General features: G+C 41.3%; 49 protein-coding genes, 1 tRNA gene, 1 rRNA gene and 1 riboswitch. Of the genes, 28 read left to right on the top strand and 23 right to left on the bottom strand.

The features are described from left to right. The first annotated feature begins 63 nt into the window (after positions 1–63). Complete coding sequence (gene pykF, locus C9J41_RS14885) at positions 64–1,476, top strand: pyruvate kinase PykF (RefSeq protein WP_005369842.1); 1,413 nt, start codon at positions 64–66, stop codon at positions 1,474–1,476. A 363-nt stretch (positions 1,477–1,839) separates the two neighbouring features. Then, entirely contained in the window at positions 1,840–2,463 is a 624-nt protein-coding gene (locus C9J41_RS14880) for an FCD domain-containing protein (protein WP_107247482.1), read from the top strand. A 319-nt stretch (positions 2,464–2,782) separates the two neighbouring features. Here the strand turns inward: C9J41_RS14880 and ilvN are convergent, their stop codons facing one another. The 6 genes from ilvN to C9J41_RS14850 form a co-directional block, all read right to left on the bottom strand. Next, positions 2,783–3,280 carry an acetolactate synthase small subunit gene (gene ilvN / locus C9J41_RS14875; protein ID WP_005369845.1) on the bottom strand — a complete coding sequence of 166 codons (498 nt, stop codon included), beginning with the start codon at positions 3,278–3,280 and terminating at the stop codon, positions 2,783–2,785. Then, positions 3,280–4,998 carry an acetolactate synthase 3 large subunit gene (locus tag C9J41_RS14870; RefSeq protein ID WP_107207648.1) on the bottom strand — a complete coding sequence of 573 codons (1,719 nt, stop codon included), beginning with the start codon at positions 4,996–4,998 and terminating at the stop codon, positions 3,280–3,282. Before C9J41_RS14870 ends, ilvN begins: the two co-directional genes overlap by 1 nt. 326 nt (positions 4,999–5,324) lie before the next feature. After that, the gene (locus tag C9J41_RS14865; protein WP_107207647.1) at positions 5,325–7,148 is read right to left on the bottom strand and encodes a long-chain fatty acid--CoA ligase; all 1,824 of its coding nucleotides are present in this window, start codon (positions 7,146–7,148) and stop codon (positions 5,325–5,327) included. A 350-nt stretch (positions 7,149–7,498) separates the two neighbouring features. Then, positions 7,499–8,452 (bottom strand): transcriptional regulator LeuO, encoded by a 954-nt coding sequence (gene leuO, locus C9J41_RS14860; protein ID WP_107207646.1) that lies wholly within the window; start codon positions 8,450–8,452, stop codon positions 7,499–7,501. Positions 8,453–8,776: 324 nt separating this feature from the next. Then, positions 8,777–9,895, bottom strand: a complete 1,119-nt coding sequence (locus C9J41_RS14855) for an MJ1255/VC2487 family glycosyltransferase (protein WP_107207645.1) — start codon at positions 9,893–9,895, stop codon at positions 8,777–8,779. 10 nt (positions 9,896–9,905) lie between these two features. Further along, on the bottom strand, positions 9,906–10,415 hold the full coding sequence (locus C9J41_RS14850; protein WP_107207644.1) for a phosphatase PAP2 family protein: 510 nt from the start codon (positions 10,413–10,415) through the stop codon (positions 9,906–9,908). A 508-nt stretch (positions 10,416–10,923) separates the two neighbouring features. On the opposite strand from C9J41_RS14850, the gene leuA reads away from it, so the two are divergent. The 8 genes from leuA (at position 10,924) to thiQ (ending at position 20,218) form a co-directional block, all read left to right on the top strand. Then, positions 10,924–12,468 carry a 2-isopropylmalate synthase gene (gene leuA, locus C9J41_RS14845; RefSeq protein ID WP_107292654.1) on the top strand — a complete coding sequence of 515 codons (1,545 nt, stop codon included), beginning with the start codon at positions 10,924–10,926 and terminating at the stop codon, positions 12,466–12,468. A gap of 63 nt (positions 12,469–12,531) precedes the next feature. Beyond that, positions 12,532–13,620, top strand: coding sequence for a 3-isopropylmalate dehydrogenase (leuB, locus tag C9J41_RS14840; RefSeq protein WP_107207643.1), 1,089 nt, complete (start codon positions 12,532–12,534; stop codon positions 13,618–13,620). A gap of 14 nt (positions 13,621–13,634) precedes the next feature. Beyond that, positions 13,635–15,077 carry a 3-isopropylmalate dehydratase large subunit gene (gene leuC, locus C9J41_RS14835; RefSeq protein WP_107294730.1) on the top strand — a complete coding sequence of 481 codons (1,443 nt, stop codon included), beginning with the start codon at positions 13,635–13,637 and terminating at the stop codon, positions 15,075–15,077. A 15-nt stretch (positions 15,078–15,092) separates the two neighbouring features. Beyond that, on the top strand, positions 15,093–15,695 hold the full coding sequence (gene leuD / locus C9J41_RS14830; RefSeq protein ID WP_107207641.1) for a 3-isopropylmalate dehydratase small subunit: 603 nt from the start codon (positions 15,093–15,095) through the stop codon (positions 15,693–15,695). Positions 15,696–15,835: 140 nt separating this feature from the next. Beyond that, the gene (locus C9J41_RS14825; protein WP_107290974.1) at positions 15,836–16,618 is read left to right on the top strand and encodes a DUF547 domain-containing protein; all 783 of its coding nucleotides are present in this window, start codon (positions 15,836–15,838) and stop codon (positions 16,616–16,618) included. Between the two features lie 27 nt (positions 16,619–16,645). Continuing rightward, positions 16,646–16,759: riboswitch (TPP riboswitch) on the top strand. Positions 16,760–16,872: 113 nt separating this feature from the next. Further along, on the top strand, positions 16,873–17,862 hold the full coding sequence (thiB, locus tag C9J41_RS14820; protein WP_173425485.1) for a thiamine ABC transporter substrate binding subunit: 990 nt from the start codon (positions 16,873–16,875) through the stop codon (positions 17,860–17,862). 12 nt (positions 17,863–17,874) lie between these two features. Next, positions 17,875–19,497 carry a thiamine/thiamine pyrophosphate ABC transporter permease ThiP gene (thiP, locus tag C9J41_RS14815; RefSeq protein ID WP_107294729.1) on the top strand — a complete coding sequence of 541 codons (1,623 nt, stop codon included), beginning with the start codon at positions 17,875–17,877 and terminating at the stop codon, positions 19,495–19,497. Continuing rightward, positions 19,484–20,218: a thiamine ABC transporter ATP-binding protein gene (gene thiQ, locus C9J41_RS14810; protein WP_107207638.1), complete on the top strand. Its 735-nt coding sequence runs from the start codon at positions 19,484–19,486 to the stop codon at positions 20,216–20,218. The genes thiP and thiQ overlap by 14 nt, the downstream gene beginning before the upstream one ends. 81 nt (positions 20,219–20,299) lie before the next feature. On the opposite strand, the gene C9J41_RS14805 is transcribed toward thiQ, so the two are convergent. Then, positions 20,300–21,676, bottom strand: a complete 1,377-nt coding sequence (locus C9J41_RS14805; RefSeq protein ID WP_107294728.1) for a PhoH family protein — start codon at positions 21,674–21,676, stop codon at positions 20,300–20,302. Positions 21,677–21,998: 322 nt separating this feature from the next. Between C9J41_RS14805 and rapA the strand changes: the two genes are divergently transcribed. The 3 genes from rapA (at position 21,999) to C9J41_RS14790 (ending at position 26,866) form a co-directional block, all read left to right on the top strand. Continuing rightward, positions 21,999–24,917 carry an RNA polymerase-associated protein RapA gene (rapA, locus tag C9J41_RS14800; protein WP_107247486.1) on the top strand — a complete coding sequence of 973 codons (2,919 nt, stop codon included), beginning with the start codon at positions 21,999–22,001 and terminating at the stop codon, positions 24,915–24,917. Between the two features lie 161 nt (positions 24,918–25,078). After that, positions 25,079–25,771 carry a bifunctional tRNA pseudouridine(32) synthase/23S rRNA pseudouridine(746) synthase RluA gene (gene rluA, locus C9J41_RS14795; protein ID WP_233220415.1) on the top strand — a complete coding sequence of 231 codons (693 nt, stop codon included), beginning with the start codon at positions 25,079–25,081 and terminating at the stop codon, positions 25,769–25,771. A gap of 141 nt (positions 25,772–25,912) precedes the next feature. Next, complete coding sequence (locus C9J41_RS14790) at positions 25,913–26,866, top strand: D-2-hydroxyacid dehydrogenase (protein WP_107294726.1); 954 nt, start codon at positions 25,913–25,915, stop codon at positions 26,864–26,866. Positions 26,867–26,933: 67 nt separating this feature from the next. On the opposite strand, the gene djlA is transcribed toward C9J41_RS14790, so the two are convergent. Next, positions 26,934–27,785, bottom strand: a complete 852-nt coding sequence (gene djlA / locus C9J41_RS14785) for a co-chaperone DjlA (RefSeq protein ID WP_107207634.1) — start codon at positions 27,783–27,785, stop codon at positions 26,934–26,936. 172 nt (positions 27,786–27,957) lie between these two features. Between djlA and lptD the strand changes: the two genes are divergently transcribed. The 6 genes from lptD to C9J41_RS14755 all read left to right on the top strand — a co-directional run bounded on the left by lptD (position 27,958) and on the right by C9J41_RS14755 (position 35,095). Further along, entirely contained in the window at positions 27,958–30,573 is a 2,616-nt protein-coding gene (gene lptD, locus C9J41_RS14780) for an LPS assembly protein LptD (protein ID WP_369917599.1), read from the top strand. Positions 30,574–30,618: 45 nt separating this feature from the next. After that, on the top strand, positions 30,619–31,920 hold the full coding sequence (surA, locus tag C9J41_RS14775) for a peptidylprolyl isomerase SurA (RefSeq protein WP_107290979.1): 1,302 nt from the start codon (positions 30,619–30,621) through the stop codon (positions 31,918–31,920). Between the two features lie 8 nt (positions 31,921–31,928). Further along, on the top strand, positions 31,929–32,921 hold the full coding sequence (gene pdxA, locus C9J41_RS14770; protein ID WP_107207632.1) for a 4-hydroxythreonine-4-phosphate dehydrogenase PdxA: 993 nt from the start codon (positions 31,929–31,931) through the stop codon (positions 32,919–32,921). Further along, positions 32,918–33,742: a 16S rRNA (adenine(1518)-N(6)/adenine(1519)-N(6))-dimethyltransferase RsmA gene (gene rsmA, locus C9J41_RS14765; protein ID WP_107207631.1), complete on the top strand. Its 825-nt coding sequence runs from the start codon at positions 32,918–32,920 to the stop codon at positions 33,740–33,742. Before pdxA ends, rsmA begins: the two co-directional genes overlap by 4 nt. A 117-nt stretch (positions 33,743–33,859) precedes the next feature. Beyond that, positions 33,860–34,243 (top strand): Co2+/Mg2+ efflux protein ApaG, encoded by a 384-nt coding sequence (apaG, locus tag C9J41_RS14760; RefSeq protein WP_107207630.1) that lies wholly within the window; start codon positions 33,860–33,862, stop codon positions 34,241–34,243. A 36-nt stretch (positions 34,244–34,279) separates the two neighbouring features. Next, entirely contained in the window at positions 34,280–35,095 is an 816-nt protein-coding gene (locus tag C9J41_RS14755) for a symmetrical bis(5'-nucleosyl)-tetraphosphatase (RefSeq protein ID WP_107294725.1), read from the top strand. Between the two features lie 61 nt (positions 35,096–35,156). On the opposite strand, the gene folA is transcribed toward C9J41_RS14755, so the two are convergent. From folA to rplU, 7 genes are all read right to left on the bottom strand, one after another. Then, the gene (gene folA / locus C9J41_RS14750) at positions 35,157–35,639 is read right to left on the bottom strand and encodes a type 3 dihydrofolate reductase (RefSeq protein ID WP_107247490.1); all 483 of its coding nucleotides are present in this window, start codon (positions 35,637–35,639) and stop codon (positions 35,157–35,159) included. A gap of 39 nt (positions 35,640–35,678) precedes the next feature. After that, complete coding sequence (locus C9J41_RS14745) at positions 35,679–36,155, bottom strand: threonine/serine exporter family protein (RefSeq protein ID WP_045083540.1); 477 nt, start codon at positions 36,153–36,155, stop codon at positions 35,679–35,681. After that, the gene (locus C9J41_RS14740) at positions 36,152–36,955 is read right to left on the bottom strand and encodes a threonine/serine exporter ThrE family protein (protein ID WP_107207627.1); all 804 of its coding nucleotides are present in this window, start codon (positions 36,953–36,955) and stop codon (positions 36,152–36,154) included. Before C9J41_RS14740 ends, C9J41_RS14745 begins: the two co-directional genes overlap by 4 nt. Before the next feature lie 127 nt (positions 36,956–37,082). Next, positions 37,083–38,252, bottom strand: coding sequence for an Obg family GTPase CgtA (cgtA, locus tag C9J41_RS14735; protein ID WP_005369899.1), 1,170 nt, complete (start codon positions 38,250–38,252; stop codon positions 37,083–37,085). A gap of 83 nt (positions 38,253–38,335) precedes the next feature. Then, the gene (locus C9J41_RS14730; protein ID WP_005369900.1) at positions 38,336–39,262 is read right to left on the bottom strand and encodes a DMT family transporter; all 927 of its coding nucleotides are present in this window, start codon (positions 39,260–39,262) and stop codon (positions 38,336–38,338) included. A gap of 66 nt (positions 39,263–39,328) precedes the next feature. Further along, positions 39,329–39,586, bottom strand: coding sequence for a 50S ribosomal protein L27 (rpmA, locus tag C9J41_RS14725; RefSeq protein WP_005369901.1), 258 nt, complete (start codon positions 39,584–39,586; stop codon positions 39,329–39,331). A gap of 18 nt (positions 39,587–39,604) precedes the next feature. Further along, positions 39,605–39,916, bottom strand: a complete 312-nt coding sequence (rplU, locus tag C9J41_RS14720; protein WP_005369904.1) for a 50S ribosomal protein L21 — start codon at positions 39,914–39,916, stop codon at positions 39,605–39,607. 278 nt (positions 39,917–40,194) lie between these two features. Between rplU and ispB the strand changes: the two genes are divergently transcribed. Next, the gene (gene ispB / locus C9J41_RS14715; RefSeq protein WP_107207626.1) at positions 40,195–41,166 is read left to right on the top strand and encodes an octaprenyl diphosphate synthase; all 972 of its coding nucleotides are present in this window, start codon (positions 40,195–40,197) and stop codon (positions 41,164–41,166) included. 125 nt (positions 41,167–41,291) lie between these two features. Next, positions 41,292–41,483 carry a hypothetical protein gene (locus tag C9J41_RS14710; RefSeq protein WP_107207625.1) on the top strand — a complete coding sequence of 64 codons (192 nt, stop codon included), beginning with the start codon at positions 41,292–41,294 and terminating at the stop codon, positions 41,481–41,483. Positions 41,484–41,553: 70 nt separating this feature from the next. On the opposite strand, the gene mdh is transcribed toward C9J41_RS14710, so the two are convergent. Continuing rightward, on the bottom strand, positions 41,554–42,492 hold the full coding sequence (gene mdh, locus C9J41_RS14705) for a malate dehydrogenase (RefSeq protein WP_107207624.1): 939 nt from the start codon (positions 42,490–42,492) through the stop codon (positions 41,554–41,556). 392 nt (positions 42,493–42,884) lie between these two features. On the opposite strand from mdh, the gene argR reads away from it, so the two are divergent. Next, the gene (argR, locus tag C9J41_RS14700) at positions 42,885–43,355 is read left to right on the top strand and encodes a transcriptional regulator ArgR (protein ID WP_045083547.1); all 471 of its coding nucleotides are present in this window, start codon (positions 42,885–42,887) and stop codon (positions 43,353–43,355) included. Positions 43,356–43,616: 261 nt separating this feature from the next. Next, positions 43,617–44,600 carry a TAXI family TRAP transporter solute-binding subunit gene (locus tag C9J41_RS14695; RefSeq protein ID WP_107247492.1) on the top strand — a complete coding sequence of 328 codons (984 nt, stop codon included), beginning with the start codon at positions 43,617–43,619 and terminating at the stop codon, positions 44,598–44,600. Between the two features lie 40 nt (positions 44,601–44,640). Here the strand turns inward: C9J41_RS14695 and C9J41_RS14690 are convergent, their stop codons facing one another. Next, a complete protein-coding gene (locus C9J41_RS14690; RefSeq protein WP_107207622.1) occupies positions 44,641–45,258 on the bottom strand; it encodes a flavin prenyltransferase UbiX in 618 nt (205 codons plus the stop codon). Positions 45,259–45,270: 12 nt separating this feature from the next. Beyond that, the gene (mpl, locus tag C9J41_RS14685; protein WP_105061285.1) at positions 45,271–46,623 is read right to left on the bottom strand and encodes a UDP-N-acetylmuramate:L-alanyl-gamma-D-glutamyl-meso-diaminopimelate ligase; all 1,353 of its coding nucleotides are present in this window, start codon (positions 46,621–46,623) and stop codon (positions 45,271–45,273) included. A gap of 199 nt (positions 46,624–46,822) precedes the next feature. On the opposite strand from mpl, the gene fbp reads away from it, so the two are divergent. The 3 genes from fbp (at position 46,823) to C9J41_RS14670 (ending at position 48,897) form a co-directional block, all read left to right on the top strand. Next, positions 46,823–47,836 (top strand): class 1 fructose-bisphosphatase, encoded by a 1,014-nt coding sequence (fbp, locus tag C9J41_RS14680; RefSeq protein WP_107247493.1) that lies wholly within the window; start codon positions 46,823–46,825, stop codon positions 47,834–47,836. Positions 47,837–47,967: 131 nt separating this feature from the next. Then, a complete protein-coding gene (ppa, locus tag C9J41_RS14675) occupies positions 47,968–48,498 on the top strand; it encodes an inorganic diphosphatase (RefSeq protein ID WP_105059407.1) in 531 nt (176 codons plus the stop codon). Between the two features lie 36 nt (positions 48,499–48,534). Continuing rightward, a complete protein-coding gene (locus tag C9J41_RS14670; protein WP_107247494.1) occupies positions 48,535–48,897 on the top strand; it encodes a rhodanese-like domain-containing protein in 363 nt (120 codons plus the stop codon). Positions 48,898–48,966: 69 nt separating this feature from the next. Here C9J41_RS14670 and C9J41_RS14665 read toward each other — a convergent pair whose 3' ends face one another. From C9J41_RS14665 to C9J41_RS14655, 3 genes are all read right to left on the bottom strand, one after another. After that, positions 48,967–52,722, bottom strand: coding sequence for a translocation/assembly module TamB domain-containing protein (locus tag C9J41_RS14665; RefSeq protein ID WP_107294724.1), 3,756 nt, complete (start codon positions 52,720–52,722; stop codon positions 48,967–48,969). Next, positions 52,719–54,470 (bottom strand): autotransporter assembly complex family protein, encoded by a 1,752-nt coding sequence (locus C9J41_RS14660; protein ID WP_107260854.1) that lies wholly within the window; start codon positions 54,468–54,470, stop codon positions 52,719–52,721. The genes C9J41_RS14665 and C9J41_RS14660 overlap by 4 nt, the downstream gene beginning before the upstream one ends. 571 nt (positions 54,471–55,041) lie before the next feature. Next, the gene (locus C9J41_RS14655) at positions 55,042–55,251 is read right to left on the bottom strand and encodes a DUF1107 domain-containing protein (RefSeq protein ID WP_107207617.1); all 210 of its coding nucleotides are present in this window, start codon (positions 55,249–55,251) and stop codon (positions 55,042–55,044) included. A gap of 214 nt (positions 55,252–55,465) precedes the next feature. Between C9J41_RS14655 and C9J41_RS14650 the strand changes: the two genes are divergently transcribed. Beyond that, the gene (locus C9J41_RS14650) at positions 55,466–56,017 is read left to right on the top strand and encodes a YtfJ family protein (RefSeq protein ID WP_107260852.1); all 552 of its coding nucleotides are present in this window, start codon (positions 55,466–55,468) and stop codon (positions 56,015–56,017) included. Between the two features lie 295 nt (positions 56,018–56,312). Then, on the top strand, positions 56,313–57,170 hold the full coding sequence (locus C9J41_RS14645) for a TIGR03899 family protein (RefSeq protein ID WP_107260850.1): 858 nt from the start codon (positions 56,313–56,315) through the stop codon (positions 57,168–57,170). A 177-nt stretch (positions 57,171–57,347) separates the two neighbouring features. Here C9J41_RS14645 and C9J41_RS14640 read toward each other — a convergent pair. Both C9J41_RS14640 and rrf read right to left on the bottom strand, forming a co-directional pair. After that, positions 57,348–57,424, bottom strand: a tRNA-Asp gene (locus tag C9J41_RS14640). A 136-nt stretch (positions 57,425–57,560) separates the two neighbouring features. Next, positions 57,561–57,671: ribosomal RNA gene (gene rrf / locus C9J41_RS14635) — 5S ribosomal RNA — on the bottom strand; the annotation flags it as partial.

Raw genomic sequence — 57,671 nt, 5'->3', positions numbered from 1 at the left:
GAGAACATTGGTTCTATGATGATAATTTCCCCTTGGGTAAAAGTTCGTCTGGAGAGACCCTCAATGAAAAAGACCAAGATCGTATGTACGATTGGACCTAAAACTGAATCTGTAGAAATGCTTACTAAACTAGCTAACGCTGGTATGAACGTAATGCGTCTTAACTTCTCACACGGTGACTTCGAAGAGCACGGCCAACGTATTCGTAACCTACGCGAAGTAATGGCTAATACAGGCAAAGAGCTAGCAATCCTGTTAGATACTAAAGGCCCTGAAATCCGTACAATCAAACTAGAAGGCGGTCAAGACTTCTCTCTAGTAGCTGGTCAAGATTTTACATTTACAACTGACACTTCAGTTGTAGGTAACCAAAACTGCGTTGCAGTAACTTACCCAGGTTTTGCTAAAGACCTAACAAAAGGTAACACTATCCTAGTAGACGACGGTCTAATCGAAATGGAAGTGTTAGAAACAACTGATACTGAAGTTAAGTGTAAAGTACTTAACAACGGTGACTTAGGCGAAAACAAAGGTGTTAACCTACCTGGCGTTTCTGTAAAACTGCCTGCGCTTGCTGAAAAAGACAAAGCTGACCTTAAGTTCGGTTGTGAGCAAGGTGTTGATTTCGTTGCTGCATCTTTCATCCGTAAAGCTGAAGACGTACAAGAAATCCGTGCGCTTCTAACCGCTAACGGTGGCGAAAACATCCAAATCATTTCTAAGATCGAAAACCAAGAAGGTGTTGATAACTTCGACGCTATTCTTGATGCATCTGACGGTATCATGGTTGCTCGTGGTGACCTAGGTGTTGAGATCCCAGTAGAAGAAGTAATCTTCGCTCAGAAGATGATGATCGAGAAGTGTAACCGCGCACGTAAAGTTGTTATCACTGCAACTCAAATGCTTGATTCTATGATTAAGAACCCACGTCCAACTCGCGCAGAAGCGGGCGATGTTGCTAACGCAATCATGGATGGTACAGATGCAGTAATGCTTTCTGGTGAGTCAGCTAAGGGTAAATACCCAATTGAAGCTGTCACTATCATGGCGCAAATCTGTGCACGTACTGATTACGTTGTTAAGCCAGAGCTAGGTTCTCGTCTAGATAGCCCTCGTCTACGTATCACTGAAGCGGTATGTAAAGGTGCAGTAGATACAGCTGAGAAACTAAACGCTCCGCTAATTATCGTTGCTACTGAAGCTGGTAAGTCAGCTCGCTCTGTACGTAAGTACTTCCCAACAGCACGCATTCTTGCTGTAACAACAAATACTAAGACAGCAGCTCAGCTATGTCTTTCTAAAGGTGTTACACCTGTTGTTGTTGATTCAATTGAAAGCACTGATGCATTCTACCTACGCGGTAAAGAGCTAGCGCTTGAAACAGGTCTTGGTGCTAAAGGCGACATCGTTGTTATGGTTTCTGGTGCTCTAGTCGCTTCAGGTACTACAAACACAGCATCTGTACACGTACTTTAATTCGCACCTACAGATGTACAAAAAGGAGCTCTTGTGGCTCCTTTTTTATTTTATTCTCTTAACACCTTAAACATCCTCCCCCTTAAGGTGCCCCTTTTAATCTTAACAATAAATACGTGATAGCCCTTACTTTAGGGAATGCGACATCATTATGTTAGCCATCACTTATATGATACCCCTTCTATAAATGATCAAATAGCACCTAAAATGTTTAAGCAATAAACAAACCAATGTATACTTTAGTCTCAAATTGCTAATAAATTCATATATAACAAGACGATAAATTCTCAATAATAATAATAACGAGAATTTAAGAAGCTGAAGAGGATTGACGTGTCTAGCCCGACTTTAACGAATCAGGTTATGGAGATCATCCGACAAGATATCTTGCTCGGTAAACTGACTCCAGGCCAAAAGCTCGTTGTTGCTGATCTTAAAGAGCGATACAACGTAGGCGCATCTCCAATTAGAGAAGCCTTAGTACAATTATCATGGAAAAAGTACGTTAAATTTGCACCACAAAAAGGATGTTGGGTCGCCCCCGTTTCAATTGAAGAACTACAAGATCTTTTTAGTGCTAATAATGTTATCTCTCGAGAGCTACTAACACGTGCGATCACACAAGGTGATGAAGCTTGGGAACTCAATATCTTAACGACCTATCACAAACTCAGTCGCTTAGATCCAGCACTTGATGACACTGATTTATCAGAATGGGAGCAACGACATAGTGATTTTCATACCGCTATTTTAACCAGTACCAACTCTCCTGTAATGCTTGATATCTATAATGATATCTATGATCAAATAAAACGTTATCGTCATATTTGGGTGAGTAAAACACGACAAGCTGAAGATCGTTACAACGATCAAGGGGAACACGAAGCCTTAATGAAAGCAGTCCTTGATCGTGATATAGAGCTCGCACAGAAAATCATGCAGACCCACTTTGAAAGAGCGGTTGATGATATAAAAAACCACCTCTAACCTTTTCAATACTAAATAAAAAGCTCGTTAATACAATTAACGAGCTTTTTTGATTACCAGCCAAAGATCTCTTTATGGTGGGTGTTTAACAGTAATACAACTAACAAAAAGTAAATTGCACTCACTTTACAGCCTAAAATAACGAGAATAGCTGTGGTTAATCGGACCAAAAATTGCCGCAGCATCGCTTACCTCATATGGTATAAGCGCTTCCCTGCCTTCTGCTCCTTACTAAAGGTTAGTCGATATCTATGTATTAAAAAACAAAAGCCGATTGCTTATTACGACAATCGGCTTTGTTTATAAGTGCGCTATAAAATTACGCCTTTAATGCACGCTCTCCTCGAGCCATGCCTACTACGCCACTTCGAGCGACTTCAATAATTTCTGTCGCTTCACCTACTGCCGCTAGAAATGCATCAAGTTTTTCACCTGTACCGATTAATTGAATCGTATAAATTTGGCTTGTCACATCAATAATCTGTCCACGGAAAATATCTGCAGTACGTTTAACTTCTGCTCGCGCAAAACCACTTGCTTTGACTTTGGTAAGCATTAATTCACGCTCAACATGCTCTGATTCAGTAATGTTACTGACTTTTAAAATATCAATCAGCTTATGAAGGTGTTTTTCAATTTGCTCATAAGCCGATTCATTTTTCACATTGGTCGTGATATTCAAACGAGACAATGTTGGATCGTCAGTCGGCGCAACAGTAAGTGACTCGATATTGTAACCACGTTGAGAAAATAGTCCCACCACACGAGATAATGCGCCCGGTTGGTTTTCAAGTAATACTGAAATAATTCTACGCATTATGTTCTCTCCGTCTTGCTTAACCACATCTCATTCATTGCACCACCACGGATAAGCATTGGGTAAACATGCTCTGTTTCATCAACACTGATATCAATAAAGACTAATTTATCTTTTAGTGCTAACGCTTTCTCTAGTTCACTTTCTAATTTATTAGGATCTGAAATTCGCACACCGACATGGCCATAAGCTTCAGCGATAGCCGCAAAATCAGGCACAGAGTCCATGTATGAATGAGAGTGGCGACCTTGATAGATCATATCTTGCCACTGTTTTACCATGCCTAGGAATCGGTTATTTAAGTTAATAATCTTAACTGGGATATCATATTGCAGCGCCGTAGATAGCTCTTGAATATTCATCTGAATACTGCCATCACCAGTTACACACACCACTTCTTCATCAGGCAAAGCAAACTTCACTCCCATCGCAGCAGGCAAACCAAAACCCATCGTGCCTAAACCACCAGAGTTAATCCAACGACGTGGCTTATCAAACGGGTAATAAAGCGCGGCAAACATTTGATGCTGACCAACATCAGAAGAGACATAAGCTTCGCCATTCGTTAAGCGGTGAAGCACTTCAATGACTTGCTGTGGTTTAATACGATCGCCATCAGTGTCATAACTTAAACATTCACGTTCACGCCACGATTCAATTGATTGCCACCATTGCACGATCTCTTGTTGATCATTTTTAACTTCATGCTCTTTCAATAATTTAAGCATGCTATTTAATACGGTATCCGCCGATCCCACGATAGGAATATCTGCTGATACGGTTTTAGATATTGATGAAGGATCAATATCTATGTGCATGATCGTTGCGTCAGGGCAGTACTTTTCTAAGTTGTTGGTCGTACGATCATCAAAACGCACCCCAATACCAAATATAAGATCTGCGTTATGCATTGCCATATTCGCTTCATAAGTGCCATGCATACCCAACATACCTAAACACTGTTTATGTGTACCAGGGAATGCCCCTAACCCCATCAGGGTATTTACAACAGGAATGTTTAATGACTCAGCAAGCTCAATCAATTGCTCGCTACACGATGACATGATGGCACCGCCACCGACATACAATACTGGCTTTTTCGCAGATAATAGCGCTTTAACACCACGTTTAATTTGTCCTTTATGACCTTGGGTCGTCGGATTATATGAACGTAAGGAAATCGATTCTGGATATTGATATGGATATGCTTCAGCAGGGTTTAACATATCTTTAGGGATATCAACCACAACAGGACCTGGACGGCCTGTAGATGCTATATAGAAGGCTTTTTTGATGATTTCAGGGATGTCTTCAGGTTTGGTTACAAGAAAGCTATGTTTAACGACTGGGCGTGAGATCCCAACCATGTCACATTCTTGGAATGCATCGTTACCAATTAAGCTACTCATTACCTGCCCTGATAACACGACCATAGGAATTGAATCCATATAAGCCGTTGCAATACCAGTAATAGCATTCGTTGCGCCAGGACCAGAGGTCACCAGTACAACACCTACATCACCCGTGGCACGCGCATAGCCGTCTGCCATATGAACTGCAGCTTGTTCATGACGAACAAGAACATGTTCAATATCGCTTTTCTCATGAAGGGCATCGTAGATATCAAGAACAGAGCCACCAGGGTAGCCGAATATATGCTTAACGCCTTGATCGATCATAGAACGTACGATCATATCAGCGCCGGACAACATCTCCATATTTTGTCTCCAGGTCGATGAAACATAGTTAGGGCTTATTTTTAGCCTAATAAACGCCATGAATAATTCATGCTATGTATACTGCGCAATGCCATAACAACACACAGTTACCTGCAACAACTTTAACGCTTTTGCAGCATTTGAATCTAGAGGAAAAGTCGACTTTGATTTTAAAATCTTAAAAATTGCTGTTTTATGACTTTTTACAGGTCAATAAAACCATCTAGGCACATTAATAACCACTGCATAGTTTTATTGCCAAATATGTTACTGGATAAAATAAAAAAGGAGCCATAACGGCTCCTTAATTTATTAAAAATAAAACATTACTTGTCTTTATGAGAGGCCTTTTTATGGCTTTCCTCATACATATGTTCAATTTCTTTGTGATAACGATCTTGAATCACTTTTCGACGAAGTTTTTGAGTCGGCGTTAACTCGCCTTTGTCCATCGAAAATGATTTAGGTAACAATGTAAATTTTTTCACTTGTTCAAAACGTGCTAAATCTTTTTGTAGCTCCACCACACGCTTTTCAATCAACTCGACAATTTGGCTATGTTTGATCAGCTCTAAACGGTCTTTGTATTTGATATTTAATTCGCGTGCATGTTCTTCAAGCGTTTCAAAACACGGAACAATCAAGGCTGATACAAACTTACGAGTATCAGCAATCACAGCTATCTGCTCAATAAAGTGATCTTTACCTATCGCACCTTCAATCACTTGCGGTGCAATATATTTACCACCAGACGTCTTCATTAACTCTTTAATACGATCTGTGATAAACAAGTTACCTTGATCATCAAGATAACCCGCATCACCGGTTTTCAAGAAGCCATCTTCAGTGAAATTTTTCGCGGTTTCTTCTGGCATATTGTAATAGCCACGCATAATCATTGGACCACGAACTAAAATTTCATTCTGCTCGCCAATTTTAACTTCAGCACCAGGCATTGGCATACCAATAGAGTCAGGGTTATAACAGCTGTCATCCCAACAAGAAACCGTCGCTGTGGTTTCTGTCATGCCGTAACCTAACTTAACGTTAATTCCAATCGCATGAAAAAAGCGTCCAATGCCCGCATCTAATTTCGCACCACCACATGGCATAAATTTAATATTACCACCGAGTACTGCCTGTAGTTTAGATAGCACCACTTTCTCGGCTAACGCATAAGACTTCTTCAATAACCAAGATGGCTCACGGCATTCTTGACGGGCAGCAGACATCTTAGCGCCCATGTTCACCGCCCAGGTAAATATCATTTTGCGGTGTAAGGGTGCGCGAGAGACTTTATCGTGAATACCTGAATAGATTTTTTCAAATACACGAGGAACCGCTGACATATAGTGCGGTTTCACCGTGATTAATGCTTCTTTTAATTTATTCGTATCTGATAGGTAGCAATTTACAACACCACGATGTAGTGCGTAAAACGTCCATGCGCGTTCAAAGACATGCGATAACGGTAAGAAGCATAATGACGTATCACCTTCATCTAATGCTAAACGTTGATCATGTGCTTCAATCTGAGAAGCAATATTTGCATAGTCTAACATGACCCCTTTCGGCGTACCGGTTGTACCCGAGGTATAAATCAGTGTGATCAGATCATCCATTTGTTTTTCAGCTAAACGAGTATCAAGTTCTAACTGATACTCACCACTTGCTTGCTTAACAAACTCATTATAATGACACGCCAATGGATGTTCTGGGATCGTGACATCGTCAGACAATGCAACAATGCGTTCAAGCTGAGGACATTGCGCTGCAATTTCAACAGCCGCATCCATTTGAGCTTGCTCGCCAACAAAAAGTACTTTTACACTTGCGTCTTGAAGAATATAAGCCGCTTGCTGCGCTGTACTTGTTGGATAAATAGGAACGGTAATACAACGATTGTATAACGCGGCAAAATCAGCAACAGTCCAACGAGGCATATTGTTTGCGAATATGCCAACTTTATCTTGTACTTGTAAGCCTTGGCACAATAATGCTAAAGCCAGTTGCTGAATTTGCTCACCAAAACAATTCCAACTAATATCTTGCCACTCACCATCGACTTGATGACGTAATGCAGGCTTATCACCTAAGCGAGAAACTTGACTGCGAATGCGGTGAACAATATGAAAATCGTGTTGTGCCATAAGTACTCTATTTTTTTAGCTTACACTTGTAAGCTTATTCGAGATATGCAGTCTACAATTCAGCCTATAAAAAGCCAACCATAATGCACATAAAATTATATTTCCCAACGCTTACCCGCTACTCTACGCCTTGTGAATAAAGGCTATCAAACGACTTTTTAATCAAAAAGCAAAAGTGTAAGAATCTATAAATAACATGGTTGAAGAACGAAAAAATCAACCTTATTTCACGTTGCGGCATTATTCATATTGCGAAACAGCAGACAACTCTTACCACTATAATATCGATAGCTTTTAACCAAAAAAGGTCAGCAATTGTGCTGACCTTCACGTTTATATCATGGGGTTTATTACGTTAAATCGCCACAAATTGTCATTAGCTGATCTCGCATCCAGATATTGCCTTTATCCTTTTGTGTAGATTCATGCCAACTTAGGTAACCGCTAATTTTGTTATTCGCAAAGGGAAGCTCTAACACTTTTAAGTGTAGGTTATCAGCCACAGATTCTGCTAACCAACGAGGCGCTACCGCTATTAATTCAGATTGACCGACCACATACATGATATTGCTTAAACTCGCACCTTGATAAGCTTCATTGTAACTGTGCGCTTGATTGTAAATATGATCGGCAAAACCTTTAATTTCAGGGTTCGTTTTTAATACGGCGTGCATTTCATGATTAAATTCAGCTTCAGAAATACTGTCATGTAAACGGGGGTGATTTCCAGATGCGATAACAACAAGTTCATCACTGAATAATTCTGTGCTACAAAAACCTTGTTCATCAAAGCGTACATAATCAATCACAAAATCAATTTCTTGATAACGCAATTTCTGTGCTAATCCGGCTTCAAATTCTGCTTCAAGTTGAAGACGTAAATGAGGAGCTTGGGAGTGCATTTCTTTTAAAATCTGAGGTGCAAAACGTATGTCTGAGGGGCTGCAAATTGCCAACTTAAAAGTACGGCTAGATGTCATTGGATTAAAGATAGAACATGGCAACTCATTCTTCACTAATTGCAGTGCTTGGCGAAGTGGACCAAACAATTGTTTTGCGCGTTGCGTGGGTTGAATACCGCGACCATGACGAATAAATAGCTCATCATTAAACATTACTTTAAGGCGCGCAACTGCATTACTTACCGCAGGTTGTGACATACCTAGATTATGTGCAGCGCGAGTAATGTTCTGCTCTTGCATTACGGCGTCAAAAACAGTTAATAAATTAAGATCAACACTACGTAATGTTGATTCCATTGAGTAACTTTCTGTTGGGAAAACTGACGCTGTTTTACGTGTCATATTATGCCTCTAAATTTATGAGTTCATCGGCACGTCCTATGCCTTCAGTAACTTAGAAGCTTAATTATTGCTTCTAATCTAAACCCGCTTGATTTGGGATGAGACCAGTATTATCCAAACAAATTGATGAGACTAATAATAGAATATAAGTGATTATGAAGATTGTATGAATTAATCCACATTCAGAAATATAAACATTAAAAAATCATAATCTTAAATCAAACATAAAATAAATAAAAAAAGATATGAATAAAATTTTAGACCTTTTTTTAAGGTGAAAAGCGATAACAAATTCAAGAATAATCAGTAATTTTTTCTATTAATTCATTTCACCAATGATTTAATAAGCGAAGGTGTTGTCGTAATATATTGGCTTTCAGGGTAATGCTCAGACATTGCTTCAGCAACTGATTCTGGAAACTCGACTTGCTGCCATAACTCTTCTTTTAGCGTATCAAGATCATGCCACTCCTTATTAAGTAACCACTTACTAACTTCACTTGCGACATCTGGGATTTTAACCCGCCCAACACTCTCGCTATCAAGCCAAACTCGCATCGTCGTCACATCTAATGATGGAGTAACATGCGCTAATCCCATCATCGCTAACGTCGCAACATTACTACTTTGTTCAAATTGCCCTTGGAGTGGTTTTAACAATAATTTTTTCCCTAGAGAAATGGCCTCTGAAGGCAGTTCAAAACCACCGTTTGCCACAACACCTTTACAGCAATGTAAATGGTGATGAAAACCCTCTCGACTTAATGGTTTCAACTGCACGTTTTGCCATTGTGATTTACTCTCAATATCGGGGTGATAACAAACAAAATTCACTTGCTGGAAATGAGAGAGTAAATCGGTAATTTGAGAAAGTGACTCAAAGGGTAAATACACCAAAATAAATGGTTTTTGCTGACAACTTGGTGTATCAAAACAAGGAATAATTGGCGGTAATATTGGGCAGTTAAAATGGTGCCAATGCAGACCAATTTGATATTGAGTCGGAGCAAAATAACGTGTAAGTAATCGATCAAATACGCTTTCATTCGCTTTTGGCACATCATGCAGGAAAGCAGCTTGATGACTTAACGAGAGACTGGGCACTTTCTGCTGTTTTGCAGCCCATGCCGTAATGGGCTCAAAATCATTCAACACAAAATCATAACGAGATAAATCTAACGTTTTCACCTCTTGTCGAAATTGCCGTAAATTAAGCTGATGCCATGTTTTTAACCGTTGGATACAGCCTTGTTCGGTAACGAAAGTCAACCCTTTTCCCAATTGATAATCACCAAAGCAGGCCATATCAAAAAACTTATCTCTTTCTCGCCCTGAAAAATAATAATCAACCTCACAATCTAATCCATCAAAAGCACGTGCCATTTCACGAGCTCGAGAAATATGGCCATTACCCGTACCTTGGATCCCATAAAGTATTTTCATTGTATGTTCCTTACAAGATATAACCGGCTAATTCGAAACAAGCAAAACCTAATAATGCGCCAGCAATGATATCGCTAAGATAATGTACCCCCAGCAATACACGGGAGAAGCCAATGCAGCTTGCCCATAGCCACACCATTTCACTATACGAAGGATAAAAGCTTGAAATTAAGGCGGCCATCATAAAAGCCGCCGCAGTATGACCTGATGGCAAGCTATAGCGATCTGAGGGTTTAATAAAGGAGGGTAAACTAACCGGACGACTGCGTTTAAAGCTGTTTTTGAGCAACCAATACAATGGGAGTTCAATCAAAAACATCAACAAACCATAAAAAATGAAAGCCCCCCCCTGTTGTTGATCACCCCACCATATGAGCAAGCCAATCATGGCATATAAGTGACCATCACCGGTTCGTGAAACAATACGGCTAATTTTAGCCAATGGAATATTAAATCGATGACAGAGACATAGCGTTGAAAACGCATAATCAAAACGCTGAATAGGGGTAAGTAATGTCATCATTGTTCTCCTTTTTATAACTATCACTAGGATAAAAAGGACTTGTGACAACAAGGTGAAACTTCAAAGGAGAGTCAGTGACAATCTAGAAGAAAAGAGAATTACGTAAATTGTTAATAATTTGACAACTATTTATCATTAAATGTTATTGCCCTACCATCTCTGTTTTTTTCCCTTATTTATGGAAAAACATATCGCAATAATTAAAAATCAATTAGTTACCGCCATAATTGTAAAATAAACGTAATTATTGGTTGACCTTTGACCTGTCTATTTGGTATTCATTTGTTAATCAACTTTATATAAGTGTGTATAAAATGAAAAAACGTTTCTCTTTACTCCTTAGCCTCCTCCTTATCGTGACTTAAATCGCGCGGGTTGCTTTTGAGTGGGAAACGCCACTAAAGATTTTAAAACCCGCGCAACTTGCGCGGGTTTTTTCATATAACGACTAGCGCAAGTGAATGCGAACTAACCTGTAACGGTAATAGATTAAAAGGAAGTAGCAATGAAAGATCAGGTCATTATTTTCGATACTACGCTACGTGACGGTGAACAAGCGTTGTCGGCAAGCCTTACCGTAAAAGAAAAGCTACAGATCGCATACGCATTAGAACGTTTAGGCGTTGATGTGATTGAAGCAGGCTTTCCTGTTTCATCCCCTGGCGATTTTGAGTCAGTACAAACCATCGCGAAACACATCAAAAATAGTCGTATTTGTGCTTTATCACGAGCAGTAGCAAAAGATATTGATGTTGCGGCAGAGTCATTGAAAGTCGCAGAAGCTTTCCGCATTCATACCTTTATTTCAACCTCAACCGTTCACGTCCAAGACAAGCTACGTCGTAGTTATGATGATGTCATTGATATGGGTATCGCAGCAGTAAAACGAGCACGTAACTATACTGATGATGTTGAGTTCTCATGTGAAGATGCGGGCCGTACACCAATTGATAATCTGTGCCGCATGGTAGAAGCCGCTATCGATGCGGGCGCTAACACCATTAATATCCCTGATACCGTAGGCTACACCCTGCCGAGCGAATTTGGCGGCATTATCACTCAACTATTTAACCGCGTTCCAAATATCGATAAGGCAGTGATTTCTGTTCACTGTCACGATGATTTAGGCATGTCTGTTGCCAACTCAATGGCGGCCGTTCAAGCGGGTGCTCGTCAGGTAGAAGGAACCATTAATGGTCTAGGTGAGCGTGCAGGTAACTGCTCACTAGAAGAAATTGCGATGATCATCAAAACGCGTCAGGAGTTACTGGGCGTAACAACCAATATCAAACACGATGAAATTCACCGTACCAGTAAAATGGTTAGTCAGTTGTGTAATATGCCAATTCAAGCCAATAAAGCGATTGTTGGTGCTAATGCCTTTAGTCACTCATCGGGTATCCACCAAGATGGGATGCTAAAAAATAAAAACACCTATGAAATCATGACGCCTGAATCGATTGGCCTTAAAAACCAAGCACTAAACCTAACCAGTCGCTCTGGTCGTGCGGCAGTTAAAAGTCACATGGATGCATTGGGCTACACCGAGAAAGAGTATAGCCTAGATAAACTGTATGCTGATTTCTTAAAACTGGCTGATCGAAAAGGCCAAGTGTTTGATTATGACTTAGAAGCACTGATGCATTTTTCTAATCTTCGTGATGAAGATGACTACTTCAAGCTGAACTACCTAAGTGTTCAGTCGGGTAGTGTGATGGCCACCACCAGTATCAAACTATTGTGTGGTGACGAAGAAAAATGTGAAGCGGCGGTCGGTAATGGTCCTGTCGATGCGTTATACCAGTGTATTTACCGCCTAACAGGTTATGACATTGTACTGGATAAATTTGATTTAACTGCAAAAGGCGAAGGCGAAGACGGCTTAGGACAAGCTGATATCATCGCTAATTATAAAGGCAGAAAATACCACGGAACGGGCTTAGCAACCGATATTGTAGAAGCGTCTGGTCAAGCGTTACTGCACGTTATCAATAGCATTCACCGTGCAGATCAAATTGAAGAAATAAAGCAGCGCTCAGCAACTCACTAGTTGATAACGCTTACAGCGACTCACGAATTTATACTTTTAAACAATTATGGAGAGCAAGATACCATGGCTGGTTCTTACAATATTGCAGTTTTACCCGGTGACGGGATTGGTCCAGAAGTGATGCAACAGGCACATAAAGTGCTAAATGCAATCGAGGCTAAATTTAATCTAACCTTTAATCGTACAGAATATGATGTAGGTGGTATTGCTATCGATAATCATGGCTGCCCACTACCTGATGCTACTCTAAAAGGCTGTGAACAATCCGATGCCGTATTATTTGGCTCTGTTGGTGGCCCTAAGTGGGAACATCTAGCACCTAACGATCAACCTGAACGTGGTGCTCTTCTACCACTTCGTAAACACTTCCAATTATTTTGTAATCTGCGTCCAGCTCAAATTCACCGTGGCTTAGAGAAGTTCTCTCCGCTACGCGCTGATATTTCAGAGCGTGGTTTTGATATTGCTGTTGTGCGTGAGCTCACTGGCGGTATTTACTTTGGTCAGCCAAAGGGCCGCGAAGGTGAAGGCGCACAAGAAAAAGCGTTCGATACTGAAGTCTACTACCGCTATGAAATTGAACGTATTGCAAAAATTGCGTTTGAATCAGCTCGCTTACGCAGCAAAAAAGTCTGCTCTATTGATAAAGCTAACGTCCTACAGAGCTCTATTTTATGGCGTGAAGTCGTAGAAGAAATCGCAAAAGATTACCCTGATGTGACGTTAACTCATATGTACATTGATAACGCGACCATGCAGCTGATCAAAGATCCTTCTCAATTTGATGTCATGCTATGTTCAAATATCTTCGGCGATATCATCTCGGATGAATGTGCAATGATCACAGGTTCTATGGGTATGTTGCCTTCAGCTAGCCTTAACCAAGATAAGTTTGGTATGTACGAGCCTGCCGGCGGTTCAGCACCGGATATTGCAGGTAAAAACATTGCAAATCCAGTCGCGCAGATCCTATCAGCAGCACTGATGCTTCGTTACAGCCTAGGTGAAGAAACAGCAGCGCGTGCTATCGAACAAGCGGTATCACAAGCGCTGGAAGCTGGGGAGTTAACTGCCGATCTTGCGAGTGATAAGCCTGCACTCACCACCAGTGAAATGGGCGATAAGATCGCAGCCTACATTCAACAAGCATAAGGGAGCATTGAGCAATGTCGAACACTAATAATAACGCTTCAGCTTCACCTAAAACGCTTTATGAAAAAGTTTACGATTCCCATGTTGCCGTTGCAGCAGAAGGGGAAAACCCGATCTTATATATCGACCGTCACCTTGTACATGAAGTGACATCCCCGCAAGCTTTTGATGGCTTGCGTGAGAAGGGTCGTAAAGTGCGTCAAGTATCAAAAACATTCGCCACGATGGATCACAACGTTTCTACCCAAACTAAAGATATCAATGCATCGGGGGAAATGGCACGTATTCAAATGGAAACACTGGCAAAAAACTGTGAAGAGTTTGGTGTCACCCTGTATGACTTAAACCACAAATATCAAGGCATTGTACACGTCATGGGACCTGAGCTGGGTATTACTCTGCCGGGTATGACCATTGTTTGTGGTGACTCACACACCGCGACTCACGGTGCCTTTGGTGCACTGGCCTTCGGTATTGGTACCTCGGAAGTAGAACATGTCTTAGCCACCCAAACCTTAAAACAATCTCGTGCGAAAACCATGAAGATTGAAGTTAAAGGTAAAGTAGCTGAAGGCATTACAGCAAAAGACATCGTCCTTGCCATCATTGGTAAAACAACCGCAGCTGGCGGTACTGGCTATGTGGTTGAGTTCTGTGGCGAAGCCATCACAGACCTTACAATGGAAGGTCGTATGACCGTTTGTAATATGGCGATTGAACTAGGCGCTAAAGCAGGTTTAATTGCACCGGATCAAACGACCTTTGATTATATTAAAGATCGTGAATTTGCCCCGAAAGGCGCAGATTTTGATGCCGCAGTAGAATACTGGACATCATTGAAATCCGATCCGAACGCCGAGTTTGATGCCGTTGTAACGCTCGATGCTAAAGACATAAAGCCACAAGTGACATGGGGAACAAACCCAGGTCAAGTGATTGCCGTTGATGAGCCAATCCCTGCCCCTGAAAGCTTTAACGATCCCGTTGAAAAAGCCTCTGCAGAAAAAGCATTAGCTTACATGGGACTAGAAGCTGGCAAAGCCCTGTCTGATTTTACTGTTGATAAAGTCTTTATCGGTTCATGCACTAACTCACGTATTGAAGATATGCGCGCAGCAGCAGCCATTGCCAAAGGGCGTAAAGTTGCCGCTAACGTACAAGCTTTAGTCGTTCCTGGCTCAGAGCAAGTGAAAGCACAAGCTGAAAAAGAAGGGCTTGATAAAATCTTCATTGAAGCAGGCTTCGAATGGCGACTACCCGGTTGTTCAATGTGTCTGGCAATGAATAACGATCGCTTAGGTCCCGGTGAGCGTTGTGCGTCAACCAGTAACCGTAACTTTGAAGGCCGTCAAGGTCGTGATGGGCGTACTCATCTAGTTAGCCCAGCCATGGCAGCAGCAGCGGCATGTGCCGGACATTTTGTTGATATTCGCCAACTAGATGCCGCATCGGTGTAACAAAAGGATTTGAACATGACAGGTTTTAAACAACACACAGGTTTAGTTGTACCGCTAGATACGGCAAATATTGATACCGATGCGATTATTCCAAAACAGTTTTTGCAGAAAGTAACTCGAACTGGATTTGGTAAGCACCTTTTCCATGATTGGCGTTTTCTAGATGATGCAGGCGAGCAGGCAAACCCTGACTTTATTATGAACGCCCCTCGCTACCAAGGCGCGAGTATTTTACTGGCGCGTGAAAACTTTGGTTGTGGCTCTTCTCGTGAACATGCACCGTGGGCGCTTGCTGATTACGGTATCCAAGTTATGATTGCGCCAAGCTTTGCCGATATTTTCTATGGTAACTCGATCAATAACCAAATGGTGCCCGTACGTCTCTCTGAGCAAGACGTTGATACTTTATTTAAGTATGTCGATGAAAATGAAGGCGCACAGATCACGGTTGATCTTGAAAAAATGATCGTCAGTGCGGATGGTAAAGAGTACACCTTTGAAATTGATGAATTCCGTCGTCACTGCCTATTAAATGGCTTAGACAATATCGGTTTGACACTGCAACACGAAGATAAAATTACAGACTTTGAAAACCGTATTCCTCGCTTCTTAGCGTAATCGTACATCATCTGAAATCGGACGCCCTGTTTAATATAAACAGGGCGTTTTTATTTAAAATATCAAAAAGATAATGAAATTAGCCAATACTTATTACGGTCTTAATCAATATTGTTACTTATTATATTAATAGGAAAAATATGCGTATTGTTATTGCCACTTGGCTGCTGTTATTCACTCTGCCGATCTTTGCTGCGCCAAAATCCGAACTCTGGTCATATTGGCAACCTCATGATCCTAAAAACACAAACAAGATCAGTCATCAAGATTGGCAGCAACTACTCGATAAATATCTTGTCATTCAACCGGATCAAACCTTATTTCGTTATAACCAAGTATCAAGTGCAGATAAACAAAAGCTAGCAACTTATATTAAGCGACTCAGTGCCCAAAATCCTCACCGTTATAATCGTAATGTTCAATTTGCCTATTGGGTTAATTTATATAACGCCCTAACCGTTCAATTAATTATTGATAATTACCCTGTAAAATCAATCACTAAACTTGGAGGTTTATTTAGCTTTGGGCCATGGGATCAAACCATTATTACCATTAATAATAAAAAGCTAACTTTAAACGATATTGAACATCGGATCTTACGCCCTATCTGGCAAGATCCTAGGATCCACTACGCAGTCAACTGTGCCAGCCTCGGTTGCCCTGATTTACTGCCTAAAGCGTTTAATAGCGATCGATTAGACTCCCAGTTAGATCAAGCTGCAACACGTTTTATTAATAGTGAAAAAGCAATAAAAATAACAAAAAATGGCATCACACTGTCATCTATCTATGATTGGTATCAAGCTGATTTTGGATCGTTAATTGAGTTACAACAACACCTTAATCATTATCGTATTACGCCTAACCTACAATTCACTCAGATCCATTACATCTATAATTGGCAACTTAATCAGAAGCTATAACTTCGATACAGTTGCAGGTACAATAGTCTGTTCTCATTGGGGAGCCATTTGGCTGAGATTGTTAGGCATACGTGCTTTATAGCAGGACCCATTGAACCTGAACCAGGTAATGCTGGCGTAGGAATTGAGATGCTCGAACATGCTTTCGAGCTCGCTGACCATTGCATGATGCAACAGCACTCAAACCTGTGCCGCTCTCTCTTTCAATTTTTGTCCCAAGGATGCAGGACATCTCGGAGCGCATAGTGAAAAAAATAAACACTCTTCTTCCCCTAATCTCTCTGTCATTAGTTGCAAGCTCAGCTTTCGCCTCAGACAATACTCTTAATGTTTATACCTACAGCTCCTTTGCTTCCGACTGGGGTCCTGGTCCTGTAGTAAAGAAAGCGTTTGAAAAACAATGTAATGGTTGTACGGTCAATTTTGTTTCTTTAGAAGATGGCGTATCGATTTTAAATCGCGTTCGTCTTGAAGGGAAAAACAGTAAAGCAGATGTGTTATTAGGGCTAGATAACAACCTAATGACAGAAGCGAAAAATACCGGCCTATTAGCAAAAAGTGATGTTGATACCAGTAAGCTCACGCTTCCTAAAGGTTGGAGTGATGATACTTTCATCCCTTATGATTACGGCTATTTTGCCTTTGTGTATGACAGCGATAAACTGAAAAACCCACCAGCGAGTTTAGATGCTCTGATCAAAGATCAAAATATCAGCGTTATCTATCAAGATCCTCGTACTTCAACCCCAGGCCAAGGTCTTATGTTATGGATCAAATCGGTCTACGGTGATAAAGCCCCTGAAATGTGGCAGCAACTAGCGAAACACACAGTGACCGTCACTAAGGGCTGGTCTGAAGCCTATAACATGTTCTTAAAAGGCGAATCAGATATGGTGCTTTCTTACACCACATCACCGGCCTATCACATCATTGCTGAAGACAAACACCAGTACAAAGCGGCTAACTTCAAAGAAGGCCATTACATGCAAGTTGAAGTGGCAGCAAAAATGAAAAATAGCCCACATCCAAAGCTTGCCGATCAATTTATGCAATTTATTGTAAGTGATGCTTTTCAGTCACAAATCGCTACTCACAACTGGATGTATCCAGTAACAAAGCAAAGCCTACCGAAAGGTTTTGATGAACTCACCGTACCAAGCAAAGCACTTGAATTTAGTGCCGACGAAGTGGCAACGCATCGCAAAGCCTGGATCCGAGAGTGGCAGCAAGCCCTCACTCAGTAATGGTTTAAGACTTTGAACAAACGCATTACCTTATTGCCCGGCATTATCAGTGCCGGGCTGATCACTTTTGTTGTTGTTGCCGCGCTCACCGCCTTAATCAGCCAAGCTAACGACTGGCAACTATCAACACTATGGCATGATCCTTATCTGCGACATGTAACTGGATTTAGCTTCTATCAAGCCATCTTGTCGACTCTATTTAGCATCATCCCAGCGATTCCCATTGCTTATGCACTCTCACGACGGCAGTTTGTAGGAAAAGCTCTGCTATTACGTTTATTTGCGATGACGCTCGTGATACCCGTATTGGTTGCTGTTTTTGGGTTATTATCGATTTATGGCAAAAGTGGATTGATCAGCCATAACCTAGAAATACTAGGCTTACCGCCATTAAACATTTACGGTTTAAGCGGGATTTTACTGGCTCACGTATTTTTAAACCTGCCACTGACCGTGCGTTTTCTACTGCAAAGTCTCGATGGTATCCCTGCAGAGCAACATCAGCTTGCAGCGCATTTAAGTATTACTGGCTGGAGTAAATTTCGCTTAATTGCATGGCCTCGACTACGCCAACAACTGCCGCATATCGCGGGTTTAGTCTTTATGTTGTGCTTTACCAGCTTTGCCGTGATCATGTCGCTTGGCGGTGGTCCTAAATCAACCACTATCGAGCTCGCCATATATCAAGCGTTGCGTTATGACTTTGATTTAGCGACAGGTGCGATTTTAGCCTTATGGCAAATGCTACTTTGCTGCTCATTAGTGCTTTTTACCCAACGTTTTGCTAAACCGCTTTCTACCCTAAACGGCTCTATCAGCAAAAAGGTAGTGAATTATAACGATACATGGCGCGCTAAATGTTGGGATGTATTCTGGATCATCAGTGCGTTAGTGTTTGTTATACCACCGATCATTGCCGTCTTTGTATCGGGTATTAACCATCAATTATTTAATATCTTAGAACAAAAGCAGTTATGGTCAGCAATCACTAACTCACTCCATATCGCACTATTTTCCTGCTTATTAGCATTTTGTCTTGGCGTCATGATCCTCATCACGAGTCGTAGCTTACGCTTAGCACGTAAAAAACTGGCTGCTGACGGGATTGAAATGATCGGCACAGTGATTTTAGTGACACCTGGGTTAGTGTTAAGTACTGGTATTTTTCTTTTACTGCGCCAATATACTGATGCTTACAGTGCTGCGTTTTGGGTTGTGGTCTGTGTTAATGCCCTAATGGCACTGCCCTATGTAATCAAAACATTAAGTCAACCAATGCTCCACCTCGCGCAGCAATATAATCCGTTATGTCGCAGTTTAGGGATGACGCATCTATCGCGATTACGTTTGGTTGAGTGGCGTGCGTTACGTGCCCCTATTGCCCAAGCTCTCGCTATTAGCTTTGTCTTATCTCTGGGGGATTTAGGTGCGATTGCATTATTTGGCAGTCAAGACTTTCAAACGCTGCCACTGTATTTATTTGAACTAATGGGCAGTTACCGAATGGATGCTGCTGCTGTTGCTGCACTGGTTTTACTGTTACTCAGCTTAGGTTTATTTAGTGCCGTCGAGTATCTTGTTGTTACTCGCCATCGCCATCGCCATCGCCAAGGAGTTCATCATGCTAAACATTAATCAACTCAACTATACCTACTTACCTCAACACAAAAATGAGGTTGCGATGGCGTTGAGCTTTGATGTTCAGCTTGAGCAGGGAGATATCGCTGCACTCATTGGCCCAAGTGGCGCAGGTAAAAGTACCTTATTCGCACTCATTGCTGGCTTTCTCGTCCCTGATAGCGGTGAGATCACCGTTAATAGCCAATCTATCTGTCAGCTAGAGCCTGCGCAACGTCCACTCTCGATGTTATTTCAAGAGCACAATTTATTTCCTCACCTCAGTGTATTTGAAAACATTGCGTTAGGTATCAACCCAAACCTTAAACTTACCGCAGAGCAAAAACAGCGAGTGACTAATTCAGCGAAACAAGTGGGGATTGATACCTATCTTGAGCGTTTACCTGAGCAGCTTTCTGGCGGGCAACGTCAGCGAGTAGCATTAGCGCGATGTTTATTACGAGAGCGCCCTTTGCTACTGCTTGATGAACCATTTTCGGCCCTTGACCCTGCACTGCGTGCGGAGATGTTAAACCTCGTTAAGCAATTAGCCACAACCCGTAATATGACGGTATTGATGATCACTCATAGTCCTGAAGATGCCGAAAAAATTGCCAATAAATGTATTTTTATTAATGAAGGTACTATCAAAGCGGTAGGAGAAACCTGTGATGTTTTATCTAATCCCGTATTACCTGAGCTTAAAAACTATCTCGGTTTAACCCTACCAGAAACATAACCGCAGAATGCAATAAGTAACAATATAAACAAAAAAGCGAGCACCCAATGTGCTCGCTTTTCTTATTCTTCTTGCTAGTGATTAAAGATTTTCTTCGGCAAATTCAGCTAGACGGCTTCGAACCACCCCGTTGAGATAAATATTGGCGCTACCTTCAAAGTTTTTAAAGCGCTCAACAATATAGGTTAATCCCGAGGTCACTGGGGATAGATAGTTGGAATCAATTTGAGCAAGGTTACCCGAACACACAATTTTTGTGCCTTCACCACATCGGGTAATAATGGTTTTAATTTGTGACGCTGTTAAGTTTTGACACTCATCGAGTAAAACAAAGGCATTTTGAATAGAACGCCCACGCATAAAGTTAATCGATTTAAATTGAATATTGGCTTTATCAAAAATGTACTTCATTGAGCCATCAGTACAAACATCATGCTTATGAAGTGCTTCCATAGTATCGGTAACCGCTGCCAGCCATGGCATCATTTTTTCTTCTTCGGTACCCGGTAGGAAACCAATCGACTCAGCGATTTCGGGTGTATTACGAGTGACAATAATTTTGTCATACATCCCTTTTTCAATGACCTGCTCAAGTGCTGCAGCCATTGCTAAAATGGTTTTACCACAGCCAGCAGGACCCGTTAAGATCACTAAATCAATCCGAGGATCAAGCATTGCATCTAGCGCCATCCCTTGATAAATATTTTTAGGATTAACGCCCCAAGCTTGTCGATGCATTAGTCGCTCTTGGCTAATGTCTTTAATGGTGACACTTTCATCATCAATACTTTGAATTCTAGCAGCAAAATCATTGCCTTCATCCAGTAGATATTGATTAACAAAGGGAGTTTCAAATAAGTTTTTAGGTAAGGTATGTAAAGTTGAACGACCTCTATTTTCCGACTGACACTCAGCAACATTTTCCCAAAAATCGCCTTGATAGCGATGAAAGCCTTTGGTTAATAATGCGACATCATCAATCAACTGATCGGTACGATAATCATCAACATACAAGACGCCTGCACCTTTGGCACGCAGTCGCATGTTGATGTCTTTAGTCACTAATACCACAGAACGTGGTGCATGTTTTTGTTGCAGAAAGAGAACGCTATTAAGAATACGATTGTCACCCGCCTTATCACTAAAGGCATGGACGGTTTGTTTTACTTCATAGTCAGCAAAAATAGCAATAGTACCGCTATGAGCCACTTTGTCGTTGAAAGGAATACCAGCCGAAATTTGCTCTGGTGGTGCGTCGTGGAATATATCTTCAAGCGCACGTATCGCGACTCGAGCATCACGAGAAACATCACGCTTACTGTCTTTAATTCTGTCCAATTCTTCCAGAACCGTCATGGGAATAACCACGTCGTGTTCCTGAAAAGAAAAGAACGCCAGAGGTTCATGAAGCAGAATATTTGTATCAAGTACAAACAGTTTCCGTTCGGCGTCGTCCATAGGCACCTCCTTGGTAGTCTGGACAGCGATAATTAAGCTATCACTCTATTAGCTTACGTCAAAATTACCCATCTGGTTTAATTATGACGTCTTTCTTATTAAGCCCTCGGTAGATGAAAGTTTTATGATGATTTTACTGTGACCGATTTTCATCACTTTCACCGTGACCTTAATCACATCATGCAGTAACATGAGTCCCCTTTTTGAGCTATGCACAAATTTTAAATTCTAGCGTACACTTATCTTCAGTGTAGCTTATTAATACTTTGCACAGCTTATTGCAGTCTCTTTGATATCAAATAATTAGAAGGTTTCTACCACTATGCCATTTGCTTTGGGTCAACGTTGGATCAGTGATACAGAAAGTGATTTAGGTCTAGGTACCGTTGTCGCTCTTGAACCAAGAACGGTTACCTTGATGTTCCCCGCATCAGAAGAAAATCGCCTATATGCACGTAATGATGCCCCTGTTACCCGTGTCATGTTTAACGTTGGTGATGTGATTGAAAGCCATGAGGGTTGGTCACTAAAGGTAGAAGCGATCAACGAAGATAAAGGCGTGATCACCTACGTAGGTACGCGTACCGACACAGAAGAAGAAAATGTCGCGCTACGTGAACTTTTCTTAAGCCACCAAATTCGTTTCAATAAACCGCAAGATAAATTATTTGCAGGTCAAATTGATCGCATGGATCGTTTTGCACTGCGTTACCGCGCGCTGAAAAACCAATACGAGCAACTAAAAAGCCCATTACGTGGTTTATGCGGTATGCGTGCAGGTTTGATCCCACACCAGTTATATATTGCTCACGAAGTCGGTCGTCGCTATGCGCCGCGTGTTCTCCTTGCCGATGAAGTCGGTTTAGGTAAAACCATTGAAGCCGGTATGATCATCCACCAGCAGGTTCTATCAGGCCGTGCTGAACGTATTCTGATCGTGGTTCCTGAAACCCTACAACATCAATGGCTAGTTGAAATGATGCGTCGTTTTAACCTGCACTTTTCTATCTTTGATGAAGAGCGTTGTGTTGAAGCATTTGCTGATGCCGCTAACCCATTTGATACCGCGCAATATGTATTGTGTTCATTAGACTTTTTACGTAAAAGCCGTCGTCGTTTTGAACAAGCGCTAGATGCTGATTGGGATCTATTGGTTGTCGATGAAGCCCACCACCTTGAGTGGAGTGAAGATAAGCCTAGTCGTCAGTACCAAGTGATTGAAGCCTTAGCAGAAAAAACGCCAAGTGTGCTGCTACTAACCGCCACACCAGAGCAATTAGGTCGTGAAAGCCACTTCGCACGCTTACGTATTCTTGATCCTGATCGTTTTTACGACTATGAAGCCTTTGTTGAAGAAGAGCGTCAATACGAACCCGTTGCTGATGCTGTAACCCAACTGCTTGCTGGTGAAAAACTGAATGATGATGCGAAAAACACCTTAACCGAGCTGCTATCTGAGCAAGATATCGAGCCAATGTTACGTGTGATCGAAGATTCAGCTCAAGACGATCCTGAAGCATTAGCGGCGCGTCATGAATTGATCAACAACTTGATGGATCGCCACGGTACGGGCCGCGTATTGTTCCGTAATACCCGCTCAGCAATCACAGGTTTCCCTCAGCGTCACCTGAATATGTACCCGTTAGCAATGCCAACCCAATACACCACAGCCATGCGCGTTGCGGCAATGATGGGCGGTAAAATGGGTATCAATGAGAAAGCGATCAAGCTACTTTACCCGGAAGATATCTACCAAGAATTTGAAGGTGAATCAGCAACATGGTGGAACTTTGATCCTCGTGTTAACTGGCTACTTGATATGCTAAAAGCCAACCGTAACGAGAAAGTGTTGGTGATTTGTTCTCGTGCGCAAACCGCATTAACCTTAGAACAAGCATTACGTGAACGTGAAGGCATCCGTGCTACTGTGTTCCACGAAGGAATGTCGATTATCGAACGTGATAAAGCGGCGGCTTACTTTGCCCAAGAAGATGATGGCGCTCAGGTACTATTATGTTCTGAAATCGGTTCAGAAGGTCGTAACTTCCAGTTTGCAAACCAATTGGTGATGTTCGATTTACCAAGCAACCCTGATTTACTTGAGCAACGTATTGGTCGTTTGGATCGTATTGGTCAAAAGCGTGAGATAGAAATTCATGTGCCTTACCTAGAAGGCACTTCTCAAGCACTATTAGCGCGTTGGTTCAACGAAGGCTTAAATGCCTTTGAGGAAACCTGTCCGACTGGCCGTGCTGTCTATGAAGCGGTATGTGAAGATCTGATCACCTTGCTTGCCAGTGACAAACACGATCTTGAAGCGCTTGAATCCGTTATTCAGCGCAGTGCTGAAATGCACAATGAGCTTAAAACCAAGTTAGAGCAAGGTCGTGATCGCCTATTAGAAATCCATTCTAATGGGGGCGAAGAAGCTCAGCAGTTGGTTGAGAAGATCAGCGCTAAAGATGGTGATACTAACCTTGTGACTTTCGCACTGGGCTTGTTTGATACCATTGGTTTAAACCAAGATGACAAAGGCGAAAACGCAATTGTTGTGACCCCATCAGAGCACATGATGGTGGCAAGTTATCCAGGCCTTCCTTACGACGGTTGTACCATCACTTTTGAACGTGATACTGCACTTTCTCGTGAAGATATCAACTTCATCAGCTGGGAACACCCAATGATCCAAGGCGGTATTGAATTACTGCTAAGTGAAGGCGTAGGTACGACAGCGGTGTCATTGTTGAAAAACAAAGCACTGCCTGTTGGTACACTGCTACTTGAGCTTATCTATGTGGTTGACGCTCAAGCACCTAAGCAATCAGGTATTGGTCGTTTCTTACCCAAAACACCGATCCGTATTTTACTTGATGGTAAAGGTAATAACCTATCAGCTAACGTTGAATTTGAAGGCTTTAACCGCCAACTTAGCCCAGTCAATCGTCACCTTGGCAGTAAGCTCGTTAACTCGGTTCAAAAAGATATTCATACTCTGATTGAGCACGCAGAGCGCGAGATCAGCAAAGAGCTTGATGTCGTACGAAGCCAAGCACAAGCTGAAATGGAAAACACGTTGCGCGCTGAGCTTGATCGCCTTCAAGCCCTGAAAGCGGTTAATCCGAATATTCGTGATGACGAATTAGAGCTAATTGAAAGCCAAATCATTGAGTTAACTAACTACATTGAAAAAGCACAAATCCAGCTTGATTCACTGCGTTTGATCGTTGTTAGCCATAACTGATCAATAACTCATCATAACTAAATTAAGGCCGTGAATGTCATTACTGATATTCACGGCTTTTTTCTTTAATCACATCACCAAGCATACCAATTTACTATTATTCATATTAATATTCGCCCCGTTGTTATTCATACCTATCCTACGAGTGCATCATGAAACCATTGCCAGTGTTGAACTACAATCCACCTACCGATCCGTGGTTGGATACTCTTTTTCTTGATAGCGACATCATCGCCGTTAATAAGCCTGCTGGCATACTCTCAAACCCAGGACGTGCACCAGAGCATCACGACAGCATATTTGCTCGCGTTCTTGAAAAATACCCTAAGTCACAAATTGTGCACCGTTTAGATATGGGGACATCAGGCTTAATTGTGCTGGCTCTAAACAAAAAAGCGGAGTGTCATTTAAAAGCCCAGTTTCGTGAGCGAGAAACACAAAAAGTGTATTACGCTCGTGTGTGGGGACATATCGAACAAGACACAGGAACCGTGGATCTTCCCTTGATCTGTGATTGGCCTAACCGTCCACGCCAAAAAGTATGTTTTGACGATGGCAAGCCTTCTGTAACGCATTATGAAGTCTTAAGCCGTGATGAGAAAACAACCTTGGTCCGTTTACTGCCCGTAACAGGTCGTTCTCACCAATTGCGTGTTCACATGCAAGCATTAGGTCATCCGATTTTAGGCGATAAGTTTTATGCTAATGAGGAAGCAATGGTAGCCTCTCCTCGTTTACTGTTACACGCAGCAGAACTGACTTTTACGCATCCAGGAAGTGATCAACCGATGCATTTGTTTGCCCCTTGTGAGTTTTATCCAGAAGCGCCAACACAAACGATTTTTAGTAAATAAAACCACTGAGTAATCAGCAACTATCACACGGAAGTTAGATCACGATAAAAAAGAATGCTAGCTTTGTTTTAACAAGCAAAAACCTAAACTAGCATTCTTCTTTTCACACCAAGCGGAACAAAGGTTCCATGGAGTCTAACAGTGGAACATATTGTATTTTTAGATCGTGCTACTATCCCAGCACACATTGATATTCCTCGCCCACAATCTGCTCATCAATGGATTGAATATCAACGTACATCGCCATCTCAAGTCATTGAACGTCTGCAACACGCAACTATCGTCATTTCTAACAAAGTCCAACTCACTGCTGATATTTTATCTCAGCTGCCAAACCTGAAATTTATTGCCATCGGTGCGACAGGAACCAATAACGTCGATGTCGATTATTGTCACCGCCATAACATTCCGGTTTCCAATATTCGAGGTTATGCGACTCGCTCTGTTCCTGAACACGTGCTCGCAATGATCTTTGCGCTAAAACGTAATTTAATGGGCTATCAGCAAGATATCATCGCGGGTGAGTGGCAGAAACAACAACAGTTCTGCTTTTTCACTCATCCAATTAGCGATATCGCAGGCTCAACAATAGGTATTGTTGGTAAAGGCAGCTTAGGGGTAGCGACAGCCAATCTTGCAACCGCGCTGGGGATGAAGGTGCTATTTGCAGAGCACAAGCACGTCACCACCTGTCGTGAAGGCTATACGCTGTTTAACGACGTATTACAGCAAGCCGATATCATCACCTTGCATTGCTCGCTAACAGATACCACTGAAGATCTTATCGCAAAAACAGAACTGGCACAGATGAAACCTAACGCTATTTTGATCAATACCGGACGTGGTGGACTGGTGAATGAGCAAGATTTAGTCGATGCATTGCTCGATAAAAAAATTGCCGGCGCTGGCTGTGATGTTTTTACTTCTGAGCCGCCAACTGATGATAATCCATTATTACAACAGGCACATTTGCCTAATCTATTACTAACCCCACATGTTGCATGGGGATCTGATTCCGCGATTCAAACACTGGTAGAGCAACTTATTGAAAATATTGATGGCTTTTGTAACAACAAACCGCAAAACCTCGTTTAAGAGCTTTAAAAACAAAAAAGCGAGCACCAAGCTCGCTTTTTCAATTTATTATTCAGCGTAATAACAATTATTTGAATCCTTTCTCTTTTCGGATCAAATCATAGGCAGCTTGTAGCTCTTGGGTTTTTTGTTTCGCTATTTCCATCATTTCTGGTGGTAACCCTTTCGCTGCGAGTTTATCTGGATGGTGTTCATTCATCTGTTTACGATAAGCACGTTTCACATCTTGCGCAGAGGCATTTTCATCAACTCCTAAGACATTAAATGCATCAGCTAATTGATCTCGACTAGGAGGCGCTTGGAAACCACCGCCTTGTTGTTGATATTGCTGATGGAAACCACCTTGTTGAAAACGAAACGCCGCTTCTTGCATACGCAAGCGTTGTTCAAGCTGGGCTTCAGAAAAGCCAAGGTATCGCGCAATAATATGCAGTAACTGACGCTCTTTAGGATGTAATGAACCATCCGCAAATGCTGCTTGAATTTGTAATTCTAAGAAAAATTGGAGTAAATCAGCACGTCGTGCACGACTACGAACACGATTTAGCATCTCTTCTAATGGGAAGTTATCTTCTTTTCCCTCACGAAACGCATTCTGCGCTTGAAGTCGAGATTCGCCTTGTAACCCCATTCGATCCATAATCGCACTTGCAACACGAATTTCCTCTTTTGTCACATGCCCTTTCGCTTTTGCGACATGCCCCATTACTGCAAAACAAGCATGGAAAAACTCTGCTTGTTGCTCTGCACTACTGGCTCTGTTCTGACCAAAACCGGCAAAACCGCCATTCATCTGACGAGCATAAGCCTTATCAAACTGGTGACCAATAAATAAACCAATCAACAATCCAGGCAATTTTCCAATGGAGAGGCCAAGCAACGCACCAATAATTTTTCCCCATATACCTGTCTTCTGCATTCTATACTCTCTGGTAATTTGTTAAATTTTTTCAATGTTTACCCAACAGCATGCGCTGAAAAGATGCCGTCGCGTCGAATTTGCATTATGATAGCTGTCATTTATCGGGAATGCTTGTAAAAAGCGCAATTATTCGCCTTGCTCTCAAACTGATACAGGAATGTTGAATCTGATGTCACTCACCTCTCACAGCTTACTTGCCACCATGATTGGTCTTGCCCTTTATGGGCCGGCAATGGCAGAAGATGCCACATCTTTACATAAAGATATCAACGGTAAACATGCTGTAGCAGAAGATCAAACAACAAAAACAGCCGTTAATAACGATCCTTTAGCTATGGCAGATGGCGTTTTTATTTCGCCAAAAGACCGCAAAGAAAATGCCACATCTTTAGATAAAGATATCAACGATAAACACGCAGTAGCAGAAGATCAAACAACAAAAACAGCCGTTAATGACGATCCTTTAGCTATGGTACGTGGTGTTTGTATAGCACCAAAAGACCGTAAAGAAGATACCAAAAACACACCGATCCACATTGAAGCTGACAATGTTCAAGCTAAAAATGAGCATAAAGCCGTGTATTCTGGTGACGTTATTGTTCAGCAAGGAACGCGTACGATTGCTGCCGATACTGTGACACTTCAACAACCACAAAATATTGTTACAGCAAAAGGCAACGTTTACTACCATGACGGTGGTATAGAAATGGAAGCGAAAGAGCTCCATAGCGATCTAAATACCAAAGACTCACAAATGGATGATGCTGTTTATCGTATGACCTGCCAGCCAGGGCGCGGTGACGCAGAGCAAATCGACAAGAAAAATGTTGATGGTACTCAGTTCTACAAAATGAAAGATGGTACTTTCACTACCTGTCCAGAAGGCGATAAAAGTTGGCGCTTTGCTGCTGGCTCTTTGGAGCGTGATGGTGATTCACCCTTTGCCGATTTATATAACGCGCGCTTTGAAGTACTTAATGTACCGGTATTCTATCTTCCGTGGCTTCGTATTCCTGTAACCGATGAGCGTATGACGGGTTTCTTATACCCAACGTTAACCTATGGCTCACGTAATGGTATGGAATATGAAGCGCCATTTTATTGGAACATTGCGCCAAACTACGATTTGACCATCACACCAAAATACATGAACCACCGTGGTCTACAAACAACGGCTAAATTCCGCTACCTGAATGAATTAGGTGAAGGCCAAGTTGTCGGTGAGTACATGGGCCATGATAAAAAAGCCGATTACGTAGATTATCAATTGGCAGACAATAAACCCAACACGGGTAAATATTGGGGCTTCCAATGGACACACAGTGGGATCATCGATAAAAACTGGTTAGTTGATATCGACTACAGCAAAGTCAGTGATTACAAATATTTTGAGCGAGGCTTAGATTCTAGTATTGGTGAGCGTGAAGATAATAACCTGCTTCAAACGGCAGAAGTATCTTACCGAAATGCGAACTGGGATACGATGTTAATGGTCCGTGATTTTCAGCTTTTAAAAGATCCTGAAGAAGCTGAATCATCAACAGATAATCGTTCACCGTATCGCTTAATGCCACAACTATCATCAACTTACTATAAAACAGATCTCGGCTACGGTCTCGATTTTAAAATGCCAATGAGTATCAGTAAGTTTGAGAATAGTTCGATATTCAAGCCTGACGCTGATCGTATAACTTTTGAGCCGACATTAACGCTTCCCTACGCGACACCTTGGTGGTCTGTAACTACTCAGGCAAAAGTGAACTACGCTCATTACAACCAAGATAAAAAAGAGTTAAGCAAAAACTCAGATTTTGATGCTCTTAAAGACAGTGTTAATCGTGTTGTTCCTGAATTTCGTGTCAACAGTAGCTTATACTTTGAGCGTGATACCTCCATTTTAGGTAGTCATTATACCCAAAGTTTAGAACCACAAATTCAATACCTTTATGTAAAAAATGTTGACCAAGACGGTATTTATAACCCATTTGATTATATCGGTGGCGGCTATGATTCAACCCGTTTACAACAAGATTACTACGGCTTATTTAGCGATCGGACATACAGTGGTAACGACTATATAGCTCCTGCGAACCAGTTCACCGTCGGCGCATCTACACGCTACTTTGATGAAGATTTTAAGGAACGATTTACCCTATCCATGGGTCAAATCTTCTATATCGATAAACCTGTTAACCAAGGAACTGATAATAAAGAAGCCAAAAGTTACTCAGCGACAGCAATTGAAACAGAATTTAACCTTGATGATAACCTGTTCTTAAAGAGCGCAATGCAATATGACTCAAGTGAGAATGACATTCAGCAAGGTAATGTGACCGTTGAGTACCGTAATGGTGGGGTATTTGTTCAACCGAGTTACCGTTACGTATCAAGTGATTACTTAACAAAATACGTGAACAACCCGAACCCTGTCATTTCAGGCACGAAAGATAAGCGTGACGGTATTTCACAGTTAGGTTTATCCATTGGCTTCCCAGTTAGCGATAATGTTGATGTTAAAGCTGATTACTACCAAGACATGAATGTTAACAAAATGCTTGAAAGTAAAGTTGGCTTCACCTACACATCTGCATGCTGGATGATAGGGCTTAGCTACAATCGTTACGCGAAAGATGCAATATCACAAGATTTTACTGAATACGATAGCAATGTCACTTTCTCATTCAGTTTACTTGGTTTACAAGGTGCCGGACCTTCATTCGGTCAATCATCGGATGATGGCGGTAATATTTTATCTTACGGCGATCCGTTCACTCTTAATAATTAATAGTTAGGCGACACATGTGTCGCCTTATAACCTGATGGAATATAAATGAAAACGTGGAAGTATTCTGTACTTAGTCTAATGATGATGGGTATGTCAGCAACCAGCATGGCAGCACCTCAGGAACTTGACCAAATTGTGATGACTGTTAATGATGGCGTGATCTTACAAAGCGATGTGAGCGCCATGCTAAAAACTGTTCGTCTTAACGCTGCTGAAGAGCACCAACAATTACCGCCTAATAACATTTTACGTCAGCAAGTGATGGATCAACTGATCCTTGAAAACTTACAGATCCAACAAGCTCAGCAGCTAGGGATCCGTATTGATGACAGTCAATTAGATCAAGCGATCGCCGATGTGGCTAAACAACGTAATATGAGCGTAGACCAACTACGTCAAAGCCTTGCTAAAGCAGGAGTTTCTTACTCTATGTTCCGTGAGCAAATGCGTAACGATATGCTAGCCTCTGAAGCGCGTACCATTATTGTTCGTAAACGTGTTAACGTTCTGCCACAAGAAGTTGAGTCTTTAGCCAAACAAATGGCCGAGCAAACTCAACAAAACGTGCAATACAACATTAGCCAAATTCAAATTCGGGTTGATGAAGATGCTGATAAAGCAGCACGTGATAAAGCAAAGCAAGAAGCAGAAGACATTGTTGCTCAACTTAAAAAAGGCGCAAACTTTTCACAACTGGCTTACCGTTATTCAAAAGGACCTAAAGCTCTAAAAGGGGGCGAATGGGGCTGGATGAGTAAAGCAGAAATGCCAACCGTCTTTGCTGATCAGATTAAAAATAACGGTAAAGATGCGATCATTGGGCCATTCCGTAGTGGCGTTGGTTACCACATTTTAAAAATCAACGATGTAAAAGGTATGCCAAACGTCTCTGTTATTGAGGTAAAAGCCCGTCATATTTTAATCAAACCTTCAATGATTCTAAGTGATGCAGCAGCAAAAGCTGAGCTTGAGAAAATTCGTCAAAATATTATTAGCGGTAAACAAACCTTTGCGGCAGCAGCAAAAGCCTACAGCGAAGATCCAGGTTCAGCGGCAAATGGTGGTCAACTAGGCTGGCAAGTACCAGATATGTATGCTCCAGCATTTAAAGAAAAAGTAGAAACGCTACCGATCGATAAAATCAGTGAACCGTTTAAATCTGCATTTGGTTGGCACATTGTTGAAGTTGAAGGGCGTCGCAAAGTCGATCGTACGGATGCTGCAATGAAAAACCGTGCTGCACAAATCATCTTTAACCGTAAATTCAATGAAGAAGCACAGACATGGTTACAAGAACTACGTGCAGGTGCTTACATTGAACCAATGAATACAACCAATAATGGCTAAATAAAGACATGACTGACACACAACGGATTGCAATCACCCCCGGTGAGCCTGCTGGAATAGGCCCAGATTTAGTCATCGCCTTATGCCAAGAAAATTGGCCGCACCAACTTGTTATTTGTGCTGATGCGCAGGTTATGGTAGAACGTGCGGCTAAATTAGGTTTACCACTAACCATTTTACCTTATCAGCCCGATCAACCCGCCCTGCCACATAAAGCAGGAACGATGACGGTTGCGCACATCAATACTGCAGTTGATGTTGTCGCTGGCACGTTAGATGAACGTAATGGCATGTATGTGCTCTCGACGCTTAAACGTGCTGCAGAAGGGTGTATGAATGATGAATTCGCCGCCGTTGTCACCGGCCCTGTACATAAAGGGGTCATTAACCGCGCTGGCGTATCATTTAGTGGCCACACTGAATTTTTTGCTCAACAATCTGACACTGCACAAGTTGTTATGATGCTAGCAACCGAAGGATTACGCGTCGCGTTAGTGACAACTCATATCCCTCTAAGTCATGTATCACAAGCAATTACAGAAGACAGATTAAAACAGGTGATTCGTATTTTACACGCTGATTTAATCAGTAAATTTGGTATTGAGTCACCAAAAATTTATGTCTGTGGATTAAACCCCCATGCTGGTGAAGATGGTTGCTTAGGGATGGAAGAAATAAATATTATTACTCCTACTCTTGAACAATTACGCCAGCAAGAAAACATGGATCTTATCGGCCCTTTACCGGCCGATACTATTTTCCAAGAAAAATATTTAGCTGATGCCGATACGGTATTAGCCATGTATCACGATCAAGGGCTACCGGTGCTGAAATATAAAGGCTTCGGTAAATCAGTTAACATTACGTTAGGATTGCCCTTCATCCGAACTTCAGTAGATCATGGTACCGCACTGGAACTCGCAGGTACCGGACAGGCAGATACAGGTAGCCTTTGGACAGCGCTATCTCACGCCCTAGAATTGGTAGATAAACAAGCATGAGCAGCGATCAAGTCCATCTAGGTCACCGCGCCCGTAAGCGCTTTGGCCAGAACTTTTTGAAAGACCCTTACATCATTGATGGCATAGTGTCAGCAATTAACCCATTACCAGGTCAAAACTTGGTTGAAATCGGTCCGGGTCTGGGTGCTATCACCGAGCAAGTTGGTAAACTTGTTGATAAATTTACTGTTATCGAACTCGACCGCGATCTTGCAGAACGCCTTGAAAGTCACCCAGATCTAGCTTCCAAGCTAACGATCCACCAAGGCGATGCAATGCGTTTCGACTTCACGCAACTTATTAAAGAAAATAATAAGTTACGTATTTTTGGTAACTTGCCATACAACATTTCGACCCCTTTAATGTTCCACATTTTTGAATTCCACAAAGATGTTGAAGATATGCACTTTATGCTGCAAAAAGAAGTGGTTAACCGTCTTGCGGCAGGCCCTGGTAGCAAAGCATATGGCCGCCTAACGGTAATGGCGCAGTATTACTGCCGCGTGATGCCTGTACTTGAAGTGCCGCCAGAATCTTTTGTACCTGCGCCAAAAGTCGATTCAGCGGTAGTACGTCTAACACCTTACGAAGTGTTGCCGTTCCCATGTACCAACCTAAAATGGTTAGATCGTGTATGTAGAGAAGGCTTTAACCAACGTCGTAAAACGATTCGTAACTGCTATAAAGCACTCTTTACAGCAGAGCAACTTGAAGCACTGGGGGTTAACCCAGGCAATCGCCCAGAGAACATTACCGTTGAACAGTTTGTGGCAATGGCGAACTGGCTTGATGCGAATTACCAAAAAGATGCGAAAGCTTAACCTCATTTAAGTGGATTACACAAAAACCCCGATAGCTTCACGGTTATCGGGGTTTTTCTTTATTTGTGGTTGAATGACGCTAAAATGAGAAGAGATCATAAACAAAGGATGTTGTCTGTGAGTACCACTTCTCCCCCAACCATAAAATGTCATGTCGTTACTCATTACCTCGATGATCAATCCGAGCCTGACAAGAGTCGCTATGTGTTTTCCTATACCATCACTATTCATAATCTTGGTCGTGGTCAAGCACAATTGCTTAAACGCCACTGGTTGATCACCGATGCCAATGGCAAAAAACTAGTGATTGATGGTGATGGTGTTGTGGGTAAACAACCCATAATTCAAGCAAGTGATGACTATACCTACACCAGTGGTACAATTATTGATACCCCGCTTGGTGTGATGCAAGGACATTACATTATGGAAGACGGGGACGGTAATAGCTTTAAAGTTAACATTGCCCCTTTTCGTTTGGCTGTGCCTAACATTATTCACTAGCTGTTTACTTTCACTTTCCTCAATAATGAGAGCAATATGGCAACCTACCTTGTTGGTGATATTCAGGGCTGCTTACCTGATCTAAAAAAACTCCTTGCTCAAGCGCATTTTGATCCCAAGCACGATCACCTTTGGCTTGCTGGCGATCTTGTCGCCCGTGGTCCTGAATCATTAGAAACATTACGTTTTGTAAAAGCACTGGGTAATAGTGCACAGGTGATCCTCGGTAATCATGATCTTCACCTATTAGCCGCTTCAAATGGCTTCGCACGTTTAAAACCGAGTGATAAAACTCAAGCCATTTTAGACGCGCCCGATAGCCCAGAATTACTTCATTGGCTACGCCATCAACCATTGCTGGCTGAACATCCTGATTTTCCATTAGTTATGGTACACGCTGGCATTAGCCCACAATGGTCGTTAGCGACGGCGCGTCAACAAGCTCGCCGAGTTGAAGCGATCCTTCAGTCTGAACGTTATGTATGGCTATTAGAAAATATGTATGGTGATGGCCCTGATTTTTGGCAAGAAGAACTTAATGAATTAGATCAGCTCCGCTATACCATCAACAGTTTTACCCGTATGCGCTTTTGCGAGCCTAACGGACGTTTAGATATGCAGTGTAAAGTAGAGCCAGGAAACCCTGAAGTTGGCAACTTGATCCCGTGGTTTGAAGTAAAGCGCAGTGAGCCGATTGAGAAAACCATTATCTTTGGTCATTGGGCGGCACTCATGGGACATCAAGATAAGCATTGTATTGGGCTTGATACAGGGTGCGTGTGGGGAAACAGTTTAACTATGTTACGCTGGGAAGACGGACAACGCTTTGTTACCGAATGCCCTATTTATTAAATCTTGCCACTTTATCCTATCCAATAATGCCCACTAGCATGGGCATTATTAAACAGTATGATTAATTGCGTTCAAGTACCGTAAAGTCCATCGCATAAGCATTTTTTTCATCTGCTTCATAATGCTCAGACTTCACTTGATGCCACCCCTCTCCCCATTCAGGGAAACGTGTATCACCGTCTAAATTAGCATCAATAAACGTTAAATAAAGACAATTCGCTTTTGGTAAACACGCTTGGTAAATACTACCACCACCGATGATCATTACTTCTTCTACATCACCAGCGACTTGTATTGCAGCTTCTATATCGCTCACAACAGTGATCCCTTCGGCATGAAACTCAGGGTTACGGGTGATCACAATGTTATGACGACCTGGAAGCGGGCGACCAATAGATTCAAACGTTTTGCGCCCCATTATCACAGGCTTTCCTAAAGTACATTGCTTAAACCAAGCAAAATCAGCGGGTAAATGCCATGGCATCGCATTTTCTTTGCCAATTACTCGATCATGCGCCATTGCGGCGATCATACTGATCTTCATCTTCAGGAAACTCCTTTTTAATATTTGTGATGCTATAGGTTACACCACAGGTCGACGGCGATAAAACAATAATCCCGGCATAGCTAACCCAATGGCTAATGCAGCAACAATAAAGATCGCTTTAAGCAAATTCTCAATCATCACTCCCCATAATTCCATTGAAAAACCACGATGATTAATTTCAACAATCGCAATCATTGCTTTATAAGTAAAAACGCCAGGTACCATAGGGATCATTGCTGCGACAGTAAAGACTTTGGGATGAGCTAAAAAGCGATGCGACCAATGCACACCAATCATACCAACAAGAGTAGCTGCTGCAAATGTAGCCCACTCAATAGGCATTCCCCAGTGCATTAAAAGAAAACGAGTGCCATGCCCTAACGCCCCTCCAATGGCACAATATTTCAGTGCCTTTGGTGGGACATTAAAGACTAATGCAAAGCCAACGGCTGGGATCATAGCGAAAAACATATCATTACCTAGCGCCAGCATTAGTGAGATCAGATCATTCATAGTAACCATCCCCACACATCCAGCACATTCATCGCAGCAACAATACCAATACAAGCGGCAAGTGTTAGTAAACTCGCCATCGTCCACCGTGCTAATCCCATTGAAGGGTAACCTTTTACCATATCAGCAACGGCATTGATCAAAGGAAAACCCGGTACCAACATCAGTACAGACGAAGCCATCGCTAAAAAAGGTTTATCACCAATTTGATAAACTTGTCCAAGACCTGAAATTAATGTGGTAACAAAGGCGGTAAAAGCAAAATTAATCAAAGGATTAAAATGACAATGTGCAATCTCTTGGCGAACAAACATACCAATAGATGAAGCCAGAAAAGTCAGGCAAAAAACTGGCCAATCCCCCCCTGCTAAACGGCTAAAAGAAGCACAAGATAGACCTATCATAATAATCACCAATAAGCGGTGATAACGCTGAGGTTGGATTTGTTCTAATTTGTGGTGAACATCATAACGATCAAGCAGTCCACGCTCGGTTAAAATACAGATCCGTTGAATGTCCGTCACGATCTGCATATTGATCCCACTATCTTGGCAACGCCTTGTAGTCGTAATACAGCTCCCCTGATGACGAGTACTGATCACCATCGAACTAGCAGATAATGAGACCTCAACACTTTCAACCCCAAGCGCCAAACCAAGTCGACTTGTCACATCTGCCACTAAGGTACTTTCTGCGCCATGCTGTAAAAGACGTTGACCTGCAGATATCACAAGCCGTGTTATGTCTCTTTGTTCAGATTCTGAGAGTGAAGTAATAATACCGTCCTTATGAGTTGCCATTTATCATCCATTAATATTGCGCATTTATTATCCTATTAGAGTACCGAATAACTCCTGCATCCATTTTGATTAAGCACAAAAAAAGCCGTACCTCACGGTACGGCTTCCTCTACACAATCAGACTTGATTATGGCTTGTAGATGATTTCAACATCGTAATCATCTTCATTCCAATCATCCCAATCATCATCGTCGTCTTCATCCTGCGCTTTCTTAATTTGCTCAGCGTGGTAATCATCCCACTTGAAGTCAACTTTATCTTCTTTCTCTTCTGGCTCGTATTTGATCTTAGGCATAGCATCAATCGCTTCCATCAGATCATACGTTAGCTCTTTCGTACCGGTACGGTTTAGTGCAGAGATACTGTAGTACTTATCTTCCCAAGCAAGGGCTTCTAATACTTCAGTCATTTTCTCTTGCGCTTCTTCTTCATCAAGCAAGTCAGCTTTGTTAAATACAATCCAACGCGGCTTATTGCCTAGCTTATCACTGTATTGCTCAAGCTCATTGATGATAGTGAATGCATTTTCTACCGGATCAGAGCCATCAGCAGGCAGTAGATCAATCATGTGAAGTAATACACGACAACGCTCTAGGTGCTTAAGGAAACGAATACCTAAACCAGCGCCGTCTGCCGCACCTTCAATCAGACCAGGAATATCAGCAACAACGAAATTACGCTCTGCATCAACACGTACAACACCTAAGCTTGGTACTAACGTAGTGAATGGGTAATCCGCTACTTTCGGCTTAGCTGCCGATACAGAGCGAATAAAGGTCGATTTACCTGCGTTAGGTAAACCTAACATACCTACATCAGCCAAAAGCAGCAATTCTAGGCGAAGATGACGAACCTCACCTAAACTCCCCATTGTCTTTTGACGAGGTGCGCGGTTTACAGATGATTTAAAACGGGTGTTACCTAGGCCATGGAAACCGCCTTTAGCAACCATCACTTTCATGCCGTGTTCAGTCAGATCGGCAATCACTTCACCTGTATCGTCATCAACTGCACGTGTGCCTACAGGTACTGTCAGTATTTTATCGGCACCACGTTTACCCGTACAGTTACCACCACGACCATTTTCACCACGCTCTGCGGCATGGAAACGTTCAAAACGATAATCGATCAGGGTGTTAAAGTTTTCATCAGCAAAGAGGTAAACGTCACCGCCGTCACCACCATCACCGCCATCAGGACCACCTTTAGGAATGTACTTTTCAGTACGAAAACTCACTACGCCGTTACCACCGTCACCGGCATCAACTTTGATAACTGCTTCATCTATAAACTTCATTCTTTTCTCCGCACTGTGGCGTTTAACATACAGCCATGACCACTAACTCATCATGGCGTAGTAATTATTGTCATCGACCTAGATTATTTGTGCTGGCGAATAAATTTATGGCCTATAGCACAGCATATCGCACCACTTACCACCACCATCGCACCAAGGTAACCCCAGATGTTCAACGTTACTGGCGCAACGTATTGTGGTAGAGCAAGGCTCGCAAGATCGACAAATAATATCGTAAACAAAGGAGTCAGTGTGATCACTGCACTCACTTGTGAGGCTTGCCAGCGTGACATCGCTTCAGCGAAAGCACCATAGCCAACAAGCGTATTAATACAACAGAATGCCAACATCGCAAGTTGACGATTATCCATTGCATAGATTTGTTCTGGTTGCGCTACTGGCGTAAGGATCAAAGCACAGATCACATAGATCATCAGCAAAATTTGCGCTGATGTAAATTGCTTTAATAACCACTTCTGCGCAAGGCCATATATTACCCACACAATAGCAGCCGCCACAGCTAAACTCACACCTAAAGTATAACCAGAAAAACTGGTAAATAACTCAATTAAGCGTTCATTAAAAAACAGTAGTAAGCCAGCCAATAAACAAATCACACCAATAATCTGGTGCTTAGCAAGCTTTTCTTTAAATACCCATGCACTGGTCACCAATAAGCCCACTGGAGCTAATTGAATGATTACCTGTACCACAGGTGGATTAAGATATTTTAGCGAGCTATTGAACAGGACAAAGTTACCCGCAAGACCAATACTTGCAATCAGTAACACTAGCCCACCAGCTCGGCCTAAATTTGAAATTGTTGGTAACTGCTTTTTCCAGCTTAATAATAAACCTAAACCGACAGATGCCGTAATAAAGCGATACCAAACAATAGTGAAAGGGTCCATCACTTCAACAGCTTGCTTCATTGCTATTGGTAACGCGCCCCAAAAGACAGCCGTTGTTAATGCAAGAAAAAAACCGATCATTGGGCCACGATCTCGCATAAACCCTCCAGATATAAAAAGCCCCGCCAATAGGCAGGGCTTTAATCTTCGTGTCAAAGTTGAATATTATTCAGCTTCGATAGATACGAATTTACGGTTCTTAGGACCTTTAACTTCGAACTTCACTTTACCATCAGATAGAGCGAATAGAGTGTGGTCTTTACCTAGGCCAACATTGTTACCAGCGTGGAACTTAGTACCACGTTGACGAACGATGATGTTACCTGCTAGAACTGATTCGCCACCAAAACGCTTAACACCTAGGCGTTTGCTTTCTGAATCGCGACCGTTGTTAGTAGAACCGCCAGCTTTTTTGTGTGCCATCTTTAAATTCTCCTATTATTAAGCGCTGATGCCAGTAATTTTGACTTCAGTGAACCACTGACGGTGGCCCATTTGCTTACGAGAGTGCTTACGACGACGGAACTTAACGATTTTAACTTTATCGCCACGACCGTGAGTAACAACTTCAGCAGTTACTTTACCGCCAGCCACAAAAGGTGCGCCTACAGATACTTCTTCGCCATTAGCTACTAAAAGTACTGAGTCAAATTCAATGCTAGCGCCAGTTTCAGCGTCTAGTTTTTCTAAGCGTAAGGTTTGGCCTTCGCTTACACGGTGTTGTTTACCACCACTTTGGAAAACAGCGTACATGTCTTACTCCGCTTGTCCGCATAGGCCATTTGCCACATAAAAAAGGCAATGGGTATGCGCTTAATCTTGTCATCAATAGGGCGCGAATGTTACGCGAAAAGAGTTATTCTGGCAAGCCATTATAGAAAGAAAATTGATGAAAAGCTGCTCAACAAAAAAAGTCTTTGAAATAGCGCACGTTGGGGTTATGACGATAGTGCTATTTTAGTGTAAGATTCGATAAACCATTCGAATCACTTTACCGCCCTACGTGGCCAACAATCTTGCTGGATGTATTAATGGATTTCAAAGCTATCCAAGCGCTCACCGCCAACGATATGGCCGAGGTCGACGCGAAGATACAAGCACAACTTAACTCAGAGGTTGTGCTTATCAATCAACTAGGCTTCTACATTGTCAGTAGTGGTGGCAAACGTCTACGCCCAATGCTGGCTGTTTTGGCAGCGCGAGCTTTGGGCTATGACGGTGATCAACACACTACAGCTGCTGCTTTTATTGAATTTATTCATACAGCAACATTATTACACGATGATGTTGTCGATGAATCAAACATGCGTCGTGGTAAAGAAACAGCCAACGCAGCGTTTGGTAATGCAGCCAGTGTTTTAGTCGGTGACTACATTTACACACGTTCATTTCAAATGATGACTAGCCTACGATCATTAAAGATCCTCGACATCATGAGTGAAGCAACCAATGTGATCGCTGAAGGTGAAGTTCTACAATTAATGAATTGTAATGATCCTAACACCACCGAAGATAGCTACATGCAAGTGATCTATTCAAAAACAGCACGCTTGTTTGAAGCTTCAACTCAAATCGCAGCCATTATTGCCCAAGCACCAGCTGAAATTGAGTCAGCACTTCAAGAATACGGTCGTTATTTAGGCACGGCATTCCAACTTATCGACGATGTATTAGATTACATTGCTGATGGTAAAGAAATGGGGAAAAACGTCGGTGACGATTTAGCAGAAGGTAAGCCAACTTTACCACTGCTCCATGCTATGCACCATGGTAATACCGAGCAATCAAGCATGATTCGCGAAGCTATTGAAAAAGCAAATGGGATGGAAAAGCTTGATGCTATTTTAGCTGCTATGCACGAACATGGTTCACTTGAGTACACCCAACAACGTGCAGAAGAAGAAGCAGAGAAAGCCATTGCGGCTTTAGCACCTATTGCAGACTCTAAGTACAAAGAAGCCTTAGTTGCACTAGCACACATGGCTGTACAGCGTAATAAATAAGTCTTCAATTTAGCATCATAGAGCCTGCCAATGTGGCAGGTTTTTTTATCTCTAAAAATCAGATGATCACTATGATCTATAATTGGTATTAGTTTATTTCTTTTGCTGGTAAGTGGGAGTGAATAATGGAAATAACCCAATTAAAGATTGGTATGTGGGTAGAATCATTACATGGCGTGGGGAAAGTGATCGGCATTGATCAACAAAATAACGCCGTAATCATTGAGCATAAGAACGATCATCAACTGCGTTCCATTGAATGCAACGAGATCACTGATCAACCGCAATTGCACACAGGCTGTGATCGTTATTATTAGAAAAGACTTCTCACAGGCAATAAAAAAGCGGCTTAATCGCCGCTTTTTCTTACTCTACTATTTAAACGGGTTACTTTGCAGCGAACTCTTCGCCTAGAGCAATATCACCTTTAAGCGTATCTAGCATGCTGTCCATCGCGGATTGCTCAAAGTCACTTAATGAACCGTAATCCATTACTTCTTCAATACCATCTTTACCCAACAATACAGGTTGTGCGAAGAAACGTGCATGCTGCCCATCACCTTCAACGTAAGCACATTCAACAACACCTTGCTCACCTTGTAATGCACGTACTAGCGCTAAACCAAAACGACATGCCGCTTGGCCCATAGACAAGGTTGCTGAGCCGCCACCCGCCTTTGCTTCAACAACTTCAGTACCTGCATTTTGAATACGTGGTGTTAATGCTTTTACTTCTTCGTCAGTAAACTCAACACCTTCAACTTGTGATAGCAACGGTAAAATAGTTACACCTGAGTGACCACCAATTACTGGAACACTAATATCACAAGGCGACTTATCTTTTAATTCAGCAACAAACGTCTCAGAGCGGATAACATCAAGTGTTGTAATACCGAACAGCTTACGCTTGTTATACACACCTGCTTTTTTAAGTACATCAGCTGCGATAGGCACTGTTGTATTTACAGGGTTAGTAATAATACCAATACAAGCATCAGGACATACTACAGCAATTTTTTCTGCTAGAGATTTAACAATACCGGCATTTACATTGAAAAGATCAGCACGATCCATACCCGGTTTACGCGCTACACCTGCAGAAATAAGGACAACGTCAGCGCCTTCTAATGCTGGAGTAGGATCTTCACCTGCATAACCTTTAATGGTTACAGGGGTCGGGATATGGCTAAGATCGGCTGCAACACCAGGCGTTACTGGTGCAATGTCATATAGAGCAAGATCTGAACCTGCTGGAAGATGGTTTTTTAATAGCAGAGCAAGAGCTTGACCGATTCCACCAGCAGCGCCAATTACAGCAACTTTCATGTTCGTTCTCCTTTACGATAGAAGTATCTTTTTTTATTAATACATCTTACTTAAGCCAATTTTCATTGCATAAGATAAGCATAATAGAAGGACGTTATAGCAAGCCGATAACAAATACAATCTTCGGCCGCGCGCTTTGCGAAGTTGCGCAGAAACCCTTTTTTTTCATCCGATCTTGTCACAACAAAAACAACTTTCATGCAAAAAAGTGAGAATTTAAGCAGTTTTAAACAAATGTTATCTAATAAAAACAACGACAAAGATTATTTCTTACCTTATGCTGAACATTAACACCTGATAATACAAAAATCAGATTTCATGCAGTTTGTTTGCTACTTAGTGATAGGTTATGCAAAAATACCCCACCTCATCTCTGTAGATAATATTTATTTATGCGAAATTCAGATAAACAAGAGCGCTTAGTAAAAGCGTTTAAACTCATTCTAAAAGAAGAAAAATTCAGTTCTCAAGGTGAGATTGTTGATACATTGAAAGCGCAAGGTTTCGATAATATCAACCAGTCTAAAGTTTCTCGTATGCTGACGAAATTCGGTGCAGTACGAACACGCAATGCAAAAATGGAAATGGTGTATTGCTTACCTGTTGAACTCGGCGTACCCACAACAAGCAGCCCATTAAAAGATCTTGTCATGGATGTTGGTTATAACAGCGCACTTGTTGTTATTCACACAGGTCCAGGCGCTGCACAAGTGATTGCTCGCTTATTAGATTCTTTAGGTAAAGCCGAAGGCATCCTTGGCGTAGTTGCGGGTGATGATACGATCTTTATTACACCAACGAGTAGCGTAACAGCAGAAGAGCTTTACGATTCTGTTTGTGAACTATTTGATTACAGTAAGTAATACCTTGGGTCTATTTATTTTCATCATTGAGTGACATAACAAATAGACCCGGCTCTTTGCCTACTTTTATTCCCTATCTCTGACTCTTGTTCTTTATTTCAAGCTTATCTCTTTTCATCTTGCTTATTACTTAATTTGAGTGGTGAAGCACAGACAAAAAAACCTCAGACTACTGTCATTTGTTATGATAAATAGCAAAAATATTCTTTAATACGCTCTCATTCGTATCCATTGACCATCATGATTAGAAAGGATTCATTCATGACATTAAAGAAAAGAATGATGCTTGGGCTATTTAGTTTAAGTTGTTATTTCATCGTATCGACAGCACACGCTCAACGTTTTATCACAATTGGCACAGGACCTATCAATGGTGTTTATTACCCTGCAGGCGGTGCGATTTGTAAATTAGTGAATCAAGGACGACTGCAACATAATCTGCGTTGTTTGGTTGAATCAACCACCGGCTCTATCTACAACATCAATAAACTCAAAGATAAACAATTTGAATTTAGTGTTGTTCAATCTGATTGGCAATTTCATGGCTATAACGGTACGAACCAGTTTAAAGACCAAGGTCCTTATAGCAAGATGAGGGCTATCTTTTCACTACATGATGAGCCTTTTAATATTATTGTTCGTAAAGATTCAGGAATAAATAATCTTGATGATCTTAAAGGAAAGCGGATCAATATTGGTGAGGCAGGATCAGGCGATCGAGCAACCATGGAAATTGTTATGGATAGCCTTGGTTGGACATATTCTGATTTTAAGCTTATCTCGATCCCAGCCGAGGAACGCTCAGAAGCACTATGTAATAACAAAATTGATGCGTATATCAATCTTGTTGGCCATCCAAACGGGGCAATAAAAGAAGCCGCAGTCTATTGTAATGCGAAATTAATTCCAACCACTGGGGCAAATATCGAAAAGATCATTGCTGATCATCCTTTTTATACCAAATCAATGACTCCTAAAGGTTTTTATAAGGGAATTAAAGGGGATACTGAAAGTTTTGGCGTGTCAGCAACATTAATTTCAAGTACAGATGTCTCTGAAGAAACCGTTTATGCGCTAACAAAATCTATCTTTAACAATTTTGATACCTTTAAACGACTTCATCCTGCCTTTGCCAATTTAACTAAAGCTGACATGCTCCAAAACGGATTATCGGTTCCTTTCCATCCAGGTGCTGTACGTTATTATCAAGAAGCTGGATTTTTTCCCTCTAACGAACAAGATTAAAAAAGCCCGTAAGATTAATTACGGGCTTAAATATTTAACATTATGCGCGTTGATCATATCCCCATCGCGGGACTAAACCTTGCTTAACGCCTAAATGATCCAAGATCCTTGCGACCATAAAATCAATTAAATCATCAATCGATTGTGGTTGATGATAAAAGCCAGGAGCGGCAGGCATGATAGTAGCCCCAAGCTGAGAAAGCTTAAGCATATTTTCTAAATGAATGGTCGAAAATGGTGTTTCACGTACCACCAGCACCAATTGACCACGTTCTTTAATCACTACATCAGCAGCACGCTCAATCAAATTTTCTGACATGCCATAAGCAATGGAAGCCAAGGATCCAGCCGAGCATGGGCAAACAACCATTTGTTTCGGTGCAGCAGAGCCAGACGCAACAGGAGAAAACCAATCATCTTTGCCACAAACAGTTAATTTATCAGCATTACCATTTAAATGAACCGCTAATTGTTCTCGTGCTTTATCAGGCGATGCTGATAGTTTCAAACCATGCTCTGTTGCTAAAACCACACGTGCCGCAGATGAAATCAATAAATACACCTGATAATCAGCCGCTAATAAACATTCTAATAAACGTAGTCCGTAAGGTGCACCCGATGCGCCTGTCCATGCTAGCGTTATACGTTTATCTGTCATTACGTTTTCCTATTATTTAGCTAGTGCTGCCAATAACTTATCATGAATACCACCAAAACCACCGTTACTCATCACTAAAATAGTATCGCCCGGTTGTGCTTTGTTTGTAATGTTATTGACCAAATCATCTAAATCTGCGCTGCAATAAGCAGGCTGTGAACATTGCTCAGCAATCTCTTCTACTGACCATGGAATATTTGGCGGTTGGAAGAAAAAAACTTCATCTGCAGCATGTAAAGAAGGAGCAAGATCATCTTTATGTACCCCTAACTTCATGGTGTTAGAGCGAGGTTCTAATACGGCTAAAATACGCGATTGGTTCACCTTTGCACGTAACCCACCTAAGGTTAACTCGATAGCGGTTGGGTGATGAGCAAAATCATCATAAACCGTTACACCGTTAACTTCGCCTTTAAGCTCAAGACGACGCTTAGTATTAATAAATTTAGCTAAGGCTTCACATGCAAGATCTGGCGTAACTCCAACATGACGTGCCGCAGCGATAGCCATTAAGGCATTATTAACGTTGTGATCACCCACTAAAGGCCAATGTACGGTACCCACCATATCGCTATCTAAATACACATCAAATACACTGCCATCGGCATGGTGCTTTTCAGCGCGCCAGTGTCCATCACCACCAATATATTCCAATTCACTCCAGCAGCCCATCTCTAGCGTTTCATCAATATTTTTCACACCTTTTGGCGCTAAAATACGACCATTACCAGGCACTGTACGTACGAGATGATGGAACTGACGTTGAATAGCTTTAAGATCATCGAAAATATCAGCATGATCAAATTCCAAATTATTCATGATCAAGGTTCTAGGGTGGTAATGTACGAACTTCGAACGCTTATCAAAAAAAGCACTGTCATATTCATCCGCTTCAACCACGAAGAACATGCTTTCCCCTAAACGCGCTGAAATACCGAAGTTTCCCAGCACACCACCGACTAAAAACCCCGGTTGATAACCACAATCTTCCAAAATCCACGCCAACATGCTTGCTGTTGTTGTTTTACCGTGTGTGCCCGATACCGCCATTACCCAACGATCATGTAATAAATACTCTTGTAACCATTGTGGGCCTGAGGTGTAACGTAGATTGCTGTTAAGGACATACTCAACACAAGGGTTACCACGACTCATTGCATTACCAATCACCACGAGATCAGGAGCAGGATCAAGTTGTTTCGGATCATACCCTTGGATAATTTCAATACCTTGGGCTTCTAACATGGTACTCATCGGTGGATACACATTGGCGTCAGAGCCAGTGACTTTATGGCCTAACTGCCTTGCAAGCATTGCAGCACCGCCCATGAATGTACCGCAAATACCTAAAATATGAATATGCATTGCTGCTGGCTCCGTGATTAATTCGGTTAGTTTCACGCTTTCGCGTTACTTCGTTACCATAAAAAAGATCTTTATATACAATTTCTTATATAACAAAAAATACGATTTAGCACTTCCACTCACCCGCAGGTGAGTTTATCAAGTGCTATATTCTACTCTCTTCACCCGATTATATGACAACATGATGAAAGGAATGTTTATGACTGATATTAGAACGCTTGGTGAATTCATTGTCGAGAAACAGAGTGACTTTCCTCATGCAAGTGGCGAGCTTTCATCCCTATTAGGGTCAATTAAACTCGCAGCTAAAATCGTCAACCGAGAAATTAACAAAGCAGGATTGGTCGATATTACAGGTACGGTCGGCGAGAACAACATCCAAGGCGAAGAGCAACAAAAGCTTGATGTCTATGCCAACGATAAATTTAAAGCCGCTCTTGAAGCAAGGGATCAAGTCTGTGGTATTGCGAGTGAAGAAGAAGATGAAGCTGTTGGATTTGATAAGCCATTAAATTTAAATGCAAAATACGTTGTTTTAATGGACCCTCTCGATGGTTCATCTAATATTGATGTTAACGTCTCTGTGGGAACGATATTTTCCATTTATCGCCGAGTTTCCCCTGTCGGCTCTCCTCCAACAAAAGAAGACTTTCTGCAAACCGGCAACCAACAAGTTGCTGCTGGGTATGTCATTTATGGCTCATCCACTATGCTCGTTTATACCACGGGCAATGGTGTTCATGGTTTTACCTATGATCCCTCATTAGGGAGTTTTTGCCTCTCTCATGAAAATATGACCATTCCACAAGATGGCGTCATTTACTCGATTAACGAAGGTAATTACATTCGTTTTCCTACCGGTGTAAAACAGTACATTAAATATTGCCAAGAAGCTGTGCCAGAAGAAAAACGACCTTACACATCACGCTACATAGGCTCGTTAGTTGCTGACTTTCATCGTAATTTATTAAAAGGTGGGATTTATCTCTACCCAAGTACCGCCAGTTACCCTAATGGTAAGTTACGTTTACTTTACGAATGTAATCCCATGGCATTTATTGTCGAGCAGGCTGGCGGTAAAGCAACGAATGGTTTTCAGCGGATCTTAGATATTCCACCAACCGAACTACATCAGCGCGTACCCTTTTTTGTTGGCTCAACCAATATGGTCGAAAAGGTCGAAAGTTTGTTACGTGAATATCCAGAAAACTAACTGTTAACTCGATACATGTCGCGCATTTAAAGGCGCGACACATCAACGATGATGATTTGCTTTTGTTTTTGTTTACATTCATTATAATTTTAACAAACAACACATTTCATTAACCTTAGAAGGAATTAGTCATGAGCCTTAATCAGGTCCCTGCTGGCAAGGATATCCCAGAAGATATTTACGTTGTTATTGAAATCCCTGCAAATGCAGATCCGATTAAATATGAAGTAGACAAAGACAGTGGTGCTATTTTTGTTGACCGTTTTATGTCTAGCCCGATGTTTTATCCGTGTAACTATGGTTACGTTAACCACACGCTATCGCTTGATGGTGATCCGGTCGATGTACTCGTACCAACGCCACATCCACTCGTTCCGGGCGCAGTGATCCGTTGTCGTCCTGTTGGCGTGTTGAAGATGACAGATGAATCAGGTGAAGATGCAAAAATCGTTGCCGTGCCTCACAGCAAACTAAGTAAAGAATATGATCATATTCAAGATGTGAATGATCTGCCTGAATTACTTAAAGCACAAATCACTCACTTCTTCGAGCGCTACAAAGAGCTTGAGCCAAACAAGTGGGTAAAAGTAGAAGGCTGGGATAATGCAGAAGCAGCAAAAGCTGAAATTCTGACTTCCTTTGAACGTGCTCAAAAAAAGTAATTAGCTAATAACACTTATTAATAGCGGTAAAATATAATGAAAAATAAACGTGGTTTACTCGCGGTATTTTTAACTTTTTTTACCGCTATTTCATTTGCTAAAAATGTCACCCCAGATGAATTTTGGCAACTAGAGCAAGCACATAACCCTATCATTGTTGATGTAAGAACAGCCGATGAATTTGCCGCTGGACATATTCCTAACGCTGTTAACATTCCTTTTGAACAGATCGCTACAATTTCAGAATATTTGACAGACAAGTCCAAACCGATATTACTCTACTGCCGCTCAGGCCGACGTGCTGAAATAGCAGAAGCTGAGTTATATTCTCTTGGCTATAAAAACACATTTAACGGCATAAGTTACCAACAACTCCTCCGAACTAAACCAAAGGACTAAACGCATGCTACAAACATAAAAAAACCCAATGCAAGCATTGGGTTTTTTATTAGATGGCATCACTAATGATTAATTAAATTCAAATTGGTAAAGCAAGTCCACAGCCTGATCGAGACCATTCACTGCTTCGATATATAAATTCTTCATCAAGCGATAACGTACTGTAAACTCATCTACATCATTAAATAAGCCTACGCCATATTTCACCTGTAGTCCTGGTGCAATATAACCACTAACAGTGACTTGTGAGTCGTCGCCAGCCCCAGCGGTAGATAAACTAAGATCTTTGATCCCAACGGCTTCACCAACATCACCAACAAGTTGACCACTTTGCGCCAGTCCCATACCTATCAATGCCGTCGTCATCGCATTACCCGAACCACCATCATCCTCACTATCAAGATTACGGCCAGTTAAAATATACGATAAAGCATTTTGTTGTGGCATAGCCGGATCAGAGAAAATCGTTACTTCCGGTTTATCTGCAGAGCCTGTCACCTTCACACCAGCAATAACATCATCTTCGATATTATCAGGATCACGAATCGCTTCTATCGACAGGAATGGTTGATCTGCAGGACCGTTAAATAATATCTGCCCTTTACGGATAAGTAATTCCTGTCCCAGAGCTCGATAAAACGACCCTTTGGCAATATTCACTTCACCGTAAATCATTGGTCCTTTACCATCTTGGCGAACATTCAAATCACCGAATAAACCAGCTTTTAAACCAAACGCTGATAACTTCACGTCATCACCAACATGCACCATAATATTGGTTGTAATATCAAACGGCACAGATTTTTTCGGTTCAACTGGTTCTAGGTTATCTTTTAAAATGACCTGATCTTTAGAAACCGCGATCGCAGATTTTGGTAATTGATTAACCGTAATACGTCCCCATGGAATCCCCACCTTTCCGCTAATATCTGCAGATTTAGGTGTTGCTTTAATGGTGAGATCTGGAGAGACCTTAAGGGAAACCATTGGCGGCATACTCACTTGTAACTCTTTACCATTAATATTTAATTCTGTTTTCCACGCAGCCATATCTTGCCAGTCACCAGTACCACGTAACAGCAATTGCCCATCAGGAGTATAAATATTCCCCATTAACGTTGCGTTATACCCCTTAAAGGCTAATTTGATATCAGCGTTCTGAACATCTAATGGTACTTTACGCCCTCTTGCTTCTAGCTTCGTGACTTGTAATAAACCATTCACTGCGGGGTGCATGATTGGGCCGGTTATTTGCAAGTTAGTATCAACTTGACCACCAAACTGATGGTAGTCTTTAATAACAGGCTCTAAGAATGCAAGTGTAAAACGATCTAATTTCACATTAGCATTAATGCGCTTATCACCTTGTAGATCAGTGATTTTAGCATTACCGGATAAATCACCATTATTTTTAACCGCCACTAACCAATTAGCATTTAGAACATCATTTTCCATCTCAGCATTGACGGTAACTTTATCCCAGCCTAACGCTAATGGGGTATCATCGGTATCCACTTGTTGAGTAAAACTGCCGCTTGGCATCAAAATCTGGGCTTTCACATAGGGTGCACTCTTTGGCGCCCATTTAGCGACAACGTTCGCACCAAGCTCGCCGTTAACCTTCATCTGCTCAGGAATAAATGATTTCAATAAATCAAAATTGAATCGTTTTATTGCTAACTGCGCATTACCCGATGCACCAGCAGTCAGATCCTGAGTTAGACAAATTCCAGCTTTACCTTGTTGCCAACAGTGAGCACCGACAGTTGCCATTGCAGTTTTCAGATCATAACGAATAGGTGTTGGATGGTTTAATACCCACTCACCAACAGGAGTCGTAAAGTCACCTTTTTGCAAGATCCCTTGCCAGCCTGTCTTACGATCTAATTTACCGGTTAGAAGTAACTCAGTGCCAACGGGCTCCCCTTTTACTTTTACCGTTAAACGATGATCTTGCTCTGTGCCTTTAAACAACACATCCATATCATCTAACGTAACACTATCAAATTTCCCTTTTTTAGCATTTAAACTAATATCAGCTTTTAATGCTGGTAATGGCGTTACGCTACCTTTCAATTTAAAAGACGCAAGGCTTGCGACTTTTTGCCAACCAAGATCATCACCTTCCAGATCAAGTGTTACATCCGGTTCAGCCATTTTACCTGATAACTTCACCTCACCATTAACACGACCATGCAAGTCCGCTAATGATTTAGATAAATCTGGCGCTTTAATATCAGCAACAACATTCCACGTCTTGTCTAATTCACCTTTCGCGACTAAACCATTAGGACCATGCTTTAATGTTAAGCCCTGTGTTTTAAACTTAAGATCTTTACCTTTACCCGTCACATCAGAAGCATCAAGCTGACCATGAAGATCAAGAGGCTGCTTCATGATGGAGCCATTAACAGCAAGTTCTGGCAATTTAATAAACCAACCACCTTTTGCAGTTAAACCACCCGATGTATTTAACTTACCGCTTACGTTGCCTTCCGCTTCTGGCCATTGCTTACCTGGCTGGATATTGGCAAAAGCGAGCTGGCCTTGCCATTTAACAAGATCTTTCCAACTTGCTTTTGCATTGCCGGTAATAGAACCACCTAAGGTCTCTACATTCAGCGCAGATAAGTTCACCGAATCAAGGTTACCTTTACCTTTCAAATTAAATTTCACGTTTGGCATAGGCGTGCCATTTACGTTACTTTTAGCATTAAACGTAAACCCCTTTAAGCTACCTTTGGCGTTTATATCACTATTGGCAACAGTAAATTCTGCTTTTTTATCAATCGGCCACTGTAAATGCTTACTGGATACCACCACATCAAAAGGAAGATTCGGATCTAGCGGCGATAATTTACCCTTAACCAACGCATCTAATTTACCTTTTAACGTCGCATCAAGTACCAATTTCGCTAATGATCCTGATGCTTTTAAATGCAACTGATGTCCTTCAACAGGCTTCATCGATATCTTTGCATTCGCATCTAATGAAAGTGGGTAATCTCCCGTTAACGTCACATCAGCTTTCGCGGTTAAAGACGCTTGAGGCGCATTTACCTGCAACTTATCAATCTTGATATCGCTGTCTTTAGCATTCGCAATCAGCTCTAATAACGAGATCTTTTGTGGCGTTTCGCCAGCTAACTCGAAGTCTTTTACCGTAAAGCGCTCAATATCAAACGACATCGGTAGCACAACATCAGGCAGTTTTATTGCTTCCGCTTGTTTCGTTGATTTCGACGCTGCAACTGACTTCTTATCAGCCGTTTTAGATGGCGCTAATGATAAATAAATCCCTTCCCAATCCGTTGGCTTTAAGGTGACATGACTGCCTTGTAAATCTGCTGCTGTAGAGAAATGCTTCCAGCGCACTTTATTCGCCAAGATATCTAAATCGATATCATCAAGCGTTACCTTCTCAATATGAATAGGTAATGGCATTGAGATTTCAGTGACTGGCTTTGAAGGTTGTTCAGGCTTATCCGATGCAGGAGGAAGTTTTGGCATTGAAAACTTCACACCTTGCACCCCTAGATCAGAAATACAAATCTCAGGGGTTAATAAACAGCTATCATTTAATGTTAAATTCAACTTATTAACAGCAAGATCTATATTACCGTCGTTATAACGGACATTCTTAAATTCAAAACCATCAAGCAAAGCGCCTTGCGATTCACCAATCGACAGGGCAGGAAGCGCTTTTTGCGCTCCCCATGCAGCAACTTTAATACCAGCAGGAGTATAAAGTAGTGCAGCAACAGCAATAACTAATAATAATAATAAGGCTAATACGCCAAGTGCTATACGCTTAACCCAAATCATAATTCAGGACCTAAAGTAAAGTGGAGCTGAAATTCATCTTTGCTCAGTTTAAGGAAACGATCATTATTGCTCTTGTTCTTATCTAAGCCCCAAGCAAAATCAAGGCGAATAGGACCTACAGGTGAAACCCATCGAACACCGACTCCGACACCACGCTTCCAATCAGGTGTAGTATTCCAAGCAGAACCATAATCATAAAATACAGCCCCCCACCAATCACCATAAACACGGTGTTGATATTCAATGCTAGAGGTTGCCATATAACGACCGCCTTCCATTTTGCCTTGGCTATTACGAGGAGAAATAGACTGATAACCATAGCCTCGAAGGCTACTATCACCACCAATAAAATAACGTAACGAAGGTGGGACATCTTGAATGCCATCACTAATAATAGCACCGCCATCTAAACGGAAAATACCACGCTGATTTTCACCAAAACTACGAATCCAAGCATTTTTTGCTTGTACTCGAGCAAAAGTCGTATTTGATCCAACATTTTTATTAGCAAGATCAACAGAAAAATTATATTTACTCCCACTGGTCGGGAATATTCCTCCAACCATACTACTTTTACTGTATGACAATCCTGGCATCAAAACATTGAAAACACCTTTTTCCATCCCACCTTGTTCATATTTCTCCGTCAACCAACGAAGCGCAATAGTACGATTCCATCCCGAATCTAAACGCCAATGACGTTCAACCCCGATACCAAATTGTGTACTTACCGTATCGTGTGTATCGACATAACGTATGCCCCCGACAACTTGATAATAATCATTCAACACATCAGCGAGTGGGATCTTATAAACCGCTTCAACTTTTGGCTCATCTTTCGATATTTCGGATTTCAAGTTAAAGCTATGGCCTTTACTCGTGATCCACGGTTTTTTCCAATTGAACTTCAAACGAGGGCCGGTATCAGTCGAAAAGCCAATACCGGTTTCAAATTGATTTTTTATTTGTGGCGTAACAACAACATGAATAGGGATCGCATCATCTTTACGCTCTTTTACATCCCCACCAACAAAAATGGAAGAAAACCAACCAACGTTAGACAAACGTTCATTGTACTCTCCCAGTTTTGAAGCTAGATAAGGTTCATCTTCCGTGTAAGGGATCATAGAACGTAAGCGGTTATCATCAATTTGGCTTCCCTGAAAAGTCGTTTCACCAAAGGTATAACGTCGACCTGAGTCAAAATTAATATCGATAAAGACCTCGTTACGACTAGGTACCACCTCTAATGTACTTTTCGTTAATTCATAATCAAAATAACCACGTCGAAGTGCTAAACTCTTTAATGATGCTTTAAAAGCCTCATATTTACCTTGATTAAGCGGTTCACCAATCCCTAAACCACTGCTTTTTACTAATGAAATAAAAGCAGGATCATTTTTAGCATCACCAGTAATAATCAGATTACTTTTACTAATATGCGCTCGTGGACCTTTATCAACGGTAACCACTATTTTAGTTTTAGCGCCGCTACCCGAGACTTGATAATCAAACTTTGGCTGGTAATAGCCCAATGCCTGCAGCGCGTCGCTAATTTCATTTAATACCTGATCTTTAAAGCGTAATGTCGCACTATAATCATCCTTTGATAATGCAGAAAGATAAGCATCAACATTATCTTCTACTTTTCCATCTAAGCCTTTAATCTTCAATGAAGAGGCCATAACTGGACTCGATAGCACCAAAGCAAATGATGTCACACCCAGCCATTTAAAAACTTTATTCATTCTATTGTGCTTCTTTGCGAAATTTAGAATTAATTACGAATCCATTGTGGCAAAGCGATAAGTAACTTCCAACCTTTGCCATCTGAAAACTTATGAATATTGAACCGAATAGAATTTTTAATCATTTTCAGCTACCTATTTATAAATATTAACAAAATGAATCTAAAAAAAAGTAACCTAAGGTCAATGAAATTAAGATAAACAGTGCCTCAACACGAATTTATGCCATCTTTTTAATAGAAGTATTAGACGTATTCTAAGTCTTAACTATAACTTCATTGCCAGTATTATAGCCTGTTGGAATTATTAATAATTATCACTAAATAAATAGTGTACTGAAAACGGTTCAAACTACTTTCAGCAACTAAAACAACTGTAGAACAATTAATAACTTTTTTTGAGAAAAAATAATTTAATACCGCTCTGTAACTGAATACATTATATAGGAGGGAGTATATTTGTGTTGTCATATGGCAGGATCAAGTTTTCTGTTAGCCGAAAGCAGGAACAAAGTAAAACTTACATCTGACTCGTATTCCAATTTAGAGAGAAATACGCTAGATTTTAGTGATTACACAACTATACCTGAGAGTACCTGAATCTCTTTATTCACCTCAGTTAATACATTTAATGCTTTTAAATCACCAGACTTAGGTGGTAATAGTCGTCCACTATCAAATTCAAAGCCACCTACCCCCATAATAAAAATACGACCTCTAAAATAGCTTTTTACATAACGAGCCACTTGGTTTGGTCGGTAAATTTTAAAGATTCTAAGCATATTTTCCTCACTCAACGGTTACAGATATAGACCGCAAATCGATCACTTTGTTTCATCACATTAAAACTTAATGCAAACAGCCTGCCATATTCCAATAAATACGAAATTTGTAACAATAATGATCGACTTAGAGCCCAAATATTAACTTCTGGTACTACCAGATCAAAGAAGATTAACTATCATAATCACAAATCAGACTAAAAAGAGGCAACACATGAAATTGAAAGCAACCTTTATCTTACTTGCAGCTTTAGCCCCTTCAATCAGCTTTGCTACCAATATCAAGCTAGGTGATTCATTACCTGGTGTTACAGTTACCAATAAAGGTGAGCTTGTTTTAAAAGATAAGGCGATTAGTTACAAATCATGGAGAAGTACAAAACTAACAGGCAAAATGCGTATCGTATTCGCAATAGCTGGACGCAGTGCAGCCAAAGAGCTTAACGCGCCACTTGTTGCAGCTATTTCTGCCGCAAAATTTCCGGAAAATGAGTACCAAACAACAACGATCATTAACCAAAATGATGCGATGTGGGGTACGGGGGGCTTTGTAAAATCAGCAACAGAAGACAGTAAACGTGAATACCCATGGTCATCAATAGTGCTGGACAGCAATGGGATTGTTCAAAAAACATGGGATCTAAAAAAGGAAAGCTCTGCCGTATTTGTTGTAAATAAGACTGGTAAAGTCATATTCGCCAAAGAAGGCAAACTGACACCTAGTGAGATTAAAAAAGTAATCGGTTTAGTGAGTAAAAATTTATAATGAGACTTTAGTCACCTCTCTCTGGGTGGCTAAGTTTTTTCAAAGTAATAAAGAAACGATAGCTCTAGTCGATATACTATTTACTAAAAAACCAAAGCAAGTAACTCACGATCGTTGAATAACCAATGACTAAAATAAGATCAGTAATATATCGATTCAATTTTTTCATGGGATGCTCCGTAATTATTAGTTACTTAAAATTAACACAAAGATAACATCTCATTATGTTCGTTGCTAATCATGAGATCAAGATAACAAAAATGAGTTAACGATTGGTTAAGAGAATGAAAGAAGTATGACTAATAAAGTAGAGAGTATAGATAAACCAATAGAAAATAATCGAGCGCTTGGAGTGTTAAAAACATTAACCGACAGTAAAAAAAAAATAAAAAGCATCGCAGAAAAATATGCTATCGATGGGGAAATTAACAATACTCAAGAGAGGACTTTAAAACAAAGATTACAGGTTCGTCTTCAACAAAAACGACAACAAGAACAATCAAATTTAGAGCAGATCATAAAACAAGCCTATAACCAATGTAATGATGAGACAGCGAGAGATCCTGATCCTGATTGGTTAGTAAGATTTATAGAGATGGCTCAACAAATTCATACTCCATCCATGCAAAAACTGTGGGCAAAAATTCTAAAACAAGAGATCATTCAACCAGGCTCAGTCTCTCTTCGCACGTTAAAAATACTCTTATCAATGACACATCGAGAAGCCGCTCTATTTCAAAAAGTCCTTACTCTTACCTGTTGCATTGGTAACGATAAAAATAAAAAACTTCTCACAAGTATCAAACAGCGAACAAGCAGCTTTAGTTTTCATCGAAGTCACCAAACACATATTGATTATAACCAATACCATTTACCTTATTCGTCTATTTTAATTTTAACTGAACTTGGGCTGCTATTAAGTACAGAGCTAGAAACAAACTTAATAAGTTACACTGATAAACTCAATTTCAACTACCATACAGAGTCTTACAGTTTATCACCCATCAAAAAAGGGACATCGTTCACCTATTATCGTTTATCACCAATAGGACAGGAATTAGCCCAACTAATTGGTTCACAGACTCATGATGAGTATCAAGAGCAACTAAATGAACTACTTTTAAAATATTTTACGGTAGCTCACCAATACTGATACACAGCCTAAATTTTTTTTACTCCGCTTTTTTAATAATTATTAAAACGGGCGGGACTCGAAATAGCAGGCAGCTAGTTGCTTCCCAATAAAGCACCTAGCTCACTACCCTATAATGTTCATTTTCTACAGACGAAAAAAAACCTGAATCTTTCGATTCAGGTTTCTCTAATAAAGTGGCGGAGCGGACGGGACTCGAACCCGCGACCCCCGGCGTGACAGGCCGGTATTCTAACCAACTGAACTACCGCTCCGACGAACATGGATGTTTTAATATCGTGAAGCCATGGATGGCTAAGAGCGATAACACCACATGCGATATCTATAGTTCAAATAGATATCTATTTTTTATTTTCATCTTTTTCTTAAAAAGATGAAAACGAATTGGAAGCCTGGCGATGTCCTACTCTCACATGGGGAGACCCCACACTACCATCGGCGCTATTACGTTTCACTACTGAGTTCGGCATGGGATCAGGTGGGTCCATAACGCTATGGTCG

The organism is Photobacterium sp. GB-50 (genome assembly GCF_003026755.1).
Lineage (GTDB): Bacteria > Pseudomonadota > Gammaproteobacteria > Enterobacterales > Vibrionaceae > Photobacterium.
This window is presented reverse-complemented; position numbering and strand designations above follow the sequence as displayed.

Coding starts and splice junctions, on each gene's coding strand:
- C9J41_RS14730 (WP_005369900.1), bottom strand. CDS start 39,262: ATGCGAGATCGTGGCCCAATGATCGGTTTTTTTCTTGCATTAACAACG.
- rplU (WP_005369904.1), bottom strand. CDS start 39,916: ATGTACGCTGTTTTCCAAAGTGGTGGTAAACAACACCGTGTAAGCGAA.
- thiQ (WP_107207638.1), top strand. CDS start 19,484: ATGCTAAACATTAATCAACTCAACTATACCTACTTACCTCAACACAAA.
- C9J41_RS14850 (WP_107207644.1), bottom strand. CDS start 10,415: ATGACATTACTTACCCCTATTCAGCGTTTTGATTATGCGTTTTCAACG.
- rsmA (WP_107207631.1), top strand. CDS start 32,918: ATGAGCAGCGATCAAGTCCATCTAGGTCACCGCGCCCGTAAGCGCTTT.
- leuB (WP_107207643.1), top strand. CDS start 12,532: ATGGCTGGTTCTTACAATATTGCAGTTTTACCCGGTGACGGGATTGGT.
- C9J41_RS14880 (WP_107247482.1), top strand. CDS start 1,840: ATGGAGATCATCCGACAAGATATCTTGCTCGGTAAACTGACTCCAGGC.
- cgtA (WP_005369899.1), bottom strand. CDS start 38,252: ATGAAGTTTATAGATGAAGCAGTTATCAAAGTTGATGCCGGTGACGGT.
- C9J41_RS14710 (WP_107207625.1), top strand. CDS start 41,292: ATGGAAATAACCCAATTAAAGATTGGTATGTGGGTAGAATCATTACAT.
- C9J41_RS14870 (WP_107207648.1), bottom strand. CDS start 4,998: ATGGAGATGTTGTCCGGCGCTGATATGATCGTACGTTCTATGATCGAT.
- C9J41_RS14745 (WP_045083540.1), bottom strand. CDS start 36,155: ATGAATGATCTGATCTCACTAATGCTGGCGCTAGGTAATGATATGTTT.
- ppa (WP_105059407.1), top strand. CDS start 47,968: ATGAGCCTTAATCAGGTCCCTGCTGGCAAGGATATCCCAGAAGATATT.
- C9J41_RS14865 (WP_107207647.1), bottom strand. CDS start 7,148: ATGGCACAACACGATTTTCATATTGTTCACCGCATTCGCAGTCAAGTT.
- argR (WP_045083547.1), top strand. CDS start 42,885: ATGCGAAATTCAGATAAACAAGAGCGCTTAGTAAAAGCGTTTAAACTC.
- C9J41_RS14690 (WP_107207622.1), bottom strand. CDS start 45,258: ATGACAGATAAACGTATAACGCTAGCATGGACAGGCGCATCGGGTGCA.
- C9J41_RS14650 (WP_107260852.1), top strand. CDS start 55,466: ATGAAATTGAAAGCAACCTTTATCTTACTTGCAGCTTTAGCCCCTTCA.
- C9J41_RS14670 (WP_107247494.1), top strand. CDS start 48,535: ATGAAAAATAAACGTGGTTTACTCGCGGTATTTTTAACTTTTTTTACC.
- C9J41_RS14855 (WP_107207645.1), bottom strand. CDS start 9,895: ATGAAAATACTTTATGGGATCCAAGGTACGGGTAATGGCCATATTTCT.
- rapA (WP_107247486.1), top strand. CDS start 21,999: ATGCCATTTGCTTTGGGTCAACGTTGGATCAGTGATACAGAAAGTGAT.
- mpl (WP_105061285.1), bottom strand. CDS start 46,623: ATGCATATTCATATTTTAGGTATTTGCGGTACATTCATGGGCGGTGCT.
- C9J41_RS14755 (WP_107294725.1), top strand. CDS start 34,280: ATGGCAACCTACCTTGTTGGTGATATTCAGGGCTGCTTACCTGATCTA.
- fbp (WP_107247493.1), top strand. CDS start 46,823: ATGACTGATATTAGAACGCTTGGTGAATTCATTGTCGAGAAACAGAGT.
- ispB (WP_107207626.1), top strand. CDS start 40,195: ATGGATTTCAAAGCTATCCAAGCGCTCACCGCCAACGATATGGCCGAG.
- ilvN (WP_005369845.1), bottom strand. CDS start 3,280: ATGCGTAGAATTATTTCAGTATTACTTGAAAACCAACCGGGCGCATTA.
- surA (WP_107290979.1), top strand. CDS start 30,619: ATGAAAACGTGGAAGTATTCTGTACTTAGTCTAATGATGATGGGTATG.
- djlA (WP_107207634.1), bottom strand. CDS start 27,785: ATGCAGAAGACAGGTATATGGGGAAAAATTATTGGTGCGTTGCTTGGC.
- C9J41_RS14825 (WP_107290974.1), top strand. CDS start 15,836: ATGCGTATTGTTATTGCCACTTGGCTGCTGTTATTCACTCTGCCGATC.
- leuA (WP_107292654.1), top strand. CDS start 10,924: ATGAAAGATCAGGTCATTATTTTCGATACTACGCTACGTGACGGTGAA.
- C9J41_RS14645 (WP_107260850.1), top strand. CDS start 56,313: ATGACTAATAAAGTAGAGAGTATAGATAAACCAATAGAAAATAATCGA.
- C9J41_RS14655 (WP_107207617.1), bottom strand. CDS start 55,251: ATGCTTAGAATCTTTAAAATTTACCGACCAAACCAAGTGGCTCGTTAT.
- C9J41_RS14805 (WP_107294728.1), bottom strand. CDS start 21,676: ATGGACGACGCCGAACGGAAACTGTTTGTACTTGATACAAATATTCTG.
- pykF (WP_005369842.1), top strand. CDS start 64: ATGAAAAAGACCAAGATCGTATGTACGATTGGACCTAAAACTGAATCT.
- C9J41_RS14740 (WP_107207627.1), bottom strand. CDS start 36,955: ATGGCAACTCATAAGGACGGTATTATTACTTCACTCTCAGAATCTGAA.
- lptD (WP_369917599.1), top strand. CDS start 27,958: ATGTCACTCACCTCTCACAGCTTACTTGCCACCATGATTGGTCTTGCC.
- C9J41_RS14695 (WP_107247492.1), top strand. CDS start 43,617: ATGACATTAAAGAAAAGAATGATGCTTGGGCTATTTAGTTTAAGTTGT.
- mdh (WP_107207624.1), bottom strand. CDS start 42,492: ATGAAAGTTGCTGTAATTGGCGCTGCTGGTGGAATCGGTCAAGCTCTT.
- leuD (WP_107207641.1), top strand. CDS start 15,093: ATGACAGGTTTTAAACAACACACAGGTTTAGTTGTACCGCTAGATACG.
- C9J41_RS14665 (WP_107294724.1), bottom strand. CDS start 52,722: ATGATTTGGGTTAAGCGTATAGCACTTGGCGTATTAGCCTTATTATTA.
- rpmA (WP_005369901.1), bottom strand. CDS start 39,586: ATGGCACACAAAAAAGCTGGCGGTTCTACTAACAACGGTCGCGATTCA.
- pdxA (WP_107207632.1), top strand. CDS start 31,929: ATGACTGACACACAACGGATTGCAATCACCCCCGGTGAGCCTGCTGGA.
- leuC (WP_107294730.1), top strand. CDS start 13,635: ATGTCGAACACTAATAATAACGCTTCAGCTTCACCTAAAACGCTTTAT.
- C9J41_RS14660 (WP_107260854.1), bottom strand. CDS start 54,470: ATGAATAAAGTTTTTAAATGGCTGGGTGTGACATCATTTGCTTTGGTG.
- folA (WP_107247490.1), bottom strand. CDS start 35,639: ATGAAGATCAGTATGATCGCCGCAATGGCGCATGATCGAGTAATTGGC.
- leuO (WP_107207646.1), bottom strand. CDS start 8,452: ATGACACGTAAAACAGCGTCAGTTTTCCCAACAGAAAGTTACTCAATG.